Origin of the sequence: Psychrosphaera aquimarina (assembly GCF_032461525.1) — a bacterium.
Classification (GTDB): Bacteria; Pseudomonadota; Gammaproteobacteria; order Enterobacterales; family Alteromonadaceae; genus Psychrosphaera; species Psychrosphaera aquimarina.
Genome location: NZ_JAWCUA010000007.1, coordinates 57,672 through 115,342, shown reverse-complemented (window position 1 = coordinate 115,342; position 57,671 = coordinate 57,672). Strand labels below are relative to the sequence as shown.

The window sequence follows — 57,671 nt, the reverse complement described above, 5'->3', positions numbered from 1 at the left end:
AATGAGCAACACCCTACAGTACAGTTTTTATATCAAATAGCCTCTACCAAAAAGCCTATTATAGCTGCAGTCGCAGGCCCAGCCATTGGTATTGGGACTACAATGTTATTACATTGTGATCTGGTATATGCAGCAAATAACTCAGTGTTCCAGTTACCTTTTGCCCAACTAGGTTTATGCCCAGAAGCGGGGTGTAGCGATATACTGCCGAGAATAACTGGACACGTTAAAGCATTTGAAATGGTGGTTTTAGGTGATAGGTTCTCGGCTCAAGATGCATTAGAGGTGGGGCTGATCAATAAAGTCAGTTCAGCAGAAGATGTGTTAAGCATCGCAAATGATGCCGCATTGAAACTTACTAAATTACCTGAAAATGCAGTTAGTACCAGTAAACAATTATTAAAACGAAATACTGAAAAGCGTGTGTTAGATTCAATTGCTGCTGAATTAGTCCAGTTTGAAACTTTATTAAATTCAGAACAAAGCCAAAAAATTATCTCGTCCTTCTTTAATCGGAAATAGGGAAAGGTTTACCAATTCACCCATTTCTCTAACCAATTATCGTATATATCAAACAGGTTCATAAGAAAGTAACCTAAAGAAGTGTGATCTTGTCGATAATTAATTTATCGCTCTGTAAAATTACTGTATAACGCTATTAATATATTTATTAGGTATAATAAATTAGATTTGTATTACTCTGGAGTAGTAAGTAAATGTCAGATTTGAGTTCACTGTCTTATCTCATCGTTGATGATGTTAGCTCTGTGCGAGTATTTTTACGACAAACTCTGGTTCATATGGAAGTGACCGAAATTTATGAAGCCTCTTGTGGGGCAGATGCATTAGATGCATTTAAACAGCACATTCCGGATGTGGTGTTTTTGGATATTGAATTACCAGACTCTGATGGCCAAGAAATATTAAAACAAATTCGAAGTATTAAAAGTAATGCATTTGTCGTTATGGTTTCGGCGCATAGTACAGTAGACATTGTGAAGTACTCACTATCTCATGGGGCTGCTGGATTTATAGTTAAACCTTTTTCTCCTAAAAAGATAACGACCATTTTGAAAAAGTTTCAGGGGTAAATATTGATGAAATTAGAAGATATGCAGTCTTGTGCGCCCAAAGCACTCAAGTTACTTAAAACAATGGCCAATGAAAAAAGACTATTTATATTATGTAATTTATTAGACGGTGAATTGTCTGTGAATGACCTTGCAGAAAGAGTTGAACTCAGCCAGTCGGCTTTATCTCAACATCTAGCAATATTAAGACAAGATAAGTTTGTACAAACCAGAAAAGAATCTCAGACCGTATATTACTCTTTGTGTGGGGAAGATACTCAGCAAGTTATGGCATTACTTCATAAATTATATTCTTAACCTGAGCTAGTTAATATAAGAAAAAATTTGTATTAACAAACAGATATAAAAAAAGGAACCTAAGGGTTCCTTTTTTTATTGATTCATTTTACTGATTATTTTGCAGTGCCAATTCCGCATCGGCTTTCATTTCAGGTAAACCTAAACTGTCATACGCACTTATCATAATAGTCAGCGCATCTTTTACCGATGTACTTTGCTGGTAATATTCTAATACATATTTACAGCGGTTTAAGGCCGCGACATAAGCAGAACGACGCATATAATATTCAGCAATTACAATTTCATGGTGTGCCAGTTTATCTAACAAAATCATCATACGTTTTTTGGCGTCAGGGATATATTTACTTTCTGGGTAATTATCCACCAGTCGATTAAAGTCATTAAATGCGTCGCGTGAAGTCACCATGTCTTTGTCAGCATTCTCTATTCCAAAAAAGTCTTGAAATCCGTTTATCCCTGTTTCCATATTCACCAAACCTTTCATGTAGATAACATAGTCTAACTGAGGGTGGTTTGGGTTCAAATTGATAAAACGGTCTATTGAAGGTAAAGCTTCCGCAAACTTACCTGATTTATAATATGCAAATATCAAATCTAGTTGAACTTGGCGAGATAAAGGACCAAATGGGTACCTAGACTCTAAGTCGCTTAAAATAGTAATAGCACGGTTATACATGCCATCATTGAGCGATTTTTTCGCTTCGACATATCGAGCTTTAGGAGAATTATCTGATACACGTTCCACTTCATCTTCTGGCGAAGTGGTGCAACCTACAAGTGTTAGAGACAAAACTGTGAATATTGACAGTTGACGAAGAGTGTTAAAATTAAACATTATTTACTACCTGGAGAGTTTTCTTTTCTCGTTATCATAAAAATCGCGTAGAATACGAATATCGACGGCATTCTAACGTACTCTTCGTTAGCATGCACTTTCAAAATTCAAATTATTTATTATGACAAAACAAACAATTGAACTACAAGCACAAGTAAACGAAGAACAATTTGGCAAACGCTTAGATCAGGTTATTGCTGAATTATTTCCTGAATATTCACGCAGCAGACTTAAAGAGTGGATCTTAGCCGAAAAAGTTCAAGTCGATGGTGAAATAATTTCTAAACCTCGATTAAAAATGAACGGTGATGAAGATATTGTTATTCATGCTGAATTAGATATTGAAGTCCATCATCAACCTGAAGACATAAAACTTGAAATCATTTATGAAGATGATGATATTTTAGTAATCAACAAACCGACAGACTTAGTTGTGCACCCAGGTGCAGGGAATCAGTCGGGTACTATTTTAAATGCGTTGTTATACCATTTCCCAGAAATTGATAAAGTTCCGCGTGCTGGCATTGTTCATCGTTTGGATAAAGATACAACGGGACTCATGGTTGTAGCTAAAACCGTACCTGCTCAAACGCAACTTGTGGCAGATTTACAAGCTCGCCAAGTTACACGTGAATACGAAGCGGTATGTTTAGGGCGCTTAACTGCTGGGGGCTCGGTTGATAAACCAATTGGACGTCACCCAACAAAACGTACAAATATGGCGGTTAATGCATTTGGACGTGAATCAGTAACGCACTATCGACTGATAAAAAAATTCCGTGAACACACTCACATCAGGTTAAGACTAGAAACCGGACGTACCCACCAAATTAGGGTTCATATGTCTTATATTAAACATCCATTGGTTGGTGATGTTCAATACGGTGGCAGAGTTAGAACACCAAAAGGTGCATCTGAAGAGTTGTTGGCAACCATGCGAGGTTTCAAACGCCAAGCTTTACATGCAGCTATGTTGCGATTCCATCATCCGGTAACTGAAGAAGAAATGACATTTGAAGCTCCGTTGCCAGATGATTTTGTGAATTTGTTAGCGGCTCTAAATCAAGACTTAGAAGATCATAAAGATGACATGGATTACTGCTAGTTTTCCGTTTCTTGCGCAAGCATCGGTAAATAAAATTGGTGCAGTGACGACGACGAGAGAAAATGGTGTTTCCTTAACACCATTTAACTCGTTTAATCTTGCTACGCATGTAGGTGATAACTTATCTCACGTTCTAACCAACCGTGCTATTTTACGGGATTATTTGTCACAAGATGTTCAACACCCATCTGAACCGTTTTGGTTACAACAAACACATAGCTCAACGGTATTATCATTGCCTAACCAATATTTTTACGAATGTGCTACGGATACCGCGCCAATCGCAGATGCCAGTTTTACCCGTGAATCTTATGTTACCTGTGTGGTAATGACGGCAGATTGTTTACCTTTGTTAGTGGTAAATAATGACGCAACTGAAGTGGCCGCGATTCATGCTGGTTGGAAAGGTTTAGCGAATGGCATTATCGAAAAAACGATGAATGTGATGACTAGTTCAAATGATCAGCTACATGTTTGGTTAGGTCCAGCTATCGGCGCGAATGCTTTTGAAGTTGGGGAAGATGTACGTCATCAATTTGTTAGCCAATCTTCCCAATTTGATGCTTGTTTTGTACCCTATGAAGATAAGTCATTTAAATATTTAGCTGACATCTATCAAATCGCCAAATTGCAGTTACACGAGCTTGGCATCACACATATTTCAGGTGGAGATTATTGCACTTACTCACAACCTGAATTGTTTTTCTCATATCGGAGAGAAGGGCAAACTGGTCGTATGGCGTCGCTAATATGGATCAAACAATAACACATAGATAAGCGCCACTCTCATTTAATAAATAGTGTGGCCTTCCCCAAAATACACTCTATTCTAGAGTTTGTAATATTATCTTTTCTGTTTATTAGGCGGCGAATATGCGCGGCCAACTAGACATAAATTGAGTCAGAAGTGGTTCTATCTAAGCGTTTGTTTATCATGTTTGTAGAACAATTAGTAACCAGTTTATAGGTTGACGATTCGTCATCCATAGTATTCGTTATACATAGACCGTTGTGGCAATCTGCAAAACTATATCTTTGTTTTACCATTGAAATTTGAACTTACGTCCTCAAATTTACAATAACAAGATTATATTAATTAACTCTCAATTGAGGCAATGAAAATGCGTTTAGATAGATTAACCAACAAATTTCAGCAAGCTATTGCTGATGCTCAATCGTTGGCGTTAGGCCGTGATCACCAATATATTGAGCCAGTTCATGTTTTACAGGCACTATTGAATCAAAAGAACAGCACGATAATGACGATTTTACATCATTGTCATATCAGTGCCCCTGAGTTACGTTCAAAGGTTTCTCGAGAATTAGAAAGCATTCCAAAAGTCACAGGTGTTGGTGGCGATATTCAACTTGCACGCGGCACGGCATCAGCACTTAATCTGTGTGACAAACTCGCCCAACAACGCAAAGACAAATTTATAACGAGTGAAGTATTTTTATTAGCACTCGTGGATGACAATGGCGCAGCAGGCAAAATATTAAAGCTGTTAGGTTTAACCAAAGAGAAAATCGATGATGCGATAAACTCGTTACGCGGTGGTCAAAAAGTTGAAGACCAAAATGCAGAAGACACCAGACAAGCATTAGAAAAATACACGGTTGATTTAACTGAACGAGCTGAACAAGGTAAGCTCGATCCTGTTATAGGTCGCGATGAAGAAATTCGACGGACGGTGCAAGTATTGCAACGTAGAACCAAAAATAATCCAGTATTAATTGGTGAGCCGGGTGTTGGTAAAACCGCGATTGTTGAAGGTTTAGCACAAAGAATTATTAACGGTGAAGTACCTGAAGGACTAAAAGACAAACGTGTATTATCGTTAGATTTGGGAGCCTTAATTGCTGGGGCTAAATACAAAGGCGAGTTTGAAGAACGCTTAAAGTCAGTTCTAAATGAATTAGATAAAGAAGAAGGCCGCGTTATTTTATTCATAGATGAGATACATACTATGGTCGGCGCGGGTAAATCGGATGGCGCAATGGATGCAGGTAACATGTTAAAACCAGCATTAGCCCGTGGAGAGTTACATTGTGTTGGTGCAACAACATTAGATGAATACCGACAATATATTGAAAAAGACGCTGCGTTAGAACGCCGTTTTCAAAAAGTTCAAGTAGATGAGCCAAACGTAGAAGATACCATTGCGATATTACGTGGTTTAAAAGAGCGTTATGAATTACATCATTCCGTAGATATTACCGACCCAGCAATTGTTGCGGCGGCTAAGTTATCACATCGTTATATAAGTGATCGTCAATTGCCGGATAAAGCAATTGACTTAATTGATGAAGCGGGTTCTAGCATAAGAATGCAAATAGACTCTAAACCTGAAGAGTTAGAAAAATTAGAACGTAAAATTATTCAATTAAAACTAGAAGACAATGCGTTATTAAAAGAAACCGACGAAGCAAGTAAAAATCGCTTAATGATAATTCGCGAGCAAATAGCCAATTTGGATAGTAAATACAAAGAGCTAGAAGAAGTTTGGATTTCAGAAAAAGCAGCGTTAACAGGAACACAAAATATTAAGGAAGCACTAGAGCAGGCGAGAATGGACTTAGAAGTTGCTCGTCGTGCTAGTGATTTGCAACGAATGTCTGAATTGCAATATGGTCGAATTCCAGAATTAGAGAAGCAGCTGGACTTATCTGCACAAGTTGACATGCAAGGCATGAGCTTATTACGCAACAAAGTGACAGAGACTGAAATTGCAGAAGTGTTATCACGTTGGACAGGTATTCCAATTAACAAAATGCTTGAAAGTGAACGCGACAAACTCTTGTTATTAGAAGATCAGTTACATAAAAAAGTAGTAGGTCAGTCAGAAGCGGTCATTGCAGTGTCTAATGCAATTCGTCGTTCACGTGCTGGTTTATCTGATCCAAATCGACCTAATGGTTCATTTTTATTCTTAGGTCCAACAGGGGTTGGTAAAACAGAACTTACAAAAGCACTGGCGCATTTCTTATTTGACTCAGAAGACAATATGGTTCGCATAGATATGTCTGAGTTTATGGAAAAACATTCAGTAGCTCGTTTAATTGGTGCACCTCCAGGTTATGTTGGATATGAAGAAGGTGGCTATTTAACCGAAGCGGTTCGCCGTAAACCTTATTCAGTTATTCTATTAGATGAAGTTGAAAAGGCCCATCCAGATGTATTTAATATTCTATTGCAAGTATTGGATGAAGGTAGATTAACCGATGGTAAAGGCCGTACGGTAGACTTTAGAAACACAGTGATAATAATGACATCTAATTTAGGATCAGACATGATCCAAACGTTATATGTTAATGAATCTGAGGGTAATTATCAGCAAATGAAAGCGGCCGTTATGGACGTGGTTGGCAGTCACTTTAGACCTGAATTTATCAACCGTATTGATGACACTGTGGTATTCCACCCGTTAAATAAAGCTGAAATCAAAGAGATTGCCGTTATTCAATTAGCCGGTTTGCGTAAACGATTAGCGGAACAAGATGTGGAATTGGAGTTATCAGAGGCTGCATTAGATAAAATTGCTGATGCCGGATTTGATCCTGTCTATGGTGCTAGGCCACTAAAACGTGCGATTCAAATGTATATTGAAAATACTCTAGCGCAAGAATTATTAGCAGGGAATATCAAGCCTAAAGATAAAGTTGTGCTGGATATTGTTGATGATAAGTTTGTGATAGTGGAATAACAGAACTGTTATAAGTCGTATTTGTTAAGTTGTAAAAAAAAGAAGTGAAGCAGTCTTTAGTTTTATGCTCATATTGAGTGTTAAATTGAGGCTGCTTTTTTTATTTCAAATGCGGACGTCTCCTAGGGGGGAGAGAGTAGAGCTAAGCTGGATGCCAGAGCAAAAGCAGAAAGCGCTCCACAGGCAACAAATTGACTTAATTGTTTGTGCAAATTAGAGTGGCTTTAAACGTTATTTACACGCTAATAGAAATAGAGTCTATTTCAATTACGTTAGATGTTGTGTTTAACCAAAAAATTAATTTTACTGGGAGTTATTATTATGAGCAGTATTAAACATGGATTATCAATTGGCTTAGAACGGTTTGAAAATGACTTTTTTCTTTCATTAAAAGTGGTTGGTAAACTTACTCACGACGATTATAAAACAATTACACCCCTGCTAGATTCTGCACTAACTCAAGTAACTGACCCTAAAGTTAATGTGTTAATTGATGCTTCTGAACTTGAAGGTTGGGAGTTAAGAGCAGCATGGGATGACTTTAAACTTGGCCTTAAACATAACAATGAGTTTCATAGAATTGCCATTTACGGTAACCAGAAATGGTTAGCGGTCTCGGCAAAAATTGCAGATTGGTTCACGTCAGGTGAAGTTCAGCATTTTGAGAATTTACAAGACGCGGTTACTTGGGTTCAAAATAATCAATAGACTTACATTTTAGATTAATCCAAATGTTTGAATATTATGTTTTAAAGGGCAATTAATGACTAAACAAAAAGTGGTAATAATTACAGGAGGAGGTCGTGGTATTGGTGCCGCAACAGCGACGCTTTTTGCAGATAACGGTTACGCCATTTGTATTAATTATAAAAATAACTCACAAGCCGCAGAGTCTTTAGCTGAGCGTATCAAAGATAAAGGTGGTAAATGTATTACGGTACAAGCAGATGTCTCTTGTGAGCAAGATGTAGAGCGATTGTTCACAACGGTTGACATAGAATTAGGTCAGTTATCAATCCTGATTAATAACGCTGGAATTTTAAAACAACAATCACGCTTAGAGCAGATGAATGCACAGCGGATAAATGAAATTCTCATTAACAACGTTACCAGTTATTTTATTTGTAGCCGAGAAGCGGTTAAACGTATGTCTACCAAGAATGGAGGTTTAGGCGGCGTTATTGTTAATGTCTCGTCTGGCGCAGCAAGGTCTGGATCACCAAACGAATACATCGATTATGCTGCTTCCAAAGGTGCAATAGATACCCTTACAAAAGGACTTTCATTAGAAGTTGCTGATGAAGGTATTAGAGTAAATTGTGTACGCCCTGGTTTAATTCACACCGACATGCATGCCGATGGCGGAGAACCTGACCGAATCGAAAGATTAAAAGATTTGATACCATTAAAAAGAGGCGGGTTTCCAATAGAAGTTGCCGAAGCTATTTTTTGGTTGGCGTCTGAGAAGTCGTCATTTTCGACAGGTAACTTCTTAGATTTAGCTGGTGGTTTGTAATCAAGATTAGCGAATGAAGCGTTAATCTTTAATAACTAGGTATTAATCAACCAAACGATTTTTCTTCATCATTTGTTGTCTTAACTGCTCGGTTTTGAACCCTAATCGGGTCATTACTTCGTCAGAGATATCAATGACATCACCGACACCAATGATGCTCCATAAGCGCTCTTCTAGTTCTTGCGCTCGGTGAATGGCGTAATTACCAACGTAAGCTAGTTCTTTGGCGATATAGTCCATGTCAGGACGACCTGTTCTTGATATAAAGATACGATATGCAAAGAACAAATCTGACTGTAATGTTGAGCTAACAAAACTAGCCAATTTTTCATTGGTCATAAATTGATCATTGTATTGAGCAATGAAAGCACGATCTTCTGTTTCTTCTCTTGGGCGGAAGCGAACATATAAATCAATATATTCTGGTCTGTCAGTGCGTTTTAATTTTGTTAACACAGGTGCGAAAACTGAAATTAATGCATTGCCTTTTAATAATGGATAAAAGGTAGTTGCATGATCATCTGGTTTATACTTTTGTAACATCTGATGCAATAAATTAGTTTCAGTACCTTTACCAACCGTATTAACCTTTAATTTGCTGTTTTCTTTGGCAAAATAAACTGGCAGGTTGTGAATGCTTTTAGCTGCAATATTACGTAAACATTTAGATAATCCTGGGAATTTACTCTGCATTTTAGCCGGCGTTAATTTACTTATATTCTGACTGATCAAACGTCTAAAAAATGTCGCAGCAGGGTGTTCACCATTAGGTTCGTACGTACGAAGGTTCATAATGAGTTTATTACGCGAAATAGTCATTACTTCATAAGGTAATTTTTGCAATTTAAATGCTTTGGTGACTTTTTGAAAATCAGGCATCGCCAATAAAATGATGTCGCCTTTTTTATGTTCACCAGCCTCTTCAAGGACTATCTGTAAACCATGTTCGGAAAAGTCCCTTGTTTCACCTTTAATATTTTCCTCAGACTCTGGATCTTCAATGGTGATCCCTGACTTATAAAGGTAACGAGCTTCAGAACGTAAATTAACGTACTCAATTGATTCTACTGCAACAGAAATATAACGTTTTAACTTTGGATGACCAAAGTGAGTTAATTTGGGAACTAACGCTTGATTAAACTTGTGATTTACTTGGTACTGCTCAGCAAAGTCATCGCCTTTAATTGGGGTCATACTGACCACGTATTTTAAATCTTTCAACATCGCCATAATTTTGTCAGACGGAGGTTGGTTTAATTGCTTTATTTCTTCACCGGCGCTATCAGGAATAGATAATGGTAAATAAGCGTCTTTTTCATTGGCGATTGATATTTGTAATTTGAATACCTTCCAACTGGCTTTTTTGGCACCAAAACCAAGAAAAGCACTTTTTAAATCTGGCTGTTGGTTTAACTCTTCTGATGTTGCACTGTAAAAATAGAGTTTGCCTTGTTTAGCATGGGTAAAACAAAATAATAAAGACTCGTTAACCAAATTGTCAGAATCTATAATAGCTTCTAACCTTGGTTTATTTAGGATCTGTTGCAAAACTAAGTTTTTATTTTCATCACTAAAATAACCTAACGTTTCACGATTATTTTCTGTAGCGAGTGCCATAGTCGGTAATAATCTGCCTTGTATTTCACGCATGAAAACAGGTAAGAAAGTCGATCTTGGCAAGTAATATTGTTCAAAACCTTTGATAATAATAGCGTCTAAGGTATTTTCTAAATTGACTTTATATTTACGTTTATTGCCGTTAATAAAGGTACTTAAAAATTCGTCAAAAGACGTAACATCTTCGGCAAAAGAACGTTTCATGCGAATATAATTGTAATTGGCGCCGGCACTTTCTATCCCGACAATTTCATATTGAATACCGTCTTTTAAACCAAGAGAAAACTCTTCCTCCAGACCAGTTAAATACAGAGCCACTTTTTGCCCTAAGGCGACTTCTTTGGCCGCTGGAATTTTAACTTTAGCGCCACTAATAGACAGATCACTTGTACTGGCTTTTAATACATTGCCAATACCAAATTGCAATTCAACATTAATGCTGAAGTTCATCCGTTCTTCGTGCCGTATCCCATATTGGGTAAAGTGAACAATTTCTCCGCCATAGTCTGATATAACTTTCTCTACTACTTTATTTGTTTTTTTAACTACTTGAGTAGGGGCTAATGATTTGTCTTTTTCAACTTGACGCTTTTCTTGTTGGATCTTATGCATAATCCTAAAGTTGTTGTCAGCTTGTAAAACCGTTTCATAAACACCTATGGTGTAACGGCCAAACTTTTCAACTTGCTCAAGAAATATATTTTTGGCTAATTCGTCAAGGTAATGAATTTGACCTTTGTGCTCAAAGATAGTGGGTTCACCATCTACACTGCCGCGAAGATCGATAAGTCGATTACAAGGTTGAGCTAAACGTTTGAGCTCCATCTTGATCAGGAATTGCTTTGATTTAGGCACATCATCAGTCGCGGCTTTGAACTGAGCGTCAAAATCCGGTTGATTGATCACTGCTTTTAGATCTTCAATGATGCCATTGAATTCCTGTAAGTCAGCTGCCATAAATTAAGTAACCCCTTGTTTTTATTATTCTTACTGGTTAATAGTAATTAAAGTCATAGCCATTATTAATCATCAGTTATTTAAGGTTAATTGATTGATATTGCTATGCTATTTTGTCTAGTGTCTAACCTAAGCAACATATATGCCATAGAAAATTAGAATAAGATTCTAAAGCAACTCGTTTGCCAGATACAAGACACCATTCAATTAATTGCGTATTAGAAATTAGTTTAAGCTTATTGTAAGCATTATTATCGGGTAAACTTCAATAGATGCTGTGTGACTTAAATGTATAAAGGAAATGTTAAATAAATGGCAAAAGCAAAAATAGCGTATGTATGTAGTGATTGTGGTGGTGAATTTCCGCGTTGGCAAGGGCAATGTAGCGAATGTGGGGCTTGGAATACCATATCAGAGTTTCGTGTTGCGCCTAAACAAAGTTCCGCTACTGCAAAATATGTTGGTTATGCTGGTCAAGTTGAAAATAAAGTACAAACGTTAAGTAATATTGATTTACAAGCTTTACCAAGATTTAGCAGCGGTTATAAAGAGTTAGATCGAGTGTTAGGCGGCGGTATTGTTCCGGGATCAGCCATTTTAATTGGTGGTAGTCCTGGCGCGGGTAAAAGTACATTATTGTTACAAACAATGTGTTATTTAGCTCAACACATGACTACTTTATATGTCACCGGTGAAGAAAGTTTACAGCAAGTGGCTATGCGAGCCCATAGATTAGGTTTGCCGTCAGATAAGTTAAATGTGTTGGCAGAAACCAACGTTGAAACGATTTGTACCCATGCTGTTAATCTAAAGCCGGCGATTATTGTTGTAGACTCGATTCAAGTTATGCATGTTTTAGATGTGCAATCAGCGCCTGGAAGTGTTTCTCAAGTAAGAGAAGGTGCGGCGTATCTAACTCGCTTTGCTAAACAAAATAATGTGGCGGTTGTGTTAGTTGGACACGTAACTAAGGATGGCTCATTAGCGGGACCAAAAGTGTTAGAGCATTGTATTGATGCGAGTGTGATGCTTGATGGTGATGAAGATGGCAGATATAGAACATTAAGAGGCACCAAAAATAGATTTGGTGCGGTAAATGAGTTAGGTGTTTTTGCCATGACGGACAAAGGATTAAAAGAAGTCACTAATCCGTCTGCTATATTTTTAAACCGAGCTGAAGGAGATTCGTCCGGGAGTTCTGTAACTGTATTGTGGGAGGGAACCCGCCCACTATTAGTTGAAATTCAAGCGTTAGTCGATGCATCTCAAATGGGTAACCCAAGACGAATTGCTGTTGGTTTAGATCAAAATAGATTAGCAATGTTATTAGCGGTATTACATCGACACGGTGGCTTGATGTTAGGGGACCAAGACGTATTTGTGAATGTTGTTGGCGGTGTCAAAGTGTCAGAAACCAGCGTAGATTTGGCATTATTATTAGCTATGGTTTCAAGTTTTAGAGATCAACCGCTAGATCGTGAATTAGTCGTTTTTGGAGAAGTGGGGTTAGCCGGCGAAATACGCCCAGTGCCTAGCGGACAAGAAAGACTGAGGGAAGCGGCAAAACATGGTTTTAAAAAAGCCATAGTCCCAAAGGCTAATATGCCGAAAGACGCCATACCGGGTATGAAAGTTATTGGTATAGCAAGACTGTCAGAAGCATTAGAGCATTTATAAAAATCAAAGCTAAAAACACATGGAAAGCGCTTATAACCAAGCATAGTGTTAGATATTAGGCGTTAAATGTTTGATTTTTGTGATGCAAAGCAGGCAAAGATCAAACGATTTTAAGGGTAAGTTAAACTTGTAAGCTCTCTATCTAATATATCTTCATTGCCCAAGTTAAGGGCAATTAAGCGTTTTAAATGGGACACACTGTCCAAATCAATTTTAGAACAGACGATGCCTATATTATGATGTTCAACATGGGTAATTGACCCTTCAATGTTTATTTCTATTTCTGTGTCTGGCAAGGTAAATGACAAAGTACATGATTTGTTTACCGAGTCATCAAGTTCTTGTGTATAACTGACTAGAGCGCCTTTTAACGACAAGTCAACCAAACTGGTCTGGAAAGTTTGACCTTGTATGGTTAATTGAGCAGGGGTAGAAAAAATGATGCGAGTAAAACGTCTATTATCTTCCATGGTCAAACCTTATTAGCTGAATTGAGTTTAATTATAAGAACAAATAGTGTTTGTTAGCATGGAACTAGAAAACGTAAATTGCAAGTAATAAAAAAGGGCTGTTAGCCCTTTTAATTATTAAATAAAATTACAATATTAGTTTAAACGTTTATATTTAATTCTATGTGGTTCAGTCGCTGCTGCACCATAGGTTTTTTTCAACCATTCGTCATATTCAGTAAAGTTACCTTCAAAGAAACTCACTTGACCTTCATCGCGATAATCGATTATGTGAGTTGCAATTCTATCTAGGAACCAACGGTCATGTGAAATAACCATAGCACAACCTGGGAATTCTAGAATCGCTTCTTCCAATGCTCGTAAAGTCTCAATATCCAAGTCATTTGTTGGTTCGTCGAGTAATAATACATTACCACCGGTTTTAACTAACTTAGCTAAATGAACACGATTACGCTCACCACCAGACAGCTGACCAATAACTTTTTGTTGATCGGTGCCTTTAAAGTTAAAGCGGCTCACATAAGCGCGCGCTGGTACTTCATAATTACCGATTTGGATCAGTTCACTGCCTTCCGATATTTCTTCATAAACCGTTTTAGAATCTTCCATATCGTCACGGAATTGATCAACACTGGCCAGTTTTACTGTTTCACCTAGGGTGACGGTGCCCGAGTCTGGGGTTTCAGCGCCGGAAAGCATTTTAAATAAAGTCGATTTACCTGCGCCGTTAGCGCCAATAATACCGACAATAGCGCCTTTAGGAATAGAGAAACTTAAATCATCAATCAAGACACGATCGCCATACGATTTAGTTAAATTCTCAACGTCAATGACTTTATCGCCAAGTCGAGGCCCAGGTGGAATATATAATTCATTGGTTTCATTACGCTTTTGGTTTTCATTACTTGATAATTCTTCAAAGCGAGCCATACGGGCTTTACTTTTTGCTTGACGTCCCTTGGGATTAGAGCGAACCCAGTCAAGCTCATGTTTAATGGTTTTTGCTAAGGCATTTTCGGTACGTTTCTCTTGTTCAAGACGTGCGTCTTTTTGCTCAAGCCAGTTGGTGTAATTACCTTCATAAGGAATGCCGTGGCCACGGTCTAATTCTAAAATCCAACCAGCTACATTATCTAAGAAATATCTATCATGGGTTATGGCTACAACTGTACCTGAGTAATCATGTAAGAAACGCTCCAACCAAGCTACTGATTCCGCATCCAAGTGGTTAGTTGGTTCATCAAGTAATAACATGTCTGGTTTTTCAAGTAATAAACGACACAAGGCTACACGACGACGTTCACCACCACTGAGAACTGCAATCTTTTGGTCCCATTCTGGTAAACGTAAAGCGTCTGCTGCACGCTCTAAAACATTATCGATGTTGTGGCCATCTTGAGCGTTGATAATATCTTCTAATTGACCTTGCTCTTTAGCCAGTTTATCAAAGTCAGCACCTTCTTCAGCATATTCACTATAAACTTGGTCAAGACGCGCCATCGCATTTTTTACTTCAGATACTGCTTCTTCAACCGCTTCACGCACAGTTTGGTTTTCATCAAGTTGAGGTTCCTGAGGCAAATAACCTACTTTGGTGCCGGAAAGAAGTTTTGCTTCACCTTCAAATTCAGTATCAACACCCGCCATGATTTTGAGTAAGCTTGATTTACCTGACCCGTTTAAACCCAAAACACCAATTTTAGCGCCAGGGAAAAAACTTAATGAAATGTCTTTTAATATTGTACGTTTCGGTGGAACAATCTTGGAAACGCGGTTCATCGACATGATGAATTTATCTGGTAACGGCTGAGCCATATTGAGACCTTAAAAATAAAAGTGGATGTTCGTTTCACTGCCAGTATTTAGCAATGTTGAATGGTTTATATAAGCCATTCAAATGTATTAAGGATGGTATCGGATTAAGGCTTGTAAGATCAACTAATAAAGGTGTAATTGACGAACTATTAAACATTGAAAAACCAATAGAATAAGTCTCAAATGTAGGGTTTTAGTTTAAATTAATCTACTTTTAAAAGGTCAGCTAATAAACATTTAAATTAGAATTTTGGCTTGCTCTAAATGGCTCACCTAGTTAATCTTTAATAAAATCCTCAAGAAAGTAAGAATATGGAAGTTTACTCACACGCTAGCAAATATAATGAATGGAAAGACATCTACAATTGGGGCACTTGTAAAGCAGGGAGGGAGGAGTACGGTACTTTTTTAGCCTCACATTTAACATCTGGTAGTCGAGTAATAAACCTCAATGGTCAATTTGGATCTGGTAAGACTCAGTTCGTTAGACGCTTATATACTCACTTAGCTAAAGAGAAACACCCTGTAGTTTACTTTGACGTTTGGGAGAGTGACTTTTCTAACAACCCTCTAGCTATTATCTGCAGTGAGTTAATTCAACAATTAGAAAATGTATTTGATAAAGAAGCTCCAAGAGATAAATACAGTCTTAGTACCAAGGCGAAAAGGACATTAAATGCTTTAAAAAAGTCCCTTAGTACTGGTCTAAAAGCATTTGCTGCAGCTTCTTTAGTTGCAGGTGAACCAGCATCTTCAAAAATTTCATCGTCAACCGCAAAAGTTCTTGATGCTACTCCTGATATTGATCCAAGAAGTCATTCTAAAAAGTTGATTGATTCAGTTAAAGACTTACATATAGAAGCCGTAATCGCTTTGAAAGATATTAAAGAACACATAACAACACTGTCAGTGTTTATGGAAGATATATATGATCTTAAAGTCCCTATCATAATAATTATTGATGAATTAGACAGATGTCGGCCAACTTATGCAGTAGAGGTATTAGAAGTTGTTAAACACTTTTTTGAAACTAATGGTTGTACTTTCCTATTATCAACTAACACTGATGTATTAGAGCAATCTATCCAATCTATATATGGTTCAAAATTTGACTCCAAACATTATTTGCGCCGTTTTTTTGATAGAAAAGTTAATTTGCCACAAGTATCAATTGAGAATTATATGGCTACGACAGAAGATAGGTTTACTCATTACAACAATCCAAACGTAATTATAAATCCATATCATGAGAATCATTATGACAACGCAGAACTGTTCGCTTGTTTATTTAAATCAAATGATATGGAGTTAAGAGATATAGACCAAGTCCTAAGTAGGTATTTTGCAACTTTGGACTATATCAATAGATTAGCTGAAGAATCTCCCGTTGTTGTAAACTCGGTGGTCTTAATTGCAGGGTTAATAGGGCAGCATTCAGACAAAATTTGGTTAACAGAGCGTAGAAATGACACTGAGACTGAAGTACCTATTATTAGAACTAATACCGAGGATTGTCAATTTAATGTTGAGTCCGTTGTTAGCTCAATGTTTCGCTGCGTCAGTTTAGGTAAATCAAAAACTAAATATGAAGGGAACGGTTACTCGAACGATTTTTTCAATGGTCCTGTTGAAATGTTGGCATTACAAACAACTGACTTCTCGAAAATAAATTTATTTAGAGATACTCGTAAGCATAATATAAGCAAAGAGTTGTTAATAAAAATAGTATCGGATTTCAATAATGAAAATTATAAATACTGGCTTTGGGAAGATCATCAAAAAGTTATCGAATTATCAGGGCATATTGAATAACAACATAGGCACGATTGTCTTAAATCTATGTTTTGATAACCATATAAATAACTCATACGCATACTTATAAGTTTCATAATTTAATAGCTGTAAAACCCGAAAGCCAAATAAACGATTCGCACGATACTTAATTGTTCTAAATCATAAATATTTCTAATGCTCCGGCTATATTATTTTTTTTAATTTGCGCGTATTATACGGCCAAATTTTGTTTTGTAACTTCAACTTTTAACCATTGTTAGAGACTTAAATTAGCCGAGGTGTGGATATGCTAACTCGTGATATGAATATCGCCGATTTTGACCCAGAATTATGGGAATCTATTCAACAAGAAACTAAGCGTCAAGAAGATCACATTGAGTTGATCGCTTCTGAGAACTACTGTAGTCCTCGTGTTATGGAAGCTCAAGGTTCACAATTAACCAATAAATATGCTGAAGGTTACCCTGGCAAACGTTATTACGGTGGTTGTGAGTATGTTGATGTTTCTGAGCAATTAGCTATCGATCGTGCTAACCAGTTATTTGGTTCTGATTACGCTAACGTTCAACCACATTCTGGTTCTCAAGCAAACTCTGCGGTATTCCAAGCATTAATTAATCCTGGCGATACAGTGTTAGGTATGAGCCTAGCGCACGGTGGTCACTTAACTCACGGTTCTCACGTAAGTTTCTCTGGTAAAATCTACAATGCAGTTCAATACGGCATTAATGAAGAAACCGGTGAATTAGATTACGAAGAAGTTGAAGCACTAGCTCGTGAACATAAACCTGCGATGATTATTGCTGGTTTCTCTGCATACTCAGGTATTGTTGATTGGGCTCGTTTCCGTAAAATTGCGGATGAAGTTGGCGCGTACTTATTTGTTGATATGGCTCACGTTGCAGGTCTTGTTGCTGCAGGTGAATACCCAAATCCAGTACCACATGCTCACGTTGTAACAACAACAACTCATAAAACATTAGCCGGTCCACGTGGCGGATTAATCATTTCTGGTTGTGGTGACGAAGCAGTTTATAAAAAATTAAACAGCGCTGTATTCCCAGGTGGTCAAGGTGGTCCTTTATGTCACGTTATTGCTGCAAAAGCAGTGGCGTTTAAAGAAGCGTTACAACCTGACTTTAAAGAATACCAAAAGCAAGTTGTTATAAATGCTAAGAAAATGTGTGAAGTGATGATGTCTCGTGGTTACGATATCGTATCTAATGGCACACATAATCATTTGTTCTTAGTTGATTCTAATTGCTAAAGACATGACAGGTAAAGATGCAGACGCGGCATTAGGTAAAGCATTTATCACAGTAAATAAAAACTCTGTGCCAAATGACCCACGCTCTCCTTTTGTTACTTCTGGTTTACGTTTAGGTACACCAGCGGTTACTCGTCGTGGTATGAAAGAAGCCGAAATGGTTGAGTTAACAAACTTAATCTGTGACGTTTTAGATAACATTGAAGACGAAGCAAACATTCAAGCTGTTAAAGCAAAAGTACAAGACCTTTGTGCTCGATTCCCTGTTTACGCATAAGCATAAATAGTTGCTCGAAAACAGCCTGTTAGCTGTGTTAAACTAAGCCGCGATTTTCGCGGCTTTTTTATTGATATAAAATACTCTTTTCTTTATTTATATTAACAAGCAACTTCATCTCGTATAACTAGTAGGTTTTTTTATGCATTGTCCATTTTGTTCAGCAACGGAAACTAAAGTAATTGACTCCCGTTTAGTTGGTGGTGGTTCACAAGTTCGTCGCCGTAGAGAGTGCAATTTATGTAATGAACGTTTTACTACCTTTGAAGGGGCGGAGTTAGTCATGCCTAAAGTGGTAAAGCGGGACGGAAAACGTGAACCATTTAATGAAGATAAAATGTGTGCTGGTATTTTACGAGCCCTAGAAAAACGACCTGTCAGCACAGAACAAGTTGAACAATTAATACTGAGCATCAAAAAAGAAATACGAATGACTGGCGAGCGAGAAGTCAGCTCTGAATTTATTGGTAACTTAATCATGGATGGTTTAGTACAAGTGGATAAAGTGGCTTATGTAAGATTTGCCTCTGTTTATCGTTCATTTGAAGATATTAAAGAGTTTGGTGAAGAGATTGCTAAAATCGGTCAACAAGCGGATAAAAAAATGAACTTAGCAAACTTCAATCCAAGCTATTCGATTAGATAGCGGTTTAAGAAAAGGTTTAACCTTGATTATTAAGATAACTCTATGAGCTTTTCTCTAGCAGATCACCAATTTATGGCTAGAGCTATTAATTTAGCTAAAAGTGGCCGATTCTCCACTAGCCCAAATCCAAATGTGGGCTGCGTGGTTGTTAAAGATAACCAAATTATTGGCGAAGGTTGGCATCAAAAAGCGGGTTCCGGACATGCTGAAGTTAACGCATTAGCAAACTTAACACCGGAACAAACCACCGACGCAACCGCTTATGTAACCTTAGAACCATGCAGTCATTTTGGTCGAACACCACCTTGTGCAAATCGTTTAATTGACGCCAACATCAAACGTGTTGTCGTTGCCATGTTAGACCCAAATCCATTAGTCGCGGGCAAAGGCATATTATTGTTAATGCAGGCTGGTGTTGATGTCAAACTTGGGTTATTAGAGGATGATGCTAGAGCCATTAACACAGGTTTTTTATCTAGAATGGAACGTAAACGTCCATTTGTAACCGTTAAAATGGCGTCTTCTTTAGATGGAAAATCAGCGCTTGGTAATGGTCAAAGCAAATGGATCACCTCAGCTCAAGCAAGGGCGGATGTTCAAACGTATCGAGCGGCTTCATGTGCCATCTTATCAACTGCTAAAACAGTGATTGCCGACAACGCCAAATTAAATGTGCGTAAGGAACAGCTCAATTTCCAGTATCCTTTTAATGACGTCGTTTCTGAAATTAGGCAGCCAATAAAAATAATTTTAGACAGTCGTGGTGAATTAGACCCTAAGTTGCAAGATAAGCTGGCATTATTTGATGACAATACACCTATTGTTATTGTTAGAAACGACACTGACCCAATGCCAGAAAGCCAACGGACAAATGTTAAATATCTTCAAATTCCTTACGATCTGACAAAAGGCAAGTTTGATATTGCACGTTTGTTAGATTGGTGTGGTATTAATGAGATCAATAACTTGTGGGTAGAAGCGGGGGCGACGTTAGCAGCCTATATAATTGAACAACAATTGTTTGATCAATTAGTGGTTTATATCGCACCTAAAATCATGGGAGTAAACGCGCAGGATGTTATGCCTGTAGGGCCATTTAGTTCCATGGAGCAAGTCATTGATTTGCAATTAAAACAACTTGTTCAGTTAGGCCAAGATCTGCGCCTAAGTTATGTTAACAATTCTAAGTTTAAGAAATCTGAGGAATAATCCGTGTTCACAGGAATAGTTGAAGCGACAGGCAAGATCAGCTCTTTAGTAAAAAAGGGCGGCGATTATCAAGTTACAGTAAATAGCGGTGAACTGGATTTATCTGATGTTAAGTTAGGTGACAGTATTGCCACCAATGGTGTTTGTTTGACGGTTGTTGAACTTCTAAATGACGGTTATGTGGCCGATGTTTCAAATGAAACCATTAAACATACCGGATTTGCACATTATAAAAATGGTCAGATGGTTAATCTTGAGAAAGCCATGTTACCAACCACGCGTTTTGGTGGTCATATGGTCAGTGGTCATGTTGATACGGTAGCTAAGTTATTAAAAGTTATCAATAACGGTCGTGCCATTGATTTATGGTTTGAATTACCCAATGACATAAAAAAATACATAGTAAAAAAAGGCTCAATAACCATAGACGGCGTAAGCTTGACGGTGAATGAAGTCGAAGTGCAACAATTTAAGTTAACCATAGTTCCGCATACGTCGGCTCAAACCACCTTGGAAAATTTAACAGTAGGTGCTGCAGTAAATGTAGAAGTTGATATAATCGCTCGTTATGTCGAGCGTTTGGTGAGCAAATCAGACGAAGGCGTCACTATGGGTTTGTTAGCAAAGTCAGGTTTTTTGAAATAGAACCTTCATTTTAGATTTAAACGATTCTGGTAGAAGAAATGAAATTAAATACCCCTGAAGAAATAATAGAAGATATCCGTCATGGCAAAATGGTCATTTTGATGGATGATGAAGATAGGGAAAATGAAGGTGATTTGATCATGGCAGCAGACATGCTAACGCCTGAACATATTAACTTTATGGTAACTCATGCTCGTGGATTAGTGTGTTTACCAATGACAGAAGAAAGAGCTATAGCGCTTAATTTGTCATTAATGGTAGATAATAACAATGCACAGTTTGCCACAAATTTTACGGTGTCGATTGAAGCAGCCGAAGGTGTTACTACTGGGATTAGCGCGGCGGATAGGGCTCGTACAGTACAAGCTGCGGTTTCGGTAAACCCAAAACCGTCTGACATAGTGCAGCCTGGACATATATTCCCACTGGTTGCTAAAAAAGGTGGCGTATTAACGCGTGCAGGTCATACAGAAGCGGCAGTTGATTTGGCTCGTTTAGCTGGACGTATAGATGCGGGTGTTATCGTTGAGATCTTGAACGAAGATGGCTCTATGGCTCGCAGACCAGATTTAGAGATCTTTGCAGAAAAACATGATTTAAAAATTGGTACCATCGCCGATTTAATTGAATATCGTAATTTAAACGAAACTACAGTTGAACGTATCGCTAAATGTAAACTACCAACTAAGTTTGGTGAATTTGATTTATATACTTTTAAAGACACGATTGATGAGCAAGTACATTTTGCTTTGGTTAAAGGTGATATTGAACAACAAGAGTCACCTTTAGTTCGTGTTCATTTACAGAATACGTTTAGTGATCTTTTGTCTTCTGACCGTTCAGTGAATAGAAGTTATGCCATTGACAGTGCACTTGAAAAAATTGCTGCAGAAGGTGGCGTGTTTGTCTTATTAGGTAAACAAGAAGATACCGCTGACCTTATTAATATAGTGAAACGCTTTGAAGCTGAAGACTCAGGTGAAACCTTAGCCCCAGCTAAATGGACGGGCACATCACGTAATGTTGGTGTTGGTTCACAAATGTTAGCGCAATTAGGCGTTAAAAAAATGCGACTGTTAAGTTCACCTAAGAAATACCATGCATTATCTGGTTTTGGCTTAGAAGTGACAGAATACGTAAGTGAATAAAAAAATAACTCACCAGTTACGATTAAATGTGCGTTTCTGATGATTAATATTTAATTCATTGGCTATAAAAAAGCTTATCCCTAACATCAAAGATTTTGTTGTGTTATTATCGCGCAAAATTTTTTAAGTAAAATAGAAAGGTTTACGAATGAACATCATTGAAGGCAACTTCCGTGCTACAGGTAAAAAATTTGCTGTTGTAGTTTCACGTTTTAATCACTTTATAGTGGACAGTTTATTAGACGGAGCGCTTGATGCGTTAGATCGTCACGGTGAAGTATCTGATGAAGATATTACGGTTGTTTATGTCCCTGGTGCGTATGAGCTTCCTGTTGCCGCTAAAAAAATAGCTAAGTCTGGCAAATACGATGCAATTATTGCGATTGGTGCGGTCATTCGTGGTGGTACACCACATTTTGATTTTGTCGCTGGCGAATGTAATAAAGGTTTAGCTAATGTTTCTTTGGAATTTGATATTCCAGTCGCGTTTGGCGTGATCACAACAGATAGCATTGAGCAAGCCATAGAACGTGCTGGCACAAAAGCTGGTAACAAAGGTGGCGAAGCGGCATTAAGCGCGCTTGAAATGGTCAATGTAATGGCTCAACTTTAGGACGCTCATTTAATGAAACCTGCAGCAAGAAGAAAAGCCAGAGGATTAGCAGTACAAGCTATTTACTCATGGCAACTCAGTCAAAATCACGTTACGGATATTGAACAACAAATGTTGTTGGACAATGATGTAGCTAAAGTTGATGTTCAATACTTCCAAGAATTAATCCGTGGTGTTGCTGCGCATTATAAAGAAATTGACGTTGCTTTAATGCCTTATACCGAACGTCCTTTTGAAGAAGTCGATCAAATCGAAAAAGCGATCTTACGTTTAACAGCATTCGAACTTAAGTATCGTGTTGACGTTCCATATAAAGTAGCTATTAACGAAGGTATTGAACTTGCTAAAAAGTTTGGTGCTGACGATAGCCATCGCTTTGTTAATGGTGTACTTGATAAAGCGGTTAAAGATTTACGCGTACCGTTACTGTAATTCAAAAAAACAAATGTGTTGTAGGAAATTGGAATGAAAGAGTTTGAGCTCATTCGGAAATATTTCTCCGAGCGTGGGCCAAAACGCAAGGATGTAGTGTTAGGTGTTGGCGATGATGCCGCCCTAACACGTGTACCGCAAGACAAGCTTCTTGTAGTTGCCACCGATACTATGGTGGAGAATACTCACTTCTTCCCAGATGCGTCTCCGCGTTCTATTGGCCATCGTTGTTTAGCTGTTAATTTAAGTGACTTTGCTGCAATGGGTGCTGAGCCTGCTTGGGCCTCTGTTGCGATAACGTTACCAACTTCAGATGAGAAGTGGGTCGAAGAATTCTCTAATGGTCTATTTGAGGTTGCAGAATACTTTAATGTACAAATCATTGGCGGTGACACGACACAAGGTCCATTAACGGTTACTGTTTGTTTGAAAGGTTTTGTACCAGAAAATAAAGCATTAATTAGAAGTGGTGCTAAGTCTGGTGATTGGATATATGTTACTGGCTCTCTCGGCGACTCAGCACTAACGGTCGCGTCAAAATTAAATAAAATAAATGTTAAAGCAGAACATTTAGAACAAGCACAAAGAAAATTTAACTATCCCGTTGCAAGATTAGCTGCGGGACAAGTATTACGTCATGCTGCCACTTCTGCCATTGATATTTCTGATGGTCTAATTCAAGACTTATCTCATATTTTGAACGCATCAAATGTGTCTGCAGAAATAGATGTCGCAAATTTGCCTATTTCACAAGCGGTTTTAGACAGTTTAGATGAAGATAGTGCAATAGAGATGGCGTTAATTGGTGGTGAAGATTATGAACTGTTATTTACTGTGCCAGAAGAGCAAAAAGGTTACTTAGAACAAAATGCCACAGCCATGGGGGTTCCTTTTACCTGTATTGGTCAAGTTAGAGGTGGTGACAGTGGAATATGTTTAGTCAAATCGGGTCAAAAATATCCATTACCAAACTTAAATGGTTATCAGCACTTTTCGTCTGAGGAAAACTAATGTCAGAGCCTAAATCAGAAAAGGGTGAACCAGAAAAGACTATGCAAGAAAGAAACTTTAATCTTTGTAATAAAACACACCTTTTAGCAACCGGTTTTGGCAGTGGTTTATTGCCTTTCAGCCCAGGTACATTCGGAACGGTAGCCGCAATTCCATTTTATCTTTGTTTTGTGTACGCACCTGATTGGACGTTTTGGTTATTCACATTATTAGTTTGTTTAGTTGGTCCATATATTTGTGGCAAAGCAGCGGATGATATTGGTGTTCATGATCATAAAGCTATAGTGTGGGATGAGTTTGCCGGTTTCTTTATTACCATGTGTTTTGTGCCGTTCACTTGGATGAACGTACTCGCTGGATTTATCCTGTTTCGCTTTTTTGACATTATCAAGCCTTGGCCAATATCTTGGTTAGACAAACATGTCCATGGTGGTTTAGGCATTATGATAGACGATATTGTTGCTGGTATAATTTCAGCCGGAATATTATTTTACCTACAGCCATTTATACATTAGGCCAATTCTATATTAACTAACTTGACAGCAATGTCACCTATCGGTAATTTGTTAATACATAATAAAATCAATATCATACTTTATTTTCAAGGAGGAAATAATGTTCAAATATAGCCTTATATTTATCACATTTTTTTTAACTTTATACACATCGGCTATCCAGGCTAAAAAAATTCCACTTTCAAGTTTTAACCAAATGCCTATGGTACAGCAGCCAAGTATTTCACCTGATGGTAAAAATATTGCTGTAATCATAAATAGAGATGATGAAACACAAGTTGCTATTTCTCCTTTTAATAACCCAAGTCAAGTGGTACCTGTAGTTGGCTTATCGGGTGAAAAATATAGGATAGAAAGTATAAACTGGGCTAATAATGAGCGGGTTTTAGTTACAGTTACACAACCGATTAAGTATTTGTTTTATCGTTTACGTACAACACATATTTATTCTGTAAAAATTGATGGCAGTAACACATTTGAGTTATCCAAAAAACAACGTGTAAAAGATAACTTAGATGCATACCGTAGTAGTCCTCATTTGTTAAGCATTTTAGAACAAGATCCAAACCATATTTTAGTCACAGTTAGAGATTGGCGTGACAATTACTATTCATCAGTTTTTAAAGTGAATATTGTCGATGGAACATTTACTAAATACTTACCTAATGGATTGAAAATTAATAGCTGGCAAGTTAATAAAAGTGGCGAAATATTAATGGCTATGGGTACTGATGATAATGAAAAGACGGACTTCAGTTATATATATATTCGTAAAAACAATGAATCTGATTGGGAACTGGCCAAAAAAAGAGAAGCATATAAAGAAGCAACATTTTCGCCTGTATTGTATGAGCAAGATACGAATTCAATTGTTGTGATCAGTAATCGTGAGTTGAATAAAAATGCGTTATGGCGATATCACATATCGACAGAAGAATTTGAGTTACTTGGTGAAGCTCCCGGTAATTATGATATCGACGGTAGTATTTCGAAGTTTAGCGGAGATAAAAGAAATGTCGTTGGTTTTACATATACCGATAACTTTGTACAACGCGTTTATTTTGACGAAAAAAATGAAGCCTTGAATCAACAAATAACATCAATATTCTCAAAACAAGGATTGAAGGCGTATTTGTATGATTGGGATAAAGCAGCAAACAAATATATTATATACGGTGTAAGTGACGATAAACCTGGGCAATTCTTTCTTTTTGACAGAGAGAAAAAGAAAATTTCAAAATGGTTTGGGCAATATCCTAGCTTGAGCAAAGAAAAGCTGTCGCCGGTTAAGCCCATTGAATTTAAAGCTCAAGATGGTATGACGCTATACGGTTATTTAACGATGCCAGAAGGGGTTGAAAATCCTCCATTAATTTTACATCCTCATGGTGGACCATACGGGGTAAGAGACACTCAATACTTTGACCCTTTTGTGCAACTTTTTGCTAGTAGAGGCTATGCTGTATTGCAAGTTAATTATCGTGGGTCAGGTGGCTTTGGTAATGAATATCTAGCATCTGGATACTCTCAATGGGGGAAGAAGATGCAATCAGACCTAGTTGATGCTATGAATTGGATAAAAGCTAAAGATATTGTTGATACTAAGAATAGTTGTATTGTTGGTGCCAGTTACGGTGGATATGCAGCTTTAACTGCGGGCTATCAAACACCTGATTTATTTAACTGTATTGTAAGTATTGCCGGTATAAGTGATATGGATGACCAAGTTGTGCAATGGAAATACTTTGGTTATCAGAGTTATATTGATAATGCGGTTAATGGTGAAGAAAATGATCTTGATTTGATATCGCCAGTACATTATGCAGACAAATTTAAAGCGCCTGTGTTATTGATCCATGGAAAAGTTGATATGAGTGTTAATTATCGTCAATCGGAAGGTATGTTTAAAGCGCTTAAAAAGGCTAAAAAAGACGTGGAATTTAAGTTGTTTGATTATGGTACTCACTACTTAAATGATGCCACTAACCGTAAAGAAGCAATGGGCTTAATGATTGAGTTTATTGATGAACATATCAATTAGATTATTATAAATATTCAAGTTATTGAAAGTCGAGTGCTCAAACACTCGACTTTTTTATGTGCACAATTGTCTTTAAATAGCCTTGTCACAAGAAAATAGATATTGATTGTTTTAACTGTATATCACATCGTAAGCACTAAGTGAGAATAGGCTGCAAGCTTATCTAACTAAGGGGGGAATGAGTGGGTAATTATAGTCGTAAGCTAGGAACACAAAAACTGTATCAAACGATAAGCTGAAAAGCTCTCTATAATGAATGATAGATTAAATCTCCAACTTATAAGCTGTTATACAGTGGTTATAAATACCAGCTATAAAAAAACCTACACAGTGGTAGGCTTTTTTACAGAATAACTGGATGTTAATCTTTTTTATCTTTGTCGTTAAAATCAGCATCGGTTTCAGTATCATCACCAACAACATGTTCTAACTTTAATTTCTTAACCGTTTTAATCGTAATAATTGGGCCTGAAAGCGCATATAAACCAAATACCGCTAATAGCACCTCAGCTGGGCGAGCTGCGACAAATGTGAAAACAAGAACTATCACTAATACCGCAACAAATGGGACTTTTCCGCGCCATTCAATTTCTTTAAATGAGCTATAACGGAAATTACTGACCATTAATAATCCAGTGACCACTGTGATAATTGCTAAATACACACCGTAATCGTGACCATCAATTTCAAATCCAACAGCAGTCCATACCGTTGCCGCAATAACAGCAGCAGCAGCTGGAGAGGCTAGACCTTGGAAATAACGGCCGTCAGCAACACCAATTTGTGTATTAAAACGAGCAAGTCTTAATGCTGCACAAGCAACAAATATAAATGAAGCTAACCAGCCAAATTTACCTAAGCTATTTAGTGCAAAGTTATACGTTACTAGTGCGGGAGCCACACCGAATGAAACTATGTCGGCCATACTGTCGTATTCAGCACCAAATTCACTTTGCGTATTGGTCATTCTGGCAACGCGGCCATCTAAGCCGTCAAAGATCATAGCGACAAATATAGCGACAGCTGCAGCTTCAAAGTTTCCATTCATGGAAGAAACTACGGCAAAAAAGCCTGAAAATAAACCGGCAGTTGTTAACAAATTAGGAAGTAAGTAAATACCGCGACGAGTTGTTGTTGGAGAATCTGATTTGTTTGTCATAAAACCTTGGATATTATTAATTAAAATTACTTTTGTTACTTAGGCAGAGAATAACATAGTTATTGTTCTGACAAAATAATACATTAACACGCTAATAAATGCTGTGAAATAGCAATATTTAATCTTCAGTTGTTGGAGTTAATGGCCAACCACCAAGTTCTTTCCATTTGTTTACCATATAACAGAATAATTCAGCCGTTTTTTCTGTGTCATAAATAGCTGAATGCGCTTCTTTATTATTAAAACTTAGTCCGGCCTGAATACAAGCTTGTGCTAATACCGTTTGGCCTAAAGTTAATGCGGCAAAAGATGTGGTATCAAAAGTCACAAAAGGATGAAATGGAACACGTTTGTATTTTTCACGTTCAATTGCAGCCATAAAGAAACCATGATCAAATGCAGCATTATGAGCCACAATCACAGAACGATGACAACCGGCTTCTTTTTGGCCCTTACGCACGGCTTTGCATATTTCTTTTACCATTTCACTTTCAGGCACTGCGCCTCTTAGTGGGTTAAATGGGTCTATACCATTAAAGTCTATTGCGGCTTGTTCGATATTCGCACCTTCAAATGGTTCAACATGAAAGTGGAATGTTTGATCTTTTTCCAATACACCTTCATCATTCATTTTTAATGTAACTGCGGCAATTTCTAATAAAGCGTCAGTCTTAGCATTAAATCCCGCCGTTTCAACATCAATGACAACAGGGTAAAACCCTCGGAATCGTGATGAAAGTAAGTTTGGGTCTTTGGCGTTAGTTTCAACGTTAGCAACATTGTTTGTCGCATCGGAACTTGTGGAGCTTGAATTTGTAGACAAAACAGTAACCAGATTCTTATGAATTTTATATATTATCTCATGCAATAGTTTTTTGTGCATTGGCATTATTAATAATTTGGCACTTAATGTGTAAGACTTTGCTAAAAAGACAAGACAAATGGTAATTACCATTAAATTGTCAGTTTGTTGTCATGCGTTGTGGTATTTATATTGCTTAGTCAAATAAACGACTATGCACATAAAACGGTTCCAAAGCAGCTTAAAACCCGCTTTCATGCCTTTTATAGATTAAACATGCAGATGAACTATGAATGTTAGATTGTCTGTGGTCATTATTAGTGAAACCTAAATAATAAAGTTGAGTATGAATAAAGTAAAAATTCTATTTATCCTAGTGGCAATGATATGCCAGATTTTGCCGTACTCAGCGCAGGCCGATTATCGACGTTATTCCGGTTCGTTAAATAACTCCAAGTGGAATATCACGACCGAATCAAAGCTACAATGTGATTTAACTCACGAGATACCCAACTATGGTTATGCCATTTTTAAAAGTGAAGCCGGCAAAATTGCTAATCTGGAATTTGAATTGGATATGATGCGTTTACCTGCAGACTATAGTTTAGCCAATATCGAATCTGTACCACCTCGTTGGCGTCCAGGGGTTGCTTCCAAACCCATTACGAGTATGCAATGGCGTAAGCAGTTCAATGGTGAAGTGGATGAGAAGTCGGCTTGGGTAATGTTAACTGAATTAGAGAAAGGTTTTTTCCCAACGCTTTATTATACAGACTGGCACAATAAACATGACAGAGTCGCGGTTGCACTTTCAGCGACAAACTTTACTGACAGTTATTTTAAGTTTTTAAATTGCATGGATAACTTATTGCAGTACAACTTTACTGATATAGCGCAACTAGACCTAAACTTTGAGTTTGGTGGGGCAGAGTTAGATAAGCCCTCTAAAGCAAAATTAGATCAAGTTAGAGAATATTTAAAACACGATAATGCAATCGAAGGGATCACCGTTAAAGCGTATAGTGACTCTTGGGGCGGACGTTGGAAAAATTTACAAGTCTCGATTCAGCGTGGTGAACAAATCAAACAAATGTTTGTAGACGCAGGCATTGATGAAAGTAAAATTACCATTGAAGGTTTTGGTGAAAAACGTCATATTGCGTCAAATCAAACTGAATTAGGTCGTCAAGCAAACAGACGCGTTGTGGTTGAAATGGTTAAACCTTAATCATTAAGGTTTAACTTTTTTTTATCGATTTATTTCGCTTTAGTTCTCTTACCTGAAACCGCATTGGCGAAACAGACTTAATTAATCTTGGTGATAACGGACTTTCAGTATTTAGCATTATAGCGGTTAAATGTTTTGCCATTAGAGGGGCGGTGGTTAATCCACGTGCGCCTAATCCTGTCATAATATACAAACCATAATGATCGGAATTTGGGTAGGTTTCCAACTTTAACTTATCTAATCGTTTTAACAGCCCATTGTTTTGGTCAACATTACTATCAACCCAATGATCACTCATAACTTCACCAACAATAGGGTGATGATCTTGGCTAGTAGCACGAATCGCAGCATTCTCTCCGGTAATGTCGTTTTCAGTTAATTGAGTTGCCCAGTCTTGCTCTAAATATACATCTTGTAATTGTTGTAAATTTCTTATGTTGTCCTTAGCTGTGGAAACTTCATCGTCAACTCCTCGATCAAAAGTGGCTCCAAAACACTGGAGTGCTTCAGTCGCAGGGGTCATATAACCATTATGGCAAAGGACTGTGGATAACGGGGCGACTTTGGTTGAATGGTTAAGGTGTGAGACTTGACCACGAATAGGGATTATATCGTACTGTTTGGTTTGCTCATACTGAGATGATAAATGGCCTGTACAGATAACAACTTGATCGAATATGTCGGTTAACGTTTGTTGATTGTTTTCTAATTGCCACTTTTGTTGACTTGTTTGATGCAGTTTAGTTATGTGGGTATTAGTAAAAACCGTCAGATTAAAATGTTCCACTAAATGGGTTATGCTATTTTGACAGAACTGTTTTGGAGCAAGCCAACCGCCATCTTTAAAAAATAAACTGGCATATGGTAAGGATAAATTAGCAATTTCAGATGATTTTTCAGACGAAATATACTGACCTAACAAGGGCCACTCATTGGCTATTTGTTTCAACCTCTCAACTAATTCAGGGGTAAATGCTTGTTGTAATACACCACACCATTGATGTGTGAAGTTTATGCCTGTTTGGTCTGCTTGTTTATAGAAATTAACGGCGTAGGTGTAACATTCAGAATATAACTCAGCCAAAACTGAAAATTGGCCACCTTGCAATAAAGGGTAAATAGCACCTTGTTGGTTTCCTGATCCTCTAGAACCTAATTCGTCATCACAACAATATAAGGTTATTTCTAGATTTGGGTTTTGTTGAAACAATTGAAAAATTAAACAGGCAGACGAAATCCCTCCTCCTATAACAGCGATTTTATTTTTGTTATTAGCGAGTTTGATTGGTGCGCTGTGAAATAATTCTGCATTCATTTTAAGGTTTAATACACTGTTAAATTTTTCTAGGAAGTGCCATGTAGAGCATACATATTAATGCTTTGGCGGCTGAAACGTAATCTATTTTACACATTTAAATACTAACATGATAAAGGTAAATAATTCTCAGCTAACACTTGTTCGCTGAAATTAGACCAGTTAGTATAAAAATACAGGTAGAATACGGCAAAATTATTAGTGTCCTTTGGATATAAATTAGGAATTGAGAATGAAAAGAGCAGTAATTACTGGTTTAGGTATTGTTTCAAGTATTGGTAACAATAAAGCAGAAGTATTAGAAAGTTTAAAAACTGGTAAATCGGGTATCAGTTCATCTGAGCAGTTTAAAGAATATAATTTACGTTCACAGGTTTGTGGTGATATAGATTTGGATGTGACTGCGATTATTGACCGTAAAACCATGCGCTTTATGGGTGAAGCTTCAGCTTATGCTTATATTGCTATGCAAGAAGCAATCGATGATGCTGGTCTTACTGACGAACAAGTGTCTAATCCTCGTACAGGTTTATTAGCAGGTTCTGGTGGTGCATCTTCAAAAAACCAAATCATAGCTTGTGATATTTTACGTGAGAAAGGCGTAAAACGTGTAGGTCCTTATCAAGTACCTCGTACTATGAGCAGTACATGTTCAGCTACATTAGCAACACCTTTTAAAATCAAAGGTATTAACTACTCAATCAGTTCAGCCTGTGCAACATCAGCACATTGTATTGGTGCAGCACTTGAACAAATACAATTGGGTAAACAAGATATTGTGTTTGCCGGTGGCGGTGAAGAAGTTGATTGGACACTAGCTGGTATGTTTGATGCGATGGGCGCATTATCAACTAAATATAACGATACGCCAGAATTGGCTTCTCGTACTTATGATGCGGACCGTGATGGATTTGTTATCTCTGGCGGCGGCGGTATGGTTGTGGTTGAAGAGTATGAGCATGCTGTAGCTCGTGGTGCAAAAATATACGCTGAAATCGTAGGTTACGGTGCAACGTCTGATGGTTTTGATATGGTTGCTCCGTCTGGAGAAGGCGCAGAGCGTTGTATGAGAATGGCACTTGAAACGGTTGACGGTTCAATTGATTATTTAAATACGCACGGTACTAGTACTCCAGTTGGCGACGTTAAAGAGTTGGGCGCTATACAAAATGTATTTGGTGGCAACTCTCCAATGATCAGTGCAACTAAAGCAATGACAGGTCATGCTCTAGGAGCTGCTGGTGTTCACGAAGCTATATATAGTTTGTTGATGATGGAAAATAAATTTGTTGCTCCGTCTATTAATGTTTCTACGCTTGATGAAAAAGCGGAAGGGTTAAACATTATCACCACTGCTACCGATGTTGAAATCACTACGGCTATGTCTAATAGCTTTGGTTTTGGTGGTACTAACGCGACGTTAGTATTCAAAAAATCTAAATGTTAATTCTTAAATAGTAGAATTTATTGGGTTCTTAAAAACCTGAAATATCGTATGATGTTTCAGGTTTTTTTATACAATTTTAAAGTGCTGATTAATGAACATATTTATTGATGAAAACATCCCATACGCCGAAGACTTTTTTGCTGAACTCGGTAATATTACCCGATTTGCAGGGCGTGAGTTAACAGCTGAGCAAGTGAGTGTAGCAGACATTCTACTCGTTCGTTCTATTACCAAAGTTAACTCCCAGCTATTGAACCAAGCGAAGAACTTGTCTTTTGTGGGGACTGCCACGATAGGTGAAGACCATATTGATAAAACGTTATTACAACAAAAAGGCATTACTTTTACTTCGGCACCTGGTTGCAATGCTATATCCGTTGCGGAATATGTTATTTCATCTTTATATGTATTATCTGAAAAGTATAACTTTAATTTATTAGATAAAACGGTCTCAATAATCGGGGTGGGGAATATAGGTAAGGCATTACAAAATAAGTTAATGGCTTTAGGCATTAACCTTTTATTGTGTGATCCAGAGCGTGACCAAACAGAAGAGGACTTTGTCGATTTAGAATATGCCTTAACTCACGCCGATATTGTTACATTCCACACACCTTTAACATCAACAGGTAAGAGTCCTACCTTTCACTTATTAAATGAAGAAAATATTCATTTATTAAAACAAGATGTGTGTTTGATTAATGCCAGCCGTGGTGAAGTCATCGATAACCAAGCATTGTTAGCCGAAGCGATTCGAAGAGAAAAACAAAATGAATTACCGATAAAGCTGGTATTAGATGTTTGGGAGAATGAACCAACCCCATTATTAGAGCTGATCAAATATACGGATATAGCGAGTGCACATATAGCGGGTTACAGCTTAGAAGGCAAAGCTCGAGGCACAGAAATGTTATATCAATCTGTTTGCCAGCACTTAAATCTTCCTATCGTTAAACGGTTAGATAAATTATTGCCAGTTCCTAGTGTTACTAATCTAGTGTTAAACAATGAATATCAAAGCGAAACTCAGTTAAAGGCAGCGATTCATTTGGTGTACGATCCAAGGCGAGATGATGCTTTGTTTAGGAACTTATTAGCTAAAAATGGCTTCGACTGGTTACGCAAAAATTATCCAATTAGACGAGAATGGTCTTCTTTGAAATTAGAACGTATAACTAATAATGAAAAAGGATTAAATTTTTTGAAAATAGGGTTTGATATTTAGACGTCTAGACGGTAGGTTTAGTGTAAAAGCACTAACCAATTAAAATAATTGTTTATAAGCCAGTTTATAAACATCAACAACAGAGTATTAAAATGTCAGAACAAAAATATAATGTCGCAATATTAGGTGCCACAGGCCTAGTTGGTCAAAACCTAATCGAAATTTTAGAACAAAGAAATTTCCCAGTAGGGGAATTATTTCCTTTAGCGAGTTCACGTTCAGCTGGGTCGACAATTAAATTCAAGGGGCAGGACGTTGAAGTATTAAATGTTGATGAATTTGATTGGAGCACAGCTCAAATTGGATTGTTCTCTGCTGGTGGAGATGTATCGGCAAAATACGCTCCGGTAGCTGCAGAAGCTGGCTGTGTTGTTATCGACAATACATCACACTTCAGATACGAACCTGATATTCCATTAGTGATCCCTGAAGTGAATCCTCATGCCGTGGCTGATTATAGAAATAGAAACATTATCGCCAATCCTAACTGCTCAACTATCCAAATGTTAGTGGCGTTAAAACCAATCCATGATGCATATGGTATAGACCGTATAAACGTGTGTACTTATCAGTCGGTAAGTGGTGCTGGTAAATCAGCGGTGGATGAATTGGTAGGTCAAACTGCACAATTAATGAATGGTCGTCCTGTTGAGTCTAAAGTGTTCCCAATGCAAATGGCGTTTAACGTTATTCCACAAATTGATGTTTTCCAAGATAATGGTTACACCAAAGAAGAAATGAAAATGGTGTGGGAAACTCATAAGATTTTGGGGGATGAGTCAATTGGTGTGAATCCTACAGCGGTCCGAGTGCCGGTGTTTTATGGACATGCCGAAGCTATTCACCTAGAGCTACGTCAACCAGTTTCAGCAGATGATGTGAAGAATGTTCTAGAACAAGCTCCAGGTGTAACATTAATGCCAGATAGCACAGATTACCCAACTCAAGTTACTCATGGCAGTGGCCAAGACAGTACTTTTGTTGGCCGAGTTCGTGAAGATATTTCACATGCCAATGGTATTAATCTATGGGTTGTGGCTGACAATATTCGTAAAGGTGCAGCAACAAACAGCATCCAAATTGCAGAGGTGTTAATCGCTGATTATCTATAATTAGTTCTGCAAGTTAAGAATGCCTCTTTAATAAAACTAAAGAGGCTTTTTTTTTGGTCGATATAATATGCGAAGTAAAGTTTTTCCCGTTCCTTATCGTATTTACCGTGTTTTTTTGGTTAAAACTGGTATGTGCTTTGCTTTGAAATTGTAATAGTGTTTAAATTTACTTGTATTTTGATTTATTGAGGGCAATGATTGTCCTTAATGACTTTTCTACTCTTTTTGTAAAATATTTTGGAAATTAGTTAATGCGATTAAGCCTTAAAATCCTTATTGTTCTTATAGTTACTAGTATTTTTGCTGGTCAAACTTTTGCTAAGTCTGATTCCAAGTTGAGAGGCCCTAAAGGGGTTGATTATGGAGCAAAGGGGGTTCAATACGGCCCTATCTCCAAACAAGACACCATGTGGAAGTTAGGCAATAAGTTCCGCTTTAGAAATGACGTTACTGTCCACCAAGTAATGATCGCCATCTTAAAGAAAAACCCTAACGCATTTGAATTTGATAATTTAAACGGACTGTATGATGGTGCGTTTATTGATATTCCTAGTCACGCCGAAGTAAAAGCCATCGATCCTGTTTACGCCAAACGCAGAGCCGACGCAGATGATGAACTTTGGGTTGCCAGAATGAATGGTACGTTTACACAAAGTCGTCAGGAAATGTTATTGAGCCCAATAGAAGGGGCTAAACAGCAAGATCTAACTGAGGCAAAACAAGAGTTATCAGAAAAAATTCAACAAGCCAGTGTTCAGCAATCTGTAAAGTTTGATAATTTACAAGAAAAGTTTAGTTCATCGGTAAAAACCATAGAAACTGTTTTACAAGAAAGCCAAACGAACCAAGATAAACTAACGGTGTTAGGTGATAAATTAGGTTTATTAGAACAAGACTTAACTGCTGAGATAGAACATAGACAACTACTAACTGAACAATTAAATAAAATTTTAAGTATGACGCAAGCTCAGCTTGAAATGGCCCAAGCAAGAGAGTTAGAAGAAAGCCAATCATTTGACAATCAACTTGCTGAATTCTTTAAAACCACATTTGGGATGATAATACTGTCAGTTGTACCTGCGTTGTTAGTTTTATTCGGCGCTGTGTATTTCTTACGTAAGAAAAACGATTCAAAAACAAATACAGATGAGTTTTTAGATTCCCCATCAATTCTTAATCAAGATTTCTCTTCTACTGGAAATTCAGGCAAAGCTCCAAGCCCTAGTGATGATTTCCTAACGGATCCGATGGATGATTTAAATGATGCTCTATCTGATTTAGATCTTGGTGATTCGTTAGACGATGCCATTGAATTAGACTCTGATGATGATCTTGATTTATTGGGTGACTCTTTTGATGATGATGATTTATTGTCTGATGATGGATTATTATCTCCAGATGACGATGAAGTGTTATTGGATGAAGGTTTAGATTTAGAAGATGATGTTTTATCTGAAGATGACTTTGACGGTTTATTAAATGAAGGCGCTGCTGAAGATTTAATCCCAGATCTTGATGATACAACTAACCCAGACGATTTTGATGTCGATAATGTCCTCAATGCTGACGATATCGAAGAGTTATTAGAACAAGAAGAAAGTGATGAGATTGATGAAGATGAGATCTTAGACACTGGCGTTGATGATGTTGACGCTATTATGAATGAACTCGGTATTAATACTAATGAAGATGATGAATTAGAAGATGATCTAGGGTTAGATTCAGATGCCGACGATGACTTTGATATTGATGATTTATTGGAAGCAGAGGCACCAGAGCAAAACTCAGAAGAAAGCTTAGAAGAGTTGGCTGAAGGTTTGGACGATTCAGAGGTTGCAGAAGATGACTTTGATATCGATGATTTGTTAGACGCTGAAGCACCAGAAGAAAATCTAGAAGAAACACTGGAAGAGCTTGTTGATGAAATTGATCAACCAGACGTTGCCGAAGATGATTTTAATATCGATGATATATTGGATGCAGAAGCATCTGACAGTAATTTAGAAGAAACATTGGAAGAGTTGGCTGATGAAATTGAACCTGCCGACGAAACTGATTTTGATATCGATGACTTATTAGATGCTGAAGCACCAGAAGACGTGTCTAATGAAGTTGTTGATGCCGCTGAAACGGTAGAGAAGGTTAATACCGAAGAAGAGCCTGCCGGTTTTGAAATTGACGGCGTATTAGAGAATGGTGCTGATGATGATTCTCAACCAGATGAATTTGATATCGACGATTTATTAGAAAATAGTAATGCTGATGATAATGAACCGGATGAGCTCGACATTGCCGCAGATGAACTCGATATTGATAATCTAGCTGACTCAAGCCCCGAAGGTGAAGACTCATTAGAATCGAGCATTGCGGATGAAGATGTTGTTGATGCAATTGATGACTTTGATATTGCTGATGGATTAGATGTTGAGGAAGAAGTGTTAACTGAAGAGTCAGCTTTAACGTCAGAAGCTGAATCAACAGAACAAGCTGAATCAACAGAACAAGCTGAATCAACAGAACAAGCTGAATCAACAGAACAAGCTGAATCAACAGAACAAGCTGAATCAACAGAACAAGCTGAATCAACAGAACAAGCTGAATCAACAGAACAAGCTGAATCAACAGAACAAGCTGAATCAACAGAACAAGCTGAATCAACAGAACAAGCTGAATCAACAGAACAAGCTGAATCAACAGAACAAGCTGAATCAACAGAACAAGCTGAATCAACAGAACAAGCTGAATCAACGGAACAAGCTGAATCAACAGAACAAGCTGAATCAACAGAAGAAGCTGAATCAACAGAACAAGTTGAATCAACAGAAGAAGCTGAATCAACAGAACAAGCTGAATCAACAGAACAAGCTGAATCAACAGAAGAAGTTGAATCAACAGAACAAGCTGAATCATCAGAACAAGCTGAATCATCAGAACAAGCTGAATCATCAGAACAAGCTGAATCATCAGAACAAGCTGAATCATCAGAAGAAGCTGAATCAACAGAAGAAGTTGAATCAACAGATGAAGCTGAAAGCCTTAATGTTGATGAGGAAGTTGTTGAATCAGATGCAGTTGATTTGAATGAGTCTGAATCAGAAAGTGATTTACCACAGCAAGATGTTGAAGCAAGTTTAGAATTAGACACTTACCCTGAATTAGATCTTGATGATGGTGAGGAAAGTGAGATTGAAAGCGACTCAGACACTGAACTACCTGATTTGGACTTAGAAGCGTCAGACGAGTCAACAGATGTAGAAACCGATGAGATTTCAATCGATGATCTAGGCGATGAACTTGATGCTGAATTGGAAAGTGCAGAAACGATAGTTCCTGACTTAGAACAAGCTGAACAAGAAGATGATATTCCAGTTCAAGACGTTGAAGAAAGCGCAATGTTAGATGTATATCCAGATCTAGTGTTGGATGATACTTCATTAGAACCAGACGAAGATAGCATTGTTACCGACAATCTAGATGACGTTACGATTGATGATTTAGGGGACGATTTAAGTGTTGGAATAAATAGTGCCGATGATGACGAATTAGCTGATATTGACATTAGTTCGTTGGTTACTGATTCTGATGAGTCCTCTGAGCAGATTTTAAGTGATGATGAATTAATCAATAGCAGTTTTGATGAAACGGATATAAATGACTTATTAACTGACGAACAAGCTTCTGAAGGTGATTCAGAGCCAGACGTAAAAGAAGACGTTATTGAATCAGAATTGGCCCAACAAGAAGATGAAAGTTTAAGCGCTGAAGAGTTAGATATTGATGAATTGGAACATGCTGATTTCGATCAGTTATTATCTGAATTATCAGAACCAGAGGCCGATGAACAAGCTGCTGAAGAAGAAGAGTTGGTTGAAGATACTGATAAAGAGTCAATTTCACAGACTGAAAGTCATAGTGTAGAACTATCTGAAAATGATTTAGCCGACGTTGATCTTGATAAGGATTACGTAAACGTTGACACCTTAATGGATGAACTTGATGACACTGAAGATGAAGTTATCCCTGAAGATTTAGATATTGATGTTGGTTTAGGTGAATTTGATGAGTTAACTGAAACTAGAGGTTCGGTCGATGTTGATCAAGACTCTGGAGGTTACGGATCTAAATTAGACATCATTAGAACTTACATTGACATGGATGACGAAGAAAGCGCACTTGCCGCGATTAAAGATGTTATGAATGGCGATAACGATGAAGCAAAAGCCGAAGCTCAAGAACTTTTAAAAGAGTTAGGTAAAGAATAAAGCTTTGTTTAATGCAGTTAGTTTTTTATAATCGACGATTATTGAAAAAATAATAGATTAGTTTTATGCGATTAGCGCTAGGTGTCGAATACGACGGAGCCCAGTATTTTGGCTGGCAACGTCAAAAAGAAGTAAATTCAGTTCAGGAAGAGCTTGAAAAAGCTCTGTCTAAAATTGCCAATCATCCCGTTAGCGTATTCTGTGCAGGACGCACAGACGCTGGGGTGCATGGTACTGGTCAAGTAGTTCATTTTGAAACTGAAGCGGTTCGAACCGATCGTGGTTGGACTATGGGGGTGAATGCCAATTTACCCGACTCTATCGCCGTGACTTGGGTTAAACAAGTTCCTGAGGACTTTCACGCTCGCTTTTCTGCTACAGCACGTCGATATCGATACATCATTACTAACTCTCAATTACGACCAGCAATATTAAATGCCGGCCTGAGTCATTATTATAGTCCCCTTGATGTAGATAAAATGCATTTAGCTGCACAGTCTTTGTTAGGTGAAAATGATTTCAGTTCTTTCCGTGCCGCCCAATGCCAATCAAATTCCCCCAATAGATGTATACATTTTATTAATGTAAAACGGTTTAATCAGTTTGTTGTGATTGATATTAAAGCAAATGCGTTTGTTCATCATATGGTTCGTAACATAGCCGGAAGTCTAATTGCGGTAGGCAAAGGCGATAAGCCGGTTGAGTGGATCGCAGAAGTGTTAGAATTAAAAGACAGAACGCAAGCGGCGGAAACGGCCAAACCTAATGGTTTATATCTCATTCAAGTTGATTATCCAGAAGAATTTGATTTACCAAAACATAATCCTGGTCCATTATTTATTCCAGAATGAATTTAATATCTGACTAATAAGACCAGTTTATTGAGTTCTTTAGTCTTACATTGTGTTTTAATAACGGCAATTTTGTTGCTTAGTACAATTTTAAATTGCTAAGCGGTTTTGATTTTTATTTAGGGTAGTGACGACATGAGTTGGATAGAAAGAATTCTTCCAAAAACAAATACATCAACTAAACGTAATATTCCTGAAGGCGTTTGGACTAAATGCACCAGTTGTGCATCAATTTTGTATAAAAATGACTTAGAAAAAGAGCAAGGTGTATGTCCTAAGTGCGATCACCATATGCGTCTATCTGGTCGTAAACGTCTTGAATTGTTCTTAGATACAGGCGAAAAAGTAGAGATTGCTGCCGATTTAGAACCTCAAGATGTGTTGAAGTTTAAAGATACAAAACGATATAAAGATAGAATCGTTGCGGCACAAAAACAAACCAATGAAAAAGATGCAATGATAGTAATGAAAGGTCGCGTTAAAGGTGTTCCTTGTGTTGCGGCTGCATTTGAATTTTCTTTTATGGGTGGTTCAATGGCCACTGTCGTTGGTGAAAAATTTGTACAAGCGGTTAATGTTTGTATTAATGAAAATATACCATTCATTTGTTTTTCTGCATCAGGCGGTGCCAGAATGCAAGAAGCACTATTCTCTTTAATGCAAATGGCAAAGACCAGTGCGGCCTTAGCTAAGTTAAGCGAAAAGGGTATACCTTTTATTTCCGTATTAACCGACCCTACAATGGGTGGTGTGTCAGCTAGTTTAGCTATGTTAGGTGATATCAACATTGGTGAGCCTAAAGCACTAATTGGTTTTGCTGGCCCTCGTGTTATTGAACAGACAGTACGTGAAAAATTACCAGAAGGTTTCCAACGTAGTGAGTTCTTAATTGAACATGGTGCAATAGATATGATTGTCGATCGTCGAGAAATGCGAAATACAGTTGCACGTTTATTTGCAAAAATGTGTAAACTACCGTCATTGGAAAAAGAACACAGAACGGCATAATGTCAGAACAAATTATCTTTAAAAGCCAATCTCTTCCAGATTGGCTTTTTTATTTAGAATCCCAGCACACAAAAGAAATTGACCTTGGTCTAGAACGCGTATTAACAGTAGCGGACAATGCGAAGGTCAGAGACTTACAAGCAAACAAAGTTGTATTAGTCGCCGGTACGAATGGCAAGGGCACAACTATCCGCTTTATAGAGCAATATTTGTTAGCTTTAGGTAAAACGGTTGGTGTATACAGCTCTCCTCATATGTTTGAATATAATGAGCGTGTTCGTATTAATGGTGAGTCAGCGTCCGACCAAGATTTAATCGACGCCTTTTCTTTTATAGAGCATCATCGTCAAGGCACTGGATTAAGTTATTTTGAGTTTGGAACGTTAGCGGGTTTTAAATTATTACAAAGTAAACAGCTTGATTATGTTTTAGTTGAAGTGGGATTAGGAGGGCGTTTAGACGCGACTAATATACTTAACCATGATGTGTCGGTCATTACCTCAATTGGATTAGATCATATTGATTGGTTAGGGGATACCATAGAAAAAATTGGTTTCGAAAAAGCGGGTATCTTTAATCAAGGTAAACCTGCAATTGTTGGTGAACCCGCTAAAATTGATTCAATCATTGAGCAAGCCAAAGTCCATCATGTCTCAGAGTTTATTCAATTCGGCCAAGATTATTTATTTGAACAAAAGTCGGATAAATGGAGTTTTTCTTATGGGGACATTTGTTTTAATGACTTACCGAATATATTGATCCCAAAGCAAAATATTTCTACCTCTTTGGTTACTCTATTAAAACTTGATGTTCAGTTAGAACAAACTTTGATTGAACAAACGTTAATGCAGCTTTCATTGCCTGGTCGTATGCAAATAGTGTCAATGCAGCCGTTAACTATGGTCGATGTGGCACATAATGCACATGCGGTTAACTATTTGCGTTCCATGTTGTTAAATGACAGTAAATTAAAATCAGTATCAAGTGTCTGCGCAGTTATCGCCATGATGAAAGATAAAGACATAAAAGAAACTTTACAATTAATGACAGACGTTGTTGACGAGTGGTATGTGGGCGACTTAGAAGGTAATGGACGAGCTGCAAGTAAAGAGTATATTGCAGAAACGTTATCCAGTCTGGGGCAAACCAATGTCACGGTTTTACCAACAATCAAACAAGCTTGGCAAAGCGCCTGTGCAAATCAAAATAAAGATAGTCTTTTACTTGGCTTCGGATCGTTTTACACTGTCGCCGATATTTTAAATCAGGTGGAGAATTAAAATGACTGACCTTATTAAACAACGTGTTGTAGGTATGTTATTAGTATTAATAGCAGGGATTGTTTTTTTACCGGATTTATTAGACGGGAAAAAAGAACAAACAAAAGAAGAATTTAAAAAAATCCCCGTACGACCTCAAGTAGAAGCCTCCCCGATAGTGACCGAGTTTCCTACCGAAGAAGTGTTAAATGCAATAAAAAAAGCACCTAAAGTGGTTGAACTTAAAGCAGATGATGATTCGACTGAGGTTGAAGATGATAAGGTCGAAGTAAACAACCAAGAGCCTGTTGCTCAAGTTAACACTGAGACAGATAAAGTTTCGACTGTGGCGAATGAAGATAAAACAAAAGACGTGAAAACCGTTTTAACCAAAATGGACAATATCAAGCCAGAAAAAGTTGTTAAGCCGGTACAGGCTGATTTTGAAAAAAATGCTTGGATATTACAGTTAGGTAGTTTTAAACATAAAGAAAATGTTGATGCACTGAAAAAACGCTTAACCGATGCTGGTTTTAAAGTGTTTATTAAACCAGTAGAAACAAAGGCAGGTGTACTGTCCAAAGTCTTTGTTGGGCCAGAGTTAGAACGTAAAAATTTAGAAAAAGCACAATTGACGTTAAAAGAGTTAACTGGATTAGATGGTAAAATCACTCAATTTGATCCGATAAATTAGTAGGCAGTTTCTACTTAGTCTGTTAGAATTCGCGCCGAATTTTAGCCACCATTTTATAAGTTTTTAAATCAATATGGTTTGGATTGATTACGCTATTTTAGCAGTTATTGTAATATCTGCGCTGATAAGTTTAACCCGTGGATTCATCAAAGAGGCCGTGTCTCTTGCAGTATGGATTGCCGGGTTTTTCATTGCCAGCCGCTTTTATGCAGATTTAGCGATCCATTTAACGGGCATAGAAAAAGACTTATTTAGAAATGGTGCCGCCATTGCTATTTTATTTATAGTCACCTTAGTCTTAGGTGCACTTATCAACCACTTATTATCCGAGATCGTTCACTACACAGGTTTGTCTGGTACTGACAAAATGTTAGGGATGGTTTTTGGTGCATTACGCGGCGTATTAATTGTTGCCGCAACCTTATTATTTTTAGACACCATGACACCTTCTAGTGATGCGTCGTGGTGGCAAGCATCTATTTTAATCCCAGAATTTTCATTTATAGTCGACTGGTTTTTTGAATTATTAAAAGAAAACTCCAGTTTGCTATCTACACAACATTGATGGAGACTTGATCATGTGTGGTATCGTTGGTATCGTTGGTAAATCGCCTGTTAATCAAATTATTTATGATGGATTAACTGTTTTACAGCATCGTGGTCAGGATGCCGCGGGAATAGTCACTATAGATGAAGGACGTTTTAGATTACGTAAAGCCAACGGCTTAGTACGTGATGTATTCCAAGAACGTCATATGCAACGCTTACAAGGCAATATGGGGATAGGGCATGTACGTTACCCAACGGCTGGTAGCTCAAGCTCTGCAGAAGCCCAACCTTTTTATGTTAACTCTCCTTTTGGTATTGCACTAGCTCACAACGGCAACCTAACAAACGCAACTGAGTTAAGAGAAAGCTTATTCAAAGACGCTCGTCGCCATATCAATACTACTTCAGACTCAGAATTATTACTTAACGTATTAGCTCACGAGTTGTGTGAATCAAAGTTAATGGAATTGAGTGCTGATGATGTATTTAGCGCGGTAAAACGCGTTCATAAACATATTCGTGGTGCCTATGCTGTTGTTTCTGTGATCATCGGTCATGGTCTATTAGCATTCAGAGACCCTAACGGTATTCGTCCTTTAGTGCTAGGCCAGCGCGAAACTGAGCAAGGCGTTGAATATATGGTGGCATCAGAAAGTGTTGCCTTAGATATCGACGGTTTCAAATTAGTTCGAGATGTCGCACCAGGTGAAGCCATTTATATCACTGAAGCAGGTGAGCTTCATACAAAACAATGTTTTGAAGGTGCTAAATGTGTTCCATGTATTTTCGAATATGTTTACTTTGCACGTCCAGACTCAACTTTAAATGATGTTTCAGTTTATGGTTCTCGTGTTCGTATGGGAGAACAGCTTGGTCTTAAAATCAAACGTGAATGGGCTGATCTGGACATTGATGTGGTTATTCCTGTTCCTGAAACGAGCTGTGATATCGCTTTAGAAATAGCGAACGAATTGCAACTACCATATCGTCAAGGGTTTGTTAAAAACCGCTATGTTGGTCGTACATTCATCATGCCTGGTCAAGCACAGCGTAAAAAATCAGTTCGCCGTAAATTAAATACCATTGAAGTCGAGTTTAAAGGTAAAAATGTTTTATTGGTTGATGATTCTGTTGTTCGCGGTACTACCTCTGAGCAGATCATTGAAATGGCAAGAGATGCCGGCGCTAAAAAAGTGTACTTTGCATCCGCTGCACCAGAGATTAGATTCCCAAATGTATATGGTATTGATATGCCATCGGTTAATGAATTAATAGCTCATGGTCGTGAAGTAAATGAAATTGCTGAAATGATTGGTGCAGATGAATTAATCTTCCAATCATTAGACGATTTAATTACCGCAGTAAAAGGTGATAATGAGTCGTTAACTCATTTTGAAACGTCTGTATTTGATGGTAATTATATTACTAACGATATAGATCAAGCTTATTTAGAAAGCTTAGAGTCCGCGCGTAAAGATAATGCGAAAAAATCTAAATCGTTACCATTAGAAATGGGATTAGAGTTACATAACGACGAGTAACCTAATAGTAAGATTACGAAATCTATAAGGCTGTTTAATAACAGCCTTTTTTGTGCCGGACACTAACTGTCCTGGCATTAACTTTAGAGTTAAATAAATTTAGGACATAAAAAAGCCAGTTAAATAAACTGGCTTTGATCATGGATATTCAGTTTACATTAGCTGTGGAATTTTTCACAAGCCTCTAAAGTATTTTCAACCAGTGATGCTACGGTCATTGGGCCAACTCCACCTGGTACCGGTGTGATCCAACGAGCATTTTCTTTAGCTACGTCAAATTGAACATCGCCAACCAATTTACCGTTATCTAATCGGTTGATACCTACATCAATAACAATCGCATTCTCTTTAATCCAATTGCCTGGGATAAATTCTGGTTTACCAACGGCAACGACAAGAATGTCTGCACGTTTCACTTGTTGCTCTAAGTCTTTAGTGAACTTATGGCATACCGTTGTAGTACAACCGGCCAATAACAATTCTAATGACATAGGTCGACCAACTATATTTGAAGCACCTACAACAACAGCGTGCATGCCTTTTAAATTTAATTGAGTGTAATCCAATAAGGTCATGATACCTTTAGGCGTGCAAGGGCGTAATGCAGGCATCCTTTGCGCAAGTCTGCCAATATTATATGGGTGGAAACCATCTACGTCTTTATGCGGGTGAATACGCTCTAGAATGGTTTCAGCATTTAATCCGTGAGGTAACGGCAACTGTACCAATATACCGTCTATTTCATTATCGTTATTTAACTCATCTATAAGTGTAATTAACTCTTGTTCAGATGTAGTGTCTGGCAAATCATAAGAGCGTGATACAAAACCGACTTCATCGCAGGCTTTTTTCTTATTTCCTACATATACCTGAGAGGCAGGATCTTGTCCTACTAATACAACAGCGAGACCAGGGGCTCGTCTGCCTGCTTGTACGCGTGCATTAACACCTGTTCGTACTTTATCTCTCACTGTTTGTGCGATGGCTTTACCATCAATTAATTTTGCCGTCATAAATAACTCATAATAGATAACCGGGAGTAGGGTAATTGTATCTTTTTTAATTAATATACGCATGGCCTTTTTATAGCCAAGCAAATAAAATCTAACGTTAATATCTGAATTATCTAATTTATGATTAACAAAAATACAAACTCTGTTTGTTTTATATTCTTTTGCTGTAAAAAGCAGCAGTTGAATAAAATCTTTAAAAAAAGGTTTGACTGCAAATGGGGATATCCGTAATATGCCGCCCTGTCGCGAGGCAGTAAGTTCTCAAAGATTCAAAGTCGGTGTTTAGCGCAGCTTGGTAGCGCACTTCGTTTGGGTCGAAGGGGTCGCAGGTTCGAATCCTGCAACACCGACCATTTTGATAACTTTGATATATGCCCGTAGGTTATGCGCCCGTAGCTCAGCTGGATAGAGCAACGCCCTTCTAAGGCGTCGGTCGTAGGTTCGAATCCTACCGGGTGCGCCATACCTCGTGTAACAGTTTTATAGTGGTGATTGTAGCTCAGTTGGTAGAGCCCCGGATTGTGATTCCGGTTGTCGTGGGTTCAAGTCCCATCAGTCACCCCACTCTTTTCTGCGGAAGTGGCGGAATTGGTAGACGCGCTGGATTTAGGTTCCAGTATCGCAAGGTGTGAGAGTTCAAGTCTCTCCTTCCGCACCATTTTTTTTAAGTATAGTCGGTGTTTAGCGCAGCTTGGTAGCGCACTTCGTTTGGGTCGAAGGGGTCGCAGGTTCGAATCCTGCAACACCGACCATCTTAAAAAATTCAGAAATACTCCCCATTTATCATTCATTTCTTATAAATATCCTTATATTTCGTTTGTTTGCCTATTAATTGAACCAAAATTAGTGGTTTAACATGGACGATTTAAAAAGACATGGCTATAATGCGCCGTTATTTTAAGAACATGAATTGAGCCGTTAAAAATAAATAAATACCATAGGTATCTTTTAAGACAGGCCATTAGTTAATTAATTGAGGTATAAAATGCAGGTTTCTTTAGAAACGACTCAAGGTTTAGAACGTCGTATTACAATTACAGTTCCTTCAGACAAAATTGAAGAGTCAGTAAAAAAACGTTTACGTGAAGTAAGTAAAACAACTCGAATCGATGGCTTCCGTAAAGGTAAAGTTCCAGCATCTGTGATCGAAAAACGTTTTGGTCAGTCAGTATTTTCTGAAGTTGCTCAAGAAGAGATGCAACAGAATTATATTCAGGCAATTATTCAAGAAAAAGTAAACCCAGCGGGCGCGCCTTTCTTTGAACCTAAAACAATTGCTCGTGGTCAAGATTTAGTATTCACAGCTACGTTTGAAACATTCCCAGAAGTTTCTGTTAATAATATCGAAGATATTAAAGTAGAACGCCCAGTTGCTGAAGTAACAGATAAAGATTTAGAAAACATGATGGAAACGCTGCGTAAGCAACAAGCCACTTGGACTGAAAAGAAAGTTCAAGCTAAAGAAGGTCATCGTGTAAACATTGATTTTGTTGGTAAAATCGATGGCGAATTATTTGAAGGCGGAAAAGCTGAAGGTTTCGATTTAGAACTTGGTGCAGGTCGTATGATCCCTGGTTTTGAAGACGGTCTTATTGGTAAAAAAGCAGCGAAGAAATCATTCACTATCAATGTTTCTTTCCCAGCTGATTACCATTCAGAAGCGTTAAAAGGCAAAGAAGCTGAATTTGAAATCACTATCAATAAAGTTGAAGTTCAAGAGCTACCTGAATTAAACGACGAATTCGTCGTTAAATTTGGAATTTCAGAAGGCGGTGTTGATGCACTTAAAACTGAAGTTAAAAACAATATGACTCGTGAACTTGGTCAGCAATTAAAAGCTAAAGTTAAAGAGCAAGTGATTAAAGGTTTATTAGAAGCGAACGAGCTAGAAGTTCCTAAAGCGCTAGTAGATCAAGAAGTTACTAACCTTCGTCAACAAGCTATGCAACGTTTTGGCGGTCAAGTTGACGCAGCTAACATGCCAGAGCTTCCAGCTGAATTGTTTGAACAACAAGCTAAAGATCGTGTTCGCACTGGATTGTTATTAGGCGAATTTATTCGTACTAATGAAATTAAAGCTGACGATGCGAAAGTTAAAGAAATTATTGAAACTCAAGCTTCTGCATACGAAGATCCAGCAGAAGTTATTGAACATTATTACAATAATGAGCAATTACTTGAGAATATCCGTAACTTAGCAACTGAAGATCAAGCAATTGAATTGATCCTTGAAAAAGCGAAAGTAACAGATAAAACATTAAGCTTTGATGAATTAATGAACCCTCAAGCTGCTTAATGCAAAATCCCAATTGACTTAGGGGTTGAAGACAGGTTTTAATGGCTCGATATATATTATCGAGCCATTTTTGTTTTTAAGGAAAATAATATGATTAACCACACAAATAATGTGGCGGGTGGAATAAACACTGACTTATTAAATGCGCTAGTACCTATGGTTGTTGAGCAAACAGCAAAAGGTGAGCGTTCTTACGATATTTTTTCACGTCTTTTAAAAGAACGAGTGATCTTTTTAACTGGTCAAGTTGAAGATCACATGGCTAATTTGATTTGTGCTCAATTATTATTCTTAGAATCAGAAAACCCTGAAAAAGATATTTCTATTTATATTAATTCACCAGGTGGTTCAGTCACTGCGGGTATGTCGATTTACGACACTATGAATTTTATAAAACCAGACATAGCAACGGTTTGTATGGGACAAGCGGCTAGCATGGGTGCATTTTTATTATCAGGTGGCACTAAAGGTAAGCGTTCATGTTTACCAAATTCACGCGTGATGATCCATCAACCGTTAGGCGGATTTCAAGGGCAAGCATCTGATTTTGAAATACATGCCAAAGAAATTCTATCTATTAAAGAAAAATTAAATCGATTAATGGCAGAACATACGGGCCAACCATATGAGAAATTATGTGTTGATACAGACCGTGATAACTTCTTAACTGCAGAAATGGCCGTTGAGTATGGTTTAGTAGATTCTATTTTAACCAATAGATAAGCTAAATAAGTTAAGCTTTTAACCGATACAATATTATATTGATTAAGCTGCCTCTAATGTAGGCAGTCATTTAGCAAAGTGAGGTGACGTTATGTCAGAACCGACAGATAACGACAATAAATTACTGTATTGTTCATTTTGCGGTAAGAGTCAGCATGAAGTTAGAAAACTAATTGCTGGACCTTCTGTTTATGTGTGTGATGAATGTGTAGATCTATGCAACGATATTATTCGTGAAGAGATAAAAGAAATTTCTCCAAAGCGTGATTCGTCTTCTCTACCCACACCAATGGATATTCGTGATCATCTAGATGATTACGTGATTGGCCAAAAGCATGCCAAAAAGGTACTTTCAGTAGCCGTTTATAACCACTATAAACGTCTAAAGAATATGAATGCTGATATGGAAGTTGAGTTAGGTAAAAGTAATATTTTGCTTATAGGGCCTACTGGTAGTGGTAAAACATTATTGGCAGAAACGTTAGCTCGTCTTTTAGATGTTCCATTCACTATGGCAGATGCAACAACATTAACTGAAGCCGGTTATGTTGGTGAAGATGTAGAAAATATTATTCAAAAACTACTGCAAAAGTGTGACTACGATGTAGAAAAAGCACAACGTGGTATCGTTTATATCGATGAGATAGATAAGATTTCGCGTAAAGCGGATAATCCATCTATAACACGTGATGTTTCTGGTGAAGGTGTTCAACAAGCGCTACTAAAATTAATTGAAGGTACGGTTGCATCAATACCACCTCAAGGAGGACGTAAACATCCACAGCAAGAGTTTTTACAAGTCGATACTTCTAAAATCTTGTTTATCTGTGGTGGTGCGTTTGCTGGTCTTGATAAAGTTGTCGCCGCACGTTCAGAAACTGGAACTGCTATAGGATTTGGCGCTGAAGTTAAATCTCCGAGTGATGAAAAGACATTATCTCAACATTTCCAAGATGTTGAACCTGAAGATTTAGTTAAGTATGGTTTAATTCCAGAATTTATTGGCCGTCTACCTGTAGTTGCAACGTTAACGGAATTAGATTTAGATGCATTAATTCAAATCTTAAGCGAACCTAAAAATGCACTAACAAAACAATACGCTGCCTTATTTGAATTAGAAGGCGTAGAGTTAGAGTTTAGAGAAGATGCATTGGCTGCCATTGCCAAAAAAGCAATGAACAGAAAAACGGGTGCTCGTGGACTTCGATCAATTATTGAAGCTGTCTTGTTAGATACTATGTTTGAATTACCATCGTTAGAAAATGTTTCTAAAGTGGTAATCGATGGTTCTGCCATTGACGGTGAGTCTGACCCAATATTAATTTATGATAATGTGCAGTCAAAAGCCGCACAAGAATAGATATAAATCGATTAAAAAGGAGTCAATTGACTCCTTTTTTATTTTGAGCAATTGAACTTTGCAATACTCTCCCCATATACTAAAAATCAGCGATTAAAAAACCTAGAGAAATTAACGATATGACGCAAGACGCAGCAACTTCAAATATCCCCGTTTTAGCCTTAAGGGACGTTGTGGTATATCCGCACATGGTAATTCCGCTTTTTGTTGGCCGAGAAAAATCAATTGCATGTTTAGAACAAGCGATGGAAAAAGACAAAAAAATATTTTTAGTCGCCCAACAGGACCCGACTAATGATGATCCTAAAGTAGAGGACATGTATGACGTCGGCACTATTGCGACTATTTTACAATTATTGAAGTTACCTGATGGTACTGTAAAAGTACTAGTGGAAGGGATTGAACGAGCTAAAATTGTAGAGTTCACTGAAATTGAAAAGTACTTCGAAGCGAATATCGAGATCATTACACCGGTTGTAGGTGATGAGAAAGAACAAGAAGTTCTTATACGTTCTGCGATAAGCCAATTCGAAGGTTACATCAAATTAAATAAAAAAATCCCACCTGAGGTATTAACTTCAGTATCTGGTATTGATGACGCTGATAGATTGGCAGATACCATGGCATCACATATGCCATTGAAAGTTGAAGAAAAACAAAAAGCGTTAGAAATCGAAGATGTTCGTGAACGTGTTGAGTACTTAATGGCGTTGATGGAAGGTGAAATTGATTTACTGCAAGTAGAGAAAAAGATCCGCAGTCGCGTTAAAAAACAAATGGAAAAAAGCCAACGCGAATATTATTTGAATGAGCAAATGAAAGCCATTCAAAAAGAATTAGGCGAAACCGAAGATGGTGTGGACGAATTTGAAGCGTTAGAGCAGAAAATTGAAGAAGCGGCTATGCCAGAAGAAGCGGAAGCAAAAACCAAAGCTGAGCTTAAAAAATTAAAAATGATGTCGACCATGTCGGCAGAAGCAACCGTTGTTCGTAGTTATATTGAATGGATGACAAATGTTCCTTGGAAAAAACGTTCAAAAGTTAAAAAAGACTTAAACAAAGCACAAGATATTTTAGATGCCGACCACTTTGGATTAGACAAAGTAAAAGAACGTATTACAGAGTACTTAGCGGTACAACAACGTACCAGTAAATTAAAAGGGCCTATTCTTTGTTTAGTTGGACCTCCAGGTGTTGGTAAAACATCACTAGGTCAATCAATTGCAAAAGCAACAGGACGTAAATACGTTCGTATGGCTTTAGGTGGTGTAAGAGATGAAGCCGAAATTCGGGGTCATCGTCGTACCTATATTGGTTCTATGCCTGGCAAAATCATTCAAAAAATGTCAAAGGTAGGCGTTAAAAACCCACTGTTCTTGTTAGATGAAATTGACAAGATGAGTTCAGACATGCGCGGTGATCCGTCATCAGCTTTGTTAGAAGTGTTAGACCCAGAACAAAATATGGCGTTTAACGACCACTACTTAGAAGTCGATTACGATTTATCTGACATCATGTTTGTGGCAACTTCCAACAGCATGGATATTCCTGGGCCTTTATTAGACCGTATGGAAGTAATTCGTCTTGCGGGTTATACCGAAGATGAAAAATTAAACATTGCTAAACACCACTTACTTGAAAAACAAAAACAACGTAATGGCTTAAAAGCGAACGAAATCGTCATCGATGATAGTGCGATTATAGATATAGTTCGTTATTACACACGTGAAGCGGGTGTTCGTAGTTTAGAACGTGAAATTTCGAAAATATGCCGAAAAGTCGTGACTGAGATTTTAACCAAAAAAGACGTTAAATCTGTTGAAGTGACTGGCAAAAACTTATCCGATTATCTAGGTGTACGCCGTTGTGACTATGGTAAAGCGGATGAAGACGATAGAGTCGGTCAAGTAACTGGTTTAGCTTGGACACAAGTCGGTGGTGATTTATTAACTATTGAGTGTGCAACCGTACCAGGAAAAGGTAAGTTAGTTTATACCGGTTCATTGGGCGACGTAATGAAAGAGTCGATTCAGGCAGCGATGACGGTTGTTAAGAGCCGTGCTGAAGGGTTACGTATTAACTCAGACTTCCATGAAAAGCGTGATATTCATATCCATGTTCCAGAAGGGGCTACACCTAAAGATGGACCAAGTGCAGGTATTGCTATGGTGACGTCTTTAGTTTCTAGTTTAACGGGTAATCCTGTTAAGGCAGACGTGGCAATGACAGGTGAAATTACGTTACGTGGTGAAGTGTTGGCCATTGGCGGATTAAAAGAGAAGTTACTCGCTGCTCATCGTGGTGGCATTAAAACCGTTTTAATCCCTCATGAGAATGAACGAGACCTGGAAGAGATCCCAGAGAACGTGAAAAAAGACTTAAAAATTATTCCAGTAAAATGGATTGACGATGTGCTAGAAGTCGCTTTAAGTCAGCCTTTGGAGCGAATTTCGACTGAAAATTGCGCATAAAATGAAAAAAAACAGTTTTTTTGAAAAAAAGGCTTTTCAAAAATATGAACTGTGCTAGTTTATTGGGGCGAGGAGGGTTAGGTACGCCTTACCCCCTGTAATCTAAAGGAGTCTGAAGTAGTTTTGCTGACGGCAACTTATCCAATTAAATATTTTAGTTGGTTAAATTTTTAAACTAAAAATTATAAAAACAAATAGGGGATGACATTGTGAACAAGTCTCAATTAATCGAAAAAATCGCTGAAGGCGCAGACATTTCTAAAGCTTCTGCTGGTCGCGCTCTAGACTCTTTCATTGAATCAGTAACTGGTGCTCTTAAAGATGGTGATTCTGTAGCTTTAGTTGGTTTTGGTACGTTTGCTGTACGTGAGCGCGCAGCTCGCACAGGCCGTAACCCACAAACTGGTGCTTCAATCGAGATTGCTGCTGCAAATGTTCCATCATTTAAAGCTGGTAAAGCTTTAAAAGACGCATGTAACAAGTAATATATTTATTTAAGGAGCGGTAGTTCAGTTGGTTAGAATACCGGCCTGTCACGCCGGGGGTCGCGAGTTCGAGTCTCGTCCGTTCCGCCAATAAATTGTTTAAATTTCTTAAAGCGCATCTAATAGATGCGCTTTTTTTATAAATTGTTGTACAATATCGCCCAATTTTAGAACTCAAATTCAGCAAAGAGAAGTAATAATGCTAGAAAGAATCAGAGAAGGTTCTCAAGGAATCGTTGCAAAATCCATTTTAGGTTTAGTTATATTAACGTTTGCCGTAAGTGGTATAGGTAGCTATATCAACAGCCAAGCAGATACAACACTGGCCGTTGTTAATGATGTAGAAATAGGACAAGCTGCTTTTGAACAGTCTTATCAAAACGAGCGCGCTAGAATGAAGTCTCAGTTTGGTGACATGGTTGAACAGTTAATGTTAGACGATAACTATGTTGCTAACTTTAGAAGAAGCATTTTAGATCGTTTAGTAGTTGAAGAATTACAACGACAAGAAGCCGATAATCTAGGCGTACGTGTTGGCGACGATCAAATTCGTAACGCTATCCGTGAAATGCCAGAATTCCAACAAGCGGGCCAATTTAATAACGACCGTTATATTGCTTTGTTACGCCAAGCAGGTTTCCAACCAAATGAATTCAGAGAGTACATTCGCGAACAAATGAGCCGAACGCAATATGTCGGTGCGGTATCAGGTTCTGAATTTATCCTACCAAGTGAAGAAAAAGCATACCAAACCTTAGCGGATCAAATCCGTAGCTTTGACATGGTGACTATTTCTGCTGCAGGTTTAAAACCAAGTATTAAACCTGAACAAGCTGAACTTGACTCTTTTTATAACGCCAATAAATATAGATTCCAAACGCAACCTAAAGTGGCTGTTGAGTACTTAGTTATTGATGTTGCAGAGCTAACTGCTGATATTGATGTTTCTGACCAAGAAATTGAAACGTATTATAACGAAAGTATTGCTATGTATACGCAAGAAGAACAACGTCGTTTATCACATATTTTAATTGAAACCGGTGACGATGCGACAGCGGCTAAAGCTAAGTTAGTTGAAGTTCAGACGGAACTTAATGCAGGTAAAGACTTTGCTGAATTAGCAAAACAATATTCTGCAGATACTTTCAGCGCTGAAAATGGCGGTGATCTTGAATGGGTTGGTACAGGTGTAATGGATGCGGCTTTTGACGAAGCAGTATTAACACTTAACAAGGTTGGCGATGTGACTGACATCGTTGAAACTGATTTTGGTTTTCATTTAATTAAATTAACAGACTTTAAAGCAGCTATTGTACAACCATTAGCAGAAGTTAAAGCTGATATTTTAGCGTCTTTAAAACAAAACAAAATCACTGAAATTTATTTAGATGTGCAAACTAAAGCGGTTGAAACTTCGTTTGAAATTGCAGATTCATTAGTAGATGCAGCTGAAGTATCAGGTGTTAAATTACAAACAACAGGTTTATTACCTCGTGGTCAATTACCAGCCGTTTTAAATGATCAAAAAGTAACGAGTAAGTTATTTGATGAAGACTTTATCAACGAAGGATTAAATAGCGAATTAATTGAATTATCTGACGAAAAATCAGTGATCGTTCGTGTTAACGAATACGAAGCGGCTAAACAGCAATCGTTAGATGACGTTATCAATGAAGTAACGGCTGCAGTTGTTGCACAAAAAGCTAAGGACTTAGCGGACACTAAAGCGCAAGATATTTTAACTAAATTAAATGCTGGCGAAGCTTTGTCTAGTTTAGGATTGAATGTTGAACGTCAAGATGATATTGGCCGTTATGAAACTTCAGTTGATGTTACTGTAAGAGACGCAGTATTTGCATTAGCAAAACCGTCTGAAGGCACTAAAGAGTTAACGAGTGTTACATTGAACAATGGCGACGCCGTTGTTATCTCTTTAGATTCAGTGGCATTAAAATCAACAGACGATGCAGTTGAAAATACAACTAAACAACAAGTTGAATCATTAGTTAGTCGTATAACTTCTAAAGCGTATATCGATGCTTTAAAAGCCAACGCCGATATACAAATTAATATGTAATAGTACATATGTATTGAAAAGGCTCTTAGGAGCCTTTTTTTGTGCCTGTAAATTCTCCCATTAATTTTTCTACCAAATCCTTTTACTAAACTAATCTGCGAGTCATCAGAAAATCAGCTTACCTTGCCAATGTTTCGATTTCGAAATATAGACATAAATTTCATGTTCCATTAATGGGATGTTTAACATGCTAATTTGCAATGAATTTACGTAAATGTCTGTTTTAAAACAATAATATTTATTGGCATCACATCTGCAAATTACTAATTACAGTGGTAGTTGTTAGGGTTCAAGTTAGATGGATATCGTTCGCAAGAAAACAAAAAATAATAAAAAAAAGTTTAGCTTAATCGCGGTAGTGTTATTGGCGGGAATAGGGTTGTTTTGGCAATTAGCCAATTCAAATCCAAGTAGTTTTATCGCGGATAAAGACTCATTGTTATTAGACACAGTACAGCGTGGTACTTTTGAAGTGTCAGTGCGCGGTATAGGCGTGTTAGTACCAAAAGACATACGTTGGGTAGCAACTAATGTACACGGTCGTGTAGAAGCGATACACGCTAAATCAGGAGCCCAAGTCAAAGCTGGTGATGTATTGATGGAGCTAAGTAATCCTGAGTTAGTGCAACAATTAGAAGAACGGCAGTGGGAGCTTGAGGAGATGCAAGCGCAGCTACATGCCGATCAAGTCTCATTAGAGTCACAAGTATTAGATCAAGAAACATTAGTAATCAATAGCAGGCTTAACTATGAACGTGCTTTGTTGACATTAAATGCGCAAAAAAGCTTATTGGCTCAAGGGTTTGTTGCGGTTTCTGTGGTTGAGCATGAAGAAATTAAGATTGATGTGGAACAGTTTAATGAACGTTGGATGTTAGAACAGAAACGTCTGATAAAACGCCAAGAAAATGTAGCGGCACAAAAGAAGGCATTTTTAGCCAGATTAACGCGTATGCAGCGAATTGTCGCTCGTATGCAATCTCAAGTAGATGGACTTGTTGTTCGTGCCAGTATCGACAGCATAGTACAAGAAATGCCATTGGAACTCGGTCAACAAGTTAATGCGGGGAGTAATTTAGCTCGATTAGCGAAAAGCGGAGAATTCTTAGCAGAACTTCGTGTACCAGAACAACAAGTAAGTAATGTTAGCTTAGGTCAGCATGTGGTAATTGACACTAAAGCGAATAAAGTTGATGGCATCGTTAAACGTATAGAACCTTCAGTAAATAATGGCTCGGTACAAGTTGATGTTGAGCTTATTGGTGAGATCCCAAAAGAAGCAAGGCCAGAACTTTCGGTCGACGGCATCATTGAAATAGCTAAGTTATCAGATGTGTTATTTGTAAAACGACCTATGTTTGCCAAACAATCTTCTCACTCTACCGTATTTTCGTTCGATGAAATAACCAGTATTGCCAATTTAACCGACGTTGAATTCGGCCAAGTATCTAACACTCATATAGAAATAAAAAATGGTTTATCAGCAGGGGATCTCATTGTCGTTTCAGACATCTCCTCGTGGGATGATCATCAACAAGTAAAATTAAATTAAGGGAACACTATGACTACAAATAATAAGAGCACATTAGTTAAACTCAATAATCTACAAAAAATATTTTACACCGATGACGTTGAAACGTATGCACTAAACGAAATCAACTTAGTGGTAAATAAAGGTGAATATATCTCAATTTCAGGCCCGTCAGGCTGTGGTAAATCAACCTTGTTATCTCTATTAGGCCTGCTTGATAACGCAACCGGTGGCGAGTATCACTTAGCCGGACACGATGTTTCAAACTTAGATCGTGATGAACGAGCCGCCATTAGAAACGAAAAAATAGGCTTTATATTTCAGGCTTTTAATTTGATCAGTGACCTAACCGTGTCAGAAAATGTTGAATTGCCATTAACTTATCGTAAAGACATTAATAAAGAGCAACGTAAACAGATGGTATTAGATGCGTTGACCAAAGTGGATATGTCCCATAGAGCCAATCATTTTCCTTCACAACTTTCAGGTGGTCAACAACAGCGAGTTGCTGTAGCAAGAGCGATTGCAGGTAACCCATCTATTATTCTAGCGGATGAGCCAACCGGTAATTTAGATTC

General features: G+C 37.7%; 46 protein-coding genes, 6 tRNA genes and 1 pseudogene (2 of these 53 cut by a window edge). 45 read left to right on the top strand and 8 right to left on the bottom strand.

Annotation, left to right across the window (positions count from 1 at the left end; all coding sequences use genetic code 11):
• From RT723_RS07150 to RT723_RS07140, 3 genes are all read left to right on the top strand, one after another.
• Positions 1-522, top strand: the 3' portion of a protein-coding gene (locus RT723_RS07150) for an enoyl-CoA hydratase (RefSeq protein ID WP_315946469.1). Its footprint begins 228 nt before the window's first position; the window shows 522 of its 750 coding nt (coding positions 229-750); its start codon lies beyond the left edge, outside the window; it ends in the stop codon at positions 520-522.
• A gap of 194 nt (positions 523-716) precedes the next feature.
• Positions 717-1,091, top strand: coding sequence for a response regulator (locus tag RT723_RS07145; protein WP_315946468.1), 375 nt, complete (start codon positions 717-719; stop codon positions 1,089-1,091).
• A gap of 6 nt (positions 1,092-1,097) precedes the next feature.
• A complete protein-coding gene (locus tag RT723_RS07140; protein ID WP_216054571.1) occupies positions 1,098-1,388 on the top strand; it encodes an ArsR/SmtB family transcription factor in 291 nt (96 codons plus the stop codon).
• Positions 1,389-1,476: 88 nt separating this feature from the next.
• On the opposite strand, the gene RT723_RS07135 is transcribed toward RT723_RS07140, so the two are convergent.
• A complete protein-coding gene (locus RT723_RS07135) occupies positions 1,477-2,226 on the bottom strand; it encodes an outer membrane protein assembly factor BamD (RefSeq protein WP_315946467.1) in 750 nt (249 codons plus the stop codon).
• A 121-nt stretch (positions 2,227-2,347) separates the two neighbouring features.
• Here RT723_RS07135 and rluD point away from each other — a divergent pair, with 121 nt between their 5' ends.
• The 5 genes from rluD (at position 2,348) to RT723_RS07110 (ending at position 8,551) form a co-directional block, all read left to right on the top strand.
• On the top strand, positions 2,348-3,331 hold the full coding sequence (gene rluD, locus RT723_RS07130) for a 23S rRNA pseudouridine(1911/1915/1917) synthase RluD (RefSeq protein WP_315946466.1): 984 nt from the start codon (positions 2,348-2,350) through the stop codon (positions 3,329-3,331).
• Positions 3,312-4,097, top strand: coding sequence for a peptidoglycan editing factor PgeF (pgeF, locus tag RT723_RS07125; protein ID WP_315946465.1), 786 nt, complete (start codon positions 3,312-3,314; stop codon positions 4,095-4,097). The genes rluD and pgeF overlap by 20 nt, the downstream gene beginning before the upstream one ends.
• A gap of 355 nt (positions 4,098-4,452) precedes the next feature.
• The gene (gene clpB / locus RT723_RS07120; protein ID WP_216054457.1) at positions 4,453-7,035 is read left to right on the top strand and encodes an ATP-dependent chaperone ClpB; all 2,583 of its coding nucleotides are present in this window, start codon (positions 4,453-4,455) and stop codon (positions 7,033-7,035) included.
• Between the two features lie 321 nt (positions 7,036-7,356).
• Positions 7,357-7,743: a SpoIIAA family protein gene (locus RT723_RS07115; RefSeq protein WP_315946464.1), complete on the top strand. Its 387-nt coding sequence runs from the start codon at positions 7,357-7,359 to the stop codon at positions 7,741-7,743.
• A 55-nt stretch (positions 7,744-7,798) separates the two neighbouring features.
• Positions 7,799-8,551: an SDR family oxidoreductase gene (locus tag RT723_RS07110; protein ID WP_315946463.1), complete on the top strand. Its 753-nt coding sequence runs from the start codon at positions 7,799-7,801 to the stop codon at positions 8,549-8,551.
• A 42-nt stretch (positions 8,552-8,593) separates the two neighbouring features.
• On the opposite strand, the gene RT723_RS07105 is transcribed toward RT723_RS07110, so the two are convergent.
• Complete coding sequence (locus RT723_RS07105) at positions 8,594-11,125, bottom strand: PilZ domain-containing protein (protein WP_315946462.1); 2,532 nt, start codon at positions 11,123-11,125, stop codon at positions 8,594-8,596.
• 312 nt (positions 11,126-11,437) lie between these two features.
• Here RT723_RS07105 and radA point away from each other — a divergent pair, with 312 nt between their 5' ends.
• A complete protein-coding gene (radA, locus tag RT723_RS07100; protein ID WP_315946461.1) occupies positions 11,438-12,802 on the top strand; it encodes a DNA repair protein RadA in 1,365 nt (454 codons plus the stop codon).
• A 110-nt stretch (positions 12,803-12,912) separates the two neighbouring features.
• Here radA and RT723_RS07095 read toward each other — a convergent pair whose 3' ends face one another.
• Positions 12,913-13,272: a PilZ domain-containing protein gene (locus RT723_RS07095; RefSeq protein WP_315946460.1), complete on the bottom strand. Its 360-nt coding sequence runs from the start codon at positions 13,270-13,272 to the stop codon at positions 12,913-12,915.
• A gap of 135 nt (positions 13,273-13,407) precedes the next feature.
• Complete coding sequence (ettA, locus tag RT723_RS07090; protein ID WP_315946459.1) at positions 13,408-15,087, bottom strand: energy-dependent translational throttle protein EttA; 1,680 nt, start codon at positions 15,085-15,087, stop codon at positions 13,408-13,410.
• A 312-nt stretch (positions 15,088-15,399) separates the two neighbouring features.
• Between ettA and RT723_RS07085 the strand changes: the two genes are divergently transcribed.
• The 11 genes and pseudogenes from RT723_RS07085 (at position 15,400) to RT723_RS07035 (ending at position 26,685) form a co-directional block, all read left to right on the top strand.
• Positions 15,400-16,899 carry a KAP family P-loop NTPase fold protein gene (locus RT723_RS07085; RefSeq protein WP_315946458.1) on the top strand — a complete coding sequence of 500 codons (1,500 nt, stop codon included), beginning with the start codon at positions 15,400-15,402 and terminating at the stop codon, positions 16,897-16,899.
• Positions 16,900-17,167: 268 nt separating this feature from the next.
• A pseudogene (gene glyA, locus RT723_RS07080) lies at positions 17,168-18,425 on the top strand (serine hydroxymethyltransferase).
• 142 nt (positions 18,426-18,567) lie between these two features.
• Positions 18,568-19,071 carry a transcriptional regulator NrdR gene (gene nrdR / locus RT723_RS07075; protein WP_315946457.1) on the top strand — a complete coding sequence of 168 codons (504 nt, stop codon included), beginning with the start codon at positions 18,568-18,570 and terminating at the stop codon, positions 19,069-19,071.
• 42 nt (positions 19,072-19,113) lie between these two features.
• The gene (ribD, locus tag RT723_RS07070; RefSeq protein WP_315946456.1) at positions 19,114-20,280 is read left to right on the top strand and encodes a bifunctional diaminohydroxyphosphoribosylaminopyrimidine deaminase/5-amino-6-(5-phosphoribosylamino)uracil reductase RibD; all 1,167 of its coding nucleotides are present in this window, start codon (positions 19,114-19,116) and stop codon (positions 20,278-20,280) included.
• 3 nt (positions 20,281-20,283) lie between these two features.
• Entirely contained in the window at positions 20,284-20,925 is a 642-nt protein-coding gene (locus RT723_RS07065) for a riboflavin synthase (RefSeq protein ID WP_315946455.1), read from the top strand.
• Positions 20,926-20,963: 38 nt separating this feature from the next.
• On the top strand, positions 20,964-22,073 hold the full coding sequence (ribBA, locus tag RT723_RS07060; protein WP_216054445.1) for a bifunctional 3,4-dihydroxy-2-butanone-4-phosphate synthase/GTP cyclohydrolase II: 1,110 nt from the start codon (positions 20,964-20,966) through the stop codon (positions 22,071-22,073).
• Between the two features lie 148 nt (positions 22,074-22,221).
• Positions 22,222-22,686 carry a 6,7-dimethyl-8-ribityllumazine synthase gene (gene ribH / locus RT723_RS07055; RefSeq protein ID WP_216054444.1) on the top strand — a complete coding sequence of 155 codons (465 nt, stop codon included), beginning with the start codon at positions 22,222-22,224 and terminating at the stop codon, positions 22,684-22,686.
• Positions 22,687-22,698: 12 nt separating this feature from the next.
• On the top strand, positions 22,699-23,118 hold the full coding sequence (gene nusB, locus RT723_RS07050; RefSeq protein ID WP_216054443.1) for a transcription antitermination factor NusB: 420 nt from the start codon (positions 22,699-22,701) through the stop codon (positions 23,116-23,118).
• 33 nt (positions 23,119-23,151) lie between these two features.
• The gene (gene thiL / locus RT723_RS07045; RefSeq protein WP_216054442.1) at positions 23,152-24,129 is read left to right on the top strand and encodes a thiamine-phosphate kinase; all 978 of its coding nucleotides are present in this window, start codon (positions 23,152-23,154) and stop codon (positions 24,127-24,129) included.
• Positions 24,129-24,644: a phosphatidylglycerophosphatase A family protein gene (locus tag RT723_RS07040; RefSeq protein ID WP_315946454.1), complete on the top strand. Its 516-nt coding sequence runs from the start codon at positions 24,129-24,131 to the stop codon at positions 24,642-24,644. The genes thiL and RT723_RS07040 overlap by 1 nt, the downstream gene beginning before the upstream one ends.
• 100 nt (positions 24,645-24,744) lie before the next feature.
• Entirely contained in the window at positions 24,745-26,685 is a 1,941-nt protein-coding gene (locus tag RT723_RS07035; protein WP_315946453.1) for an alpha/beta hydrolase family protein, read from the top strand.
• Positions 26,686-27,046: 361 nt separating this feature from the next.
• Here RT723_RS07035 and pssA read toward each other — a convergent pair whose 3' ends face one another.
• Together pssA and rnt are read right to left on the bottom strand one after the other, a co-directional pair.
• Entirely contained in the window at positions 27,047-27,844 is a 798-nt protein-coding gene (gene pssA / locus RT723_RS07030) for a CDP-diacylglycerol--serine O-phosphatidyltransferase (protein WP_315946452.1), read from the bottom strand.
• Between the two features lie 118 nt (positions 27,845-27,962).
• Entirely contained in the window at positions 27,963-28,667 is a 705-nt protein-coding gene (gene rnt, locus RT723_RS07025; RefSeq protein WP_252731654.1) for a ribonuclease T, read from the bottom strand.
• A 325-nt stretch (positions 28,668-28,992) separates the two neighbouring features.
• On the opposite strand from rnt, the gene RT723_RS07020 reads away from it, so the two are divergent.
• Positions 28,993-29,874 carry a flagellar protein MotY gene (locus RT723_RS07020; RefSeq protein WP_315946451.1) on the top strand — a complete coding sequence of 294 codons (882 nt, stop codon included), beginning with the start codon at positions 28,993-28,995 and terminating at the stop codon, positions 29,872-29,874.
• 10 nt (positions 29,875-29,884) lie between these two features.
• Here the strand turns inward: RT723_RS07020 and mnmC1 are convergent, their stop codons facing one another.
• A complete protein-coding gene (mnmC1, locus tag RT723_RS07015; RefSeq protein ID WP_315946450.1) occupies positions 29,885-31,189 on the bottom strand; it encodes an FAD-dependent 5-carboxymethylaminomethyl-2-thiouridine(34) oxidoreductase MnmC1 in 1,305 nt (434 codons plus the stop codon).
• A gap of 232 nt (positions 31,190-31,421) precedes the next feature.
• Between mnmC1 and fabB the strand changes: the two genes are divergently transcribed.
• From fabB to purF, 10 genes are all read left to right on the top strand, one after another.
• Entirely contained in the window at positions 31,422-32,636 is a 1,215-nt protein-coding gene (gene fabB, locus RT723_RS07010; RefSeq protein ID WP_315946449.1) for a beta-ketoacyl-ACP synthase I, read from the top strand.
• Between the two features lie 91 nt (positions 32,637-32,727).
• Positions 32,728-33,861, top strand: coding sequence for a 4-phosphoerythronate dehydrogenase (locus tag RT723_RS07005; RefSeq protein ID WP_315946448.1), 1,134 nt, complete (start codon positions 32,728-32,730; stop codon positions 33,859-33,861).
• 92 nt (positions 33,862-33,953) lie between these two features.
• A complete protein-coding gene (locus RT723_RS07000; protein ID WP_216054435.1) occupies positions 33,954-34,973 on the top strand; it encodes an aspartate-semialdehyde dehydrogenase in 1,020 nt (339 codons plus the stop codon).
• Between the two features lie 251 nt (positions 34,974-35,224).
• A complete protein-coding gene (locus tag RT723_RS06995; RefSeq protein ID WP_315946447.1) occupies positions 35,225-39,235 on the top strand; it encodes a FimV/HubP family polar landmark protein in 4,011 nt (1,336 codons plus the stop codon).
• A 65-nt stretch (positions 39,236-39,300) separates the two neighbouring features.
• Complete coding sequence (gene truA / locus RT723_RS06990; RefSeq protein WP_315946446.1) at positions 39,301-40,086, top strand: tRNA pseudouridine(38-40) synthase TruA; 786 nt, start codon at positions 39,301-39,303, stop codon at positions 40,084-40,086.
• A 135-nt stretch (positions 40,087-40,221) separates the two neighbouring features.
• Positions 40,222-41,094 carry an acetyl-CoA carboxylase, carboxyltransferase subunit beta gene (gene accD, locus RT723_RS06985; protein WP_216054432.1) on the top strand — a complete coding sequence of 291 codons (873 nt, stop codon included), beginning with the start codon at positions 40,222-40,224 and terminating at the stop codon, positions 41,092-41,094.
• Positions 41,094-42,374 carry a bifunctional tetrahydrofolate synthase/dihydrofolate synthase gene (gene folC / locus RT723_RS06980; RefSeq protein ID WP_315946445.1) on the top strand — a complete coding sequence of 427 codons (1,281 nt, stop codon included), beginning with the start codon at positions 41,094-41,096 and terminating at the stop codon, positions 42,372-42,374. Before accD ends, folC begins: the two co-directional genes overlap by 1 nt.
• 1 nt (position 42,375) lies before the next feature.
• Positions 42,376-43,047, top strand: a complete 672-nt coding sequence (locus RT723_RS06975) for an SPOR domain-containing protein (protein ID WP_315946444.1) — start codon at positions 42,376-42,378, stop codon at positions 43,045-43,047.
• Between the two features lie 73 nt (positions 43,048-43,120).
• On the top strand, positions 43,121-43,612 hold the full coding sequence (locus RT723_RS06970) for a CvpA family protein (RefSeq protein ID WP_315946443.1): 492 nt from the start codon (positions 43,121-43,123) through the stop codon (positions 43,610-43,612).
• A gap of 13 nt (positions 43,613-43,625) precedes the next feature.
• On the top strand, positions 43,626-45,137 hold the full coding sequence (gene purF, locus RT723_RS06965) for an amidophosphoribosyltransferase (protein WP_216054428.1): 1,512 nt from the start codon (positions 43,626-43,628) through the stop codon (positions 45,135-45,137).
• A 158-nt stretch (positions 45,138-45,295) separates the two neighbouring features.
• Here the strand turns inward: purF and folD are convergent, their stop codons facing one another.
• Entirely contained in the window at positions 45,296-46,150 is an 855-nt protein-coding gene (folD, locus tag RT723_RS06960) for a bifunctional methylenetetrahydrofolate dehydrogenase/methenyltetrahydrofolate cyclohydrolase FolD (RefSeq protein ID WP_216054427.1), read from the bottom strand.
• A 276-nt stretch (positions 46,151-46,426) separates the two neighbouring features.
• On the opposite strand from folD, the gene RT723_RS06955 reads away from it, so the two are divergent.
• The 14 genes from RT723_RS06955 to RT723_RS06890 all read left to right on the top strand — a co-directional run.
• Positions 46,427-46,503 (top strand) — tRNA-Pro (locus RT723_RS06955).
• A gap of 33 nt (positions 46,504-46,536) precedes the next feature.
• Positions 46,537-46,613, top strand: a tRNA-Arg gene (locus RT723_RS06950).
• 25 nt (positions 46,614-46,638) lie between these two features.
• Positions 46,639-46,714, top strand: a tRNA-His gene (locus RT723_RS06945).
• A gap of 9 nt (positions 46,715-46,723) precedes the next feature.
• A tRNA-Leu gene (locus RT723_RS06940) sits at positions 46,724-46,808 on the top strand.
• Positions 46,809-46,825: 17 nt separating this feature from the next.
• A tRNA-Pro gene (locus RT723_RS06935) sits at positions 46,826-46,902 on the top strand.
• A 233-nt stretch (positions 46,903-47,135) separates the two neighbouring features.
• Positions 47,136-48,446 (top strand): trigger factor, encoded by a 1,311-nt coding sequence (gene tig / locus RT723_RS06930; RefSeq protein WP_315946442.1) that lies wholly within the window; start codon positions 47,136-47,138, stop codon positions 48,444-48,446.
• A 90-nt stretch (positions 48,447-48,536) separates the two neighbouring features.
• A complete protein-coding gene (gene clpP / locus RT723_RS06925) occupies positions 48,537-49,169 on the top strand; it encodes an ATP-dependent Clp endopeptidase proteolytic subunit ClpP (RefSeq protein ID WP_315946441.1) in 633 nt (210 codons plus the stop codon).
• Positions 49,170-49,260: 91 nt separating this feature from the next.
• The gene (gene clpX / locus RT723_RS06920) at positions 49,261-50,529 is read left to right on the top strand and encodes an ATP-dependent protease ATP-binding subunit ClpX (RefSeq protein ID WP_216054424.1); all 1,269 of its coding nucleotides are present in this window, start codon (positions 49,261-49,263) and stop codon (positions 50,527-50,529) included.
• A 119-nt stretch (positions 50,530-50,648) separates the two neighbouring features.
• Complete coding sequence (gene lon, locus RT723_RS06915) at positions 50,649-53,000, top strand: endopeptidase La (protein ID WP_315946440.1); 2,352 nt, start codon at positions 50,649-50,651, stop codon at positions 52,998-53,000.
• 209 nt (positions 53,001-53,209) lie between these two features.
• Entirely contained in the window at positions 53,210-53,485 is a 276-nt protein-coding gene (gene hupB, locus RT723_RS06910) for a nucleoid-associated protein HU-beta (protein ID WP_216054422.1), read from the top strand.
• 13 nt (positions 53,486-53,498) lie between these two features.
• A tRNA-Asp gene (locus tag RT723_RS06905) sits at positions 53,499-53,575 on the top strand.
• Between the two features lie 109 nt (positions 53,576-53,684).
• Positions 53,685-55,562: a SurA N-terminal domain-containing protein gene (locus RT723_RS06900; RefSeq protein ID WP_315946439.1), complete on the top strand. Its 1,878-nt coding sequence runs from the start codon at positions 53,685-53,687 to the stop codon at positions 55,560-55,562.
• A 298-nt stretch (positions 55,563-55,860) separates the two neighbouring features.
• Positions 55,861-57,114, top strand: coding sequence for an efflux RND transporter periplasmic adaptor subunit (locus RT723_RS06895; protein ID WP_315946438.1), 1,254 nt, complete (start codon positions 55,861-55,863; stop codon positions 57,112-57,114).
• A gap of 9 nt (positions 57,115-57,123) precedes the next feature.
• On the top strand, positions 57,124-57,671 hold the 5' portion of the coding sequence (locus RT723_RS06890) for an ABC transporter ATP-binding protein (RefSeq protein ID WP_315946437.1). The gene runs 178 nt beyond the window's last position; 548 of the gene's 726 nt are visible here — the first part of the coding sequence; its start codon is at positions 57,124-57,126; the stop codon falls past the right edge of the window.

Excerpts from the sequence above, each read along its gene's own strand:
- pssA (WP_315946452.1), bottom strand. The coding sequence starts at position 27,844 with ATGACAAACAAATCAGATTCTCCAACAACAACTCGTCGCGGTATTTAC.
- accD (WP_216054432.1), top strand. The coding sequence starts at position 40,222 with ATGAGTTGGATAGAAAGAATTCTTCCAAAAACAAATACATCAACTAAA.
- pgeF (WP_315946465.1), top strand. The coding sequence starts at position 3,312 with ATGACATGGATTACTGCTAGTTTTCCGTTTCTTGCGCAAGCATCGGTA.
- radA (WP_315946461.1), top strand. The coding sequence starts at position 11,438 with ATGGCAAAAGCAAAAATAGCGTATGTATGTAGTGATTGTGGTGGTGAA.
- nrdR (WP_315946457.1), top strand. The coding sequence starts at position 18,568 with ATGCATTGTCCATTTTGTTCAGCAACGGAAACTAAAGTAATTGACTCC.
- clpP (WP_315946441.1), top strand. The coding sequence starts at position 48,537 with ATGATTAACCACACAAATAATGTGGCGGGTGGAATAAACACTGACTTA.
- RT723_RS07095 (WP_315946460.1), bottom strand. The coding sequence starts at position 13,272 with ATGGAAGATAATAGACGTTTTACTCGCATCATTTTTTCTACCCCTGCT.
- RT723_RS07040 (WP_315946454.1), top strand. The coding sequence starts at position 24,129 with ATGTCAGAGCCTAAATCAGAAAAGGGTGAACCAGAAAAGACTATGCAA.
- purF (WP_216054428.1), top strand. The coding sequence starts at position 43,626 with ATGTGTGGTATCGTTGGTATCGTTGGTAAATCGCCTGTTAATCAAATT.
- ribD (WP_315946456.1), top strand. The coding sequence starts at position 19,114 with ATGAGCTTTTCTCTAGCAGATCACCAATTTATGGCTAGAGCTATTAAT.
- RT723_RS07085 (WP_315946458.1), top strand. The coding sequence starts at position 15,400 with ATGGAAGTTTACTCACACGCTAGCAAATATAATGAATGGAAAGACATC.
- mnmC1 (WP_315946450.1), bottom strand. The coding sequence starts at position 31,189 with ATGAATGCAGAATTATTTCACAGCGCACCAATCAAACTCGCTAATAAC.
- RT723_RS07105 (WP_315946462.1), bottom strand. The coding sequence starts at position 11,125 with ATGGCAGCTGACTTACAGGAATTCAATGGCATCATTGAAGATCTAAAA.
- fabB (WP_315946449.1), top strand. The coding sequence starts at position 31,422 with ATGAAAAGAGCAGTAATTACTGGTTTAGGTATTGTTTCAAGTATTGGT.
- ribBA (WP_216054445.1), top strand. The coding sequence starts at position 20,964 with ATGAAATTAAATACCCCTGAAGAAATAATAGAAGATATCCGTCATGGC.
- rluD (WP_315946466.1), top strand. The coding sequence starts at position 2,348 with ATGACAAAACAAACAATTGAACTACAAGCACAAGTAAACGAAGAACAA.
- lon (WP_315946440.1), top strand. The coding sequence starts at position 50,649 with ATGACGCAAGACGCAGCAACTTCAAATATCCCCGTTTTAGCCTTAAGG.
- RT723_RS06995 (WP_315946447.1), top strand. The coding sequence starts at position 35,225 with ATGCGATTAAGCCTTAAAATCCTTATTGTTCTTATAGTTACTAGTATT.
- RT723_RS07020 (WP_315946451.1), top strand. The coding sequence starts at position 28,993 with ATGAATAAAGTAAAAATTCTATTTATCCTAGTGGCAATGATATGCCAG.
- nusB (WP_216054443.1), top strand. The coding sequence starts at position 22,699 with ATGAAACCTGCAGCAAGAAGAAAAGCCAGAGGATTAGCAGTACAAGCT.
- RT723_RS07000 (WP_216054435.1), top strand. The coding sequence starts at position 33,954 with ATGTCAGAACAAAAATATAATGTCGCAATATTAGGTGCCACAGGCCTA.
- clpB (WP_216054457.1), top strand. The coding sequence starts at position 4,453 with ATGCGTTTAGATAGATTAACCAACAAATTTCAGCAAGCTATTGCTGAT.
- RT723_RS07145 (WP_315946468.1), top strand. The coding sequence starts at position 717 with ATGTCAGATTTGAGTTCACTGTCTTATCTCATCGTTGATGATGTTAGC.
- RT723_RS06900 (WP_315946439.1), top strand. The coding sequence starts at position 53,685 with ATGCTAGAAAGAATCAGAGAAGGTTCTCAAGGAATCGTTGCAAAATCC.
- RT723_RS07140 (WP_216054571.1), top strand. The coding sequence starts at position 1,098 with ATGAAATTAGAAGATATGCAGTCTTGTGCGCCCAAAGCACTCAAGTTA.
- RT723_RS07035 (WP_315946453.1), top strand. The coding sequence starts at position 24,745 with ATGTTCAAATATAGCCTTATATTTATCACATTTTTTTTAACTTTATAC.
- RT723_RS06895 (WP_315946438.1), top strand. The coding sequence starts at position 55,861 with ATGGATATCGTTCGCAAGAAAACAAAAAATAATAAAAAAAAGTTTAGC.
- RT723_RS06975 (WP_315946444.1), top strand. The coding sequence starts at position 42,376 with ATGACTGACCTTATTAAACAACGTGTTGTAGGTATGTTATTAGTATTA.
- RT723_RS07110 (WP_315946463.1), top strand. The coding sequence starts at position 7,799 with ATGACTAAACAAAAAGTGGTAATAATTACAGGAGGAGGTCGTGGTATT.
- tig (WP_315946442.1), top strand. The coding sequence starts at position 47,136 with ATGCAGGTTTCTTTAGAAACGACTCAAGGTTTAGAACGTCGTATTACA.
- folC (WP_315946445.1), top strand. The coding sequence starts at position 41,094 with ATGTCAGAACAAATTATCTTTAAAAGCCAATCTCTTCCAGATTGGCTT.
- ribH (WP_216054444.1), top strand. The coding sequence starts at position 22,222 with ATGAACATCATTGAAGGCAACTTCCGTGCTACAGGTAAAAAATTTGCT.
- RT723_RS07115 (WP_315946464.1), top strand. The coding sequence starts at position 7,357 with ATGAGCAGTATTAAACATGGATTATCAATTGGCTTAGAACGGTTTGAA.
- RT723_RS06970 (WP_315946443.1), top strand. The coding sequence starts at position 43,121 with ATGGTTTGGATTGATTACGCTATTTTAGCAGTTATTGTAATATCTGCG.
- clpX (WP_216054424.1), top strand. The coding sequence starts at position 49,261 with ATGTCAGAACCGACAGATAACGACAATAAATTACTGTATTGTTCATTT.
- folD (WP_216054427.1), bottom strand. The coding sequence starts at position 46,150 with ATGACGGCAAAATTAATTGATGGTAAAGCCATCGCACAAACAGTGAGA.
- truA (WP_315946446.1), top strand. The coding sequence starts at position 39,301 with ATGCGATTAGCGCTAGGTGTCGAATACGACGGAGCCCAGTATTTTGGC.
- thiL (WP_216054442.1), top strand. The coding sequence starts at position 23,152 with ATGAAAGAGTTTGAGCTCATTCGGAAATATTTCTCCGAGCGTGGGCCA.
- RT723_RS07135 (WP_315946467.1), bottom strand. The coding sequence starts at position 2,226 with ATGTTTAATTTTAACACTCTTCGTCAACTGTCAATATTCACAGTTTTG.
- RT723_RS07005 (WP_315946448.1), top strand. The coding sequence starts at position 32,728 with ATGAACATATTTATTGATGAAAACATCCCATACGCCGAAGACTTTTTT.
- ettA (WP_315946459.1), bottom strand. The coding sequence starts at position 15,087 with ATGGCTCAGCCGTTACCAGATAAATTCATCATGTCGATGAACCGCGTT.